The following is a 56313-nucleotide window of genomic DNA, read 5'->3' as shown; positions in this document are numbered from 1 at the left end:
GTCGCCTTCACAATTTATGATTGGTTCCTGTTCTAATTCCTCCGGATAATCCTCTTGGGGTTCTTCGCCACGAATAATTTCATCAAGATCAGAATCCACATGAGCATTAACATCCATTTCCCCAAGGACATCCTCTTGAATGTCGTGTGTCATAGTAGGTGTTACATCTTTAATCTTTTGTTTGCCTCCAAAGAGTTGTTTAATGGCTGCTTGGACCTGTGAATTTGTCGCAGGAGATCGGTATCCTACTACAGGGATATAAATTTCATCCTTCAGCACAGCCTTAGTTTTATTGTCTTCCTTAGTTACCGTGTGCATCGCGAGAGGGACTTCGACCTTGAATACTCCAGTAGCTCTCTTAATGATCCGGTTTTTAGCCACGGTAATAGCCTTCTTTATCCCCATTTCTCGAAGGTGAAGGACTTTTTGGTAGATATCCATTTCAATTTCCGGATCTAATTTGAGGGTGAATACCGGTCTTCCATCTTGATAGATAATCTCACTTTTTGCTTCTTGATAATTAACCCATTTCTTCTCCTTTTTCTCCCAAACATAATGGCCTTTTAAATCCTTAGCCTTGAGCCTCATTGCTTCATGGAGTAGGGGGAAATTAAGAGTAACAACATCAGTCTCCTCCACTCGTTCACCTGAAGCGTTGTAATAAACTCCCTCAACCATTGCGCTAACGACATCTTTGGTGTTTTCTAAGACTTGAATATTAGTGAAGGAAACATTCGCAACTTGGTTCATCTTGGCGTATCCGGGAGCCATTATGCCGTATTCGGCAGGTTTATCTTCTTTAGGAAAAGAGATTTGATACAAATCTTTAGTGACATTTATCATGGCCTCAACACGCTCAAGCTGTGCAAAAGAATCATTTACCCGTTTGATATCTGGCAGTTGAAATGCCGCTAGTTGGTTTTCCATCAGGCTACCCCCTTGACCAGCTCCACCAGAGCCAAATTAATCTGCAATTCCGTCCTAAGATTACTAAGGGTTGTCTTTGCATTTTCAAGATAATCCTCGGCTTCAGCTACTTCCTGGCGTTCGATAACTGTATATTGGCGCAGTTGGGACGCTCTAATCTCAGCGTTTTTTCCATCAATAAGGCCTTCCACGGTAACAGAATCTTCCTTGGCACGGAGAGCATCTTTGGCAACTATAAGCTCATGGGCTGCAGTATAAACATCGTTATTTGCTCTCACTATTGATTGTTTTAGAGCCATCAAATCGGCAATTAATTGTTCATGCATTTGCAACAGCCTCGCTTTCAGTAGTATAATTAGATTGAATATTTTTCACTTGGGTCTCTGTTGGCGCAGAGGCCTTTTCTCTTTCCTCATGTCTTGACCAAATATCTACCGTAGCTTTCTCAATTCTTCCTTCGGCCGTACTTCCGAATATATAGTAGCTCCCCATATCTGTTTCATAAGGCCTAATATTGAAAACCTCCATATCAGGGAATAATTCAGCTAGCAGGGAAAAAGTATTAGATCCATCATCATGAATGTTTATCTTTACTCGGAATGTCGGCTCGCCTTTTTTTGATGCGTGAAGATATTTGGTGTCTGAGATTTCAACCGTCCCTATAAAGTTAGGATTTTGAACCAAGGCCTGAAGCCTTTCACGGGTTTCTCTCTTCAGAAGATTTTCCATTACATTTACCTCCCCCAATTAATTGAATCTAGATATAGTGGTGGCTCCGGCTTTTCTGTCTCCATGTCCCGGACAGCTTGGCCCCGCATGATTAATTCCCAGTTTGAGTGGTAACGTTGGTCGTGTTGCTTAACTTGATAAGCGAATACCACTCGCTTAATATGGTTTGACTTTAGAAGGATTTTACGAATTAGTCTTAGCATTTGCCCCAACCCCTTCGTTGAGCTTTTCTAACCTTACCCATTCAGGCGGAAATACGATCTTCCCATTTACCGCATGTACAACACAGAAATCTCCATTATCGGTGATTCTTACTTCCGGAAAGAGCTTCTTTTGCAAATCAACATAGGAGAATACTTCATTTGCATCCTTGAGCTCAACTGGCGGACAATATGCTCCATCCTTTTCAATAAAGCAGTATCCCTTAAACATCCTCCTGAACCTCCCTTCCCTTTGTTTTTAGAAGTTGGCGCTGAAGAAATTTCAGGCCTCTTTTCCCGTCAAAACACTTACCCCACCTGAATTAATAAACTCCATGACCGACTGCATAGAGATGCGGATACCGCGTCCTATTTTTGTGGCCGATAATTTATTACGTTTAACAAGTTCATATACCGACCATTGGCTTATTTTCATCATTTCAGCTACTTCATAAGGGTAAAGCAAAACTGGAGTAATATTCCTTATAGGAGCGTTCTTCACTTCTTCCTCAGTTACTTGAGATAACTCTTTTTCCATCATCATTCTCCTTTCATCCTGACCTCTACTAGGCGGTTACACTTTGGACATTTTGTTCTGAAAACCAAAGATCCGCGTAGGCTAAATTCAGCAAGTTTCCGGCCGCAGTGTGGACAGCGGATCTGGTTCATTAGTAATCATCCCTCCTTGTTCACATTTTCACTGCGCTGAAATCATTTAAAACTTTAGATTTTACAGGATTATCCTCTTTTGGTGTCGAAGTGTGTAGTGGTTAAAAATCAATAGATTTATTTTATTAATCAACTCTTAGTTTCTAAGAGTTCGTCGGTAAAAAAAATTGCTGGTTCTACCTCAAAAGCCTTTTTACAAATAGCTTCTAGCATCTCCGTAGTCAACTTCTGCCTACCTAATTCGATTCCATTTAAAGTCTTAGGCGAAATCCCTAATCGCTTAGCAACCCATACTTGAGTTATGCCCTTGCTTATTCGATATTGCCTAATTTTCTCGTAAATTACCAAGTTACTCACCACCCTTCGTTCTTAGTTTCTAAGATATTATAATTTGATTATACTCTTAAAGTCTAAGATGTCAAGACATATTTCTAAGTTTCTAAGACATTATTCTTTAAACCTAAGAATAATGCTATTATATGGATGTGAGGTGATCTTATGGCGGATTCAATTTGTATAAGACTCAAGAAAGCTCGGGCCCAAAAAAATCTAACACAAATGCAAGTTATGAAAAGAACAAATATTAATCATAAAACTTTATCGGGATATGAAAATGGAGTCAGCGAACCCGATCTTGAAACATTAGCTATTCTGGCCGAATTATATGAAACTACTACTGATTATCTTCTTGGGCGCTCAGATGACCCCAAGGTCAGTTACCTAAATACTCTGCCCCCTGGTCGCCTTGAATTCCTTAAAGAAGCCCATCCCCCATATAACGCCACTCTATCCCCCAAAGAAGAACGTGACCTTGCCAAAGACCTGAACAAAATCCTTTCCGACCTAGAAAGTAACGAAGCATTAGCCTTTGACGGCGAACCCCTTGATGAAGAAACTAAAGAACTCATGAAATTATCATTAGAACACTCAATGCGCATGGCCAAACAACTCGCTAAGAAAAAATTTACCCCGAACAAACACAAATAGATGAGGCTTTAGGATTTCCTATTACCTCATCTACTAGATAAAGACTAAATCTAATTTAGTGAATTTTACGAACAAATGTCTTTTGAGAAAGTAAAATTAAAAAGTGGGTAATTTAGGGAGGGGATTGCCATAAGTAGAACTAAGATGGCAGCGGACAAGCTAATTAGACGCTATAAAACTAACGACCCCCGCAAAATTGCAGAGGCCAAAAATATAAACATTATATACGAACCGTTGGGGAGTACATTAGGCTATTATAGTACCTATAAACGCATTAACTTCATTCATATTAACAGCAGTTTAAATAGTATCTGGCAGAGGTTCGTTTGTGCCCATGAGCTAGGACACGCCATCCTACACCCCAAGGTTAATACTCCGTTTCTGAGATCTAATACCTTATTTTCCGTGCAGCGAATTGAGAGGGAAGCAAATGAGTTCGCCGTCGAGTTACTTATGCCAGATGTGACTTTCCGCGCTTATGAAAATAGATCACGGTCAATTTATGAAATTGCCGCTCGTCACGGAATCCCGGAAGAATTAATCAGCTTAAAAAAATTAATTGAGTAAGAAGCTACTCTGATATTTTCAGGAGTAGCTTCTATTACTAATTATGCATTTCGACATATTGCGAAAAAAATCGTCTTGAAACTTTAAATAAGGTATTTCTTTAGCCATTATATTCTTTGTTTGTCGCCTCTTAATGCTACTAAATGATAGCATTTTGGTATATACTATAGACAGAGGAGAGAAAAAATTTTGCAGATAGCTAGTATCGAAGAAATTAATCAATTCTTAGAAAATGCTAAGTCCCTTATTAGAAAAGGCAAATATGATTTCATTCCTAGAAAAAAGAATCTTGATGGGTTGGCCTTATTAGGTATTACGCAAAAATTAGCTAAATCAGAATTGCTTGAGCTAACTTATCGTCAATATGATCGTGGGCCAATCCCTGATATAGATAGACTATCCGATATAGTTTGGGAGTTCATTAAAGAGATTGATACTAATCTAGCTTATATAAAAATCAAAATTGATCAAAGAGGCTGTGTATGCCTTAGTTTTCATCCATCAAGTGGGCCCACAAGTTTGCCCTATAAGGATAGATAAAACTAATGGGGGGATATCAATGAAAAAATACTGCCACGTCTGTGATTGTGAACAAGAGACAAACTTGATTCAAAAAGGGGAAAGTTTTCCGGTAAGAGGAGATTCAATTGAAGTTGTTTCTGATGTTCTTATTTGCTCTGTATGCCAAGAAGAATTATTCGATCCAGAGTTAGATGATGCTAATCTGGAAAGAGCATTTAGCGAATACCGGAAAAAGCACAATTTACTGTCTCCTTCTGAAATACGCGAAATAAGGAGTCGTTATGGTTCCGGTCGCTTGGTGGCTACTCTGCTCGGTTGGAGTCAAGCAACTTTAGTCAGATATGAAAATGGTGCAATACCTAATAAAGCACATCATGATCAGCTACTTCAACTCAGAGATGATCCTGGTTATGTTAAAAGATTATTGAGCCAAAATGAAGATAAGCTTAGTGAAAGGGAGCTAATAAAGTTAACAACATTAATTGAACAGGACTTATCGCATCGAGAAACGCACTCATTCGATCCTGTTGAAGAATTAAATAAGATGTTCCGAGCCTTTTTAAAAGATGGTATCGTTGATACTGAATTTGATTTTGAAAAACTTGCAAACGCCGTTTTATTTTTTGCTTATCATGATAGGCTTCTAAAAACAAAGCTACAAAAGCTTCTGTTCTATGCTGATTTTTTATCGACCAAACGTTATGGTAAACAAATTGTTGGTATGCCCTATGTGCATCATTACTACGGCCCTGTTCCTTATAATCACGAATTTGTTCATAGTTGCTTATTAATGTCTAATATTGTTGATACCGAACCACTGGAAGGTCCATATGGGGGAGAAATAATAACACCATCCAATCTTCCAAACCTTTCTGTTTTTACTCCTGAAGAATTAGAAATATTAACGACTGTTTCAGAATTTTTTAAGGGTTTTAGTGCTACCCAAATATCCGATTTTTCCCACAAGGAAAAAGGATATTTGGAAACATCTCATAAGGAAATCATCTCTTACTCCTATTCAGAAAACCTCCTATTAAACTAAATTCCTTTACGTATTTACAAAAACATGTTAATCTAATTTAAAGAGTGCCAGAGGACCAGTGCCGGTTTCCTGATCGGTGAGAGACCCAGAGCGCCAATAGAATTTATAGAGGGCCTCCGAGCCCCACATTTCTCATAGGAGAGGTGTGGGGTTTTTACTTTTTGAGCCCCCAATATAAGGTGAAATCAAAATGTATTCAGGACATGTAGAAGAAATTAAGAAAAACCATTTTAATATCATTATTGAAATCGGCCGAAATGCAGAAGGTGGCCGGGGCCGAATAAAAAAGGTATTTCACGGCGGAAAGCGTAAAGCAGAAGGAGAGCTCGATCGAATGATTTCCGAACTTAAGAATGGAACTTATATTGAGCCATCCAATTTGAGATTTAGTGATTACCTGGATAAATGGCTAAAGGAGTATTGTTCGCCTAAATTACTTAATGGTAAATTTAGCGAAAGAACGTACGCCTTTTATGAGAAAATGTTCGAAATTCACACAAAGCCTCGACTTGGACATATCCTACTCGATAAATTATCTCCTCTTAATTTGCAAGAATACTATAACTACCTAAGAACTGAAGGAAGAAAAGATGGTAAGCCCGGCGGTCTGGATGAGTCAAGTGTATTTAAACAGCATTGCATTCTTCATAAAGCATTGAAGACAGCTGCTAAATGGAAACTTATTAAGGAGAACCCAGCTGACTTTGTGGAAAGCCCTGAACGTCCTAATTCTGATGTCGCATCGTTCTATGAGCCAGAACAAGCAATTGAAATGTTGGAGTGCGCAAAAAACGAACCAATTAAGAAATATGCCATGGTGTTAATTTCAGTTTACGGTGGTACTCGTCGTGGTGAAACCATCGGCCTCAGGAGAGAAGACATAGACTGGGAAAAAAATGTCCTTAAGATCAGACAAACTGTCCAATATACAAAGAAAAAAGGCATCTTCATTAAAGGGACGAAAAGCAAGAAAGGGATAAGAGATATTAAAGTTCCCGCCTTAGTTATGGATGCTTTGCGCATTCATTTGGAAAATCAGCAAAAGTTGAGGGATGAATTGGGCGATGATTATGTCGACAACGATTTAGTATTTTGCCAGGATGATGGTAAACCAATGTTTCCGGATACCATTTCAAGTTGGTTTCGGAAATTTCTTATAAAATATAAACTACCAAAGATACGCCTTCACGATTTACGTCATACTAATATTACAATCATGATTGCTAATAAAGTCCCCGATAATGAGATTGCGCGTAGAGCTGGCCACGCCGATCCTGCCACCTCGAAACGACTTTACGGTCATGTTTACGCAAGCATGAAGGACGAGGCAGCAAGCGCTATCGAAAATGCTTTAATTCCTACCGAAAAACCAAAGAATCCCGAACCAGATCCAAATCCAGATGCAGTTCCAGTAACACCCTCGAATGCCAAAATCATTGCTTTTCCTAAGCGAAACTTGGCCTAAATATGCGTAACAATTAATCCCCAGAAGCTTATCTGGGGATGTTTGTTTTGTGGCACAAAGTATGGTGTTGTACGTTTGGGCACCGAATTGGCACCTTTTTAGGTTTTTAACCTTATTCCCATAAAACACAAAATCCCGCAATCTCTTGCGGGAGTAGTGTTCCAGTGGAGCCGATGGTCGGAATCGAACCGACGACCTGCTCATTACGAGTGAGCTGCTCTACCTCTGAGCCACATCGGCATGTTAATTCGTCGATTATAAGTCTGTTACTGTAACAACAGCTCATTTTCTGCCTTATAGAGAGCAGTTCATTCGACTTGGATAGTATAACACAAGTTGATTAGTTTGTTAAGAAAAAAATCAACAAAATTTCTAAATAAAATTTTAAAACCATTCCAAATACGGATAGTTTTAGATTTTTCATGAACCCCCACCATTCCCTGATGAGGTTGACAGAAGAGATGGTATTCTAAAGCAACAGACTTAATTAAGCGGTACTTTTACATTCTATGAAATACAGCTTCCATGTGTACGGTTGCTTACAATTAAAAAGAAGACCTCCGCGTCCGGAGATCTTCTGCGCAATGCCCCATTAAAGGGTTTAATCCCTATAAAAAAATGGGACAAAATTCTTAAAAGCTCTCCTTCCGCCAATTGGCAGAAGGATAAGGGGGCTTACTACATGTAACAAAACTAAAATTGTTTTCGACACATTATAACATAAATTTACAAATATGTGTTAAAAAGTATCTTGGTAATTTATTGAAATAATCTTCGTAGTTTCTGCTTAACTAAATTAAAATGAACACTGTCAGCAAACTAATCTGATTTTTGCTCATAAATGATCTGCCCTGAGCCAAAGCTTTTTGCCAAGACAAAAAAATCCCTCACGGAGAGGGAGAGAGTGAGAAAAAGGGTGTCTATATGAACAACTTAAGGTTAAGTTGCTGTATCCTGTGCTGCTATTATAAACCATATTGGTTAATTTGCCCAGTGCTCTTGTGAAAAATTCTTCAAGTTTGCAACCTAAATCCAGGCCTTTCGGCTTTACATAACTAAAAAATCGAAGCGAAGGTCTTCTGAAGTTTGAATGGCTCTTCTGTTAAAAAGTAATTTTTATCCTAATCGTAAAAATTCGAGTGTAAGTTGTATTTTTGGGAAATAATACCCTCACAAGGGGGGTGTGCTATGCTGAACCGGCGAGACTTTCTTAAATTAATTTTTAAGGGAGCTATTCTCGGCAATTTTTATCAACTGATTACCCCTCCTCTAGCCCAGGCAATTGCGGCAGGCGATGTCAAGAAACTTCCCGTAGTGATGATTGAAGCCGGCACTTGTACCGGAGATAGCATCTCTCTGGATAATATCTGGACCCCAGCCTTTTCCGATGTTCTCTCAAACCTTGTTGATTGGCGTTATGATTGGGTCATGAATCAGGTACAAGGTGATGAGGTCTACCAGATTCTCCAGGAAACTTACGAAAAACTGCCTAACGAATACATTCTTCTTATACAGGGGGCTATGATTCAAAGTGGCAGGGGACATTACAACCACATCGCTTATGAGAAAGGCAAATTAATAACGGGTATTGAATTAATCCGACGCCTGGGCATCAAAGCCAAATATATTGTCGCCATTGGAAGTTGTGCGGCATTTGGCGGCCCTGCTTCCGGGTACCCCAATCCGGCTCAAGCTACAGGGGTACAGAATATCCTAACTGAGAGAAGGGTTATTAATGTTTCCGGGTGTCCCGCTCATCCGGATTGGATCATAGGAACTCTGCTCCATCTGGCCTTATATGGCGAGCCGGAACTGGACGGCTACGGAAGGCCAAAGCTTTTTTACAGGGAAACCATCCATAATCAATGTCCACGGCGGCACTATTACGATCAGGGAATTTTCGCCACGGACATCGGACAAAAAGAATGTCTTTATCGAGTCGGCTGCAAAGGACCCGTTACTTATGCCGATTGTCCGACTCGACGCTGGAACGACCGCTTTAACTGGCCTATTGGCTGCAACACCCCTTGCATTGGCTGTACAGAGCCGGGCTTTCCGGACTTGATGTCCCCATTCTCCCTTCATTCGCCGGATATTCCTTCACCTGGCGGAACAAAAGTTACCACAGATTCCGTCGGGCTTGGGGTTTTAGGCTTGACCTCCGCAGCAATTGTGGGACACACTGCAGCCTCACTTTACAAGGGGAGAATTCAGCGGAATATGCTGAATTCTACTGTCCGTCAAAAACACCGGCTCACTCTCAAAAAAGTAAAAACTTTTCACCACTATCGAGTAAAGAAACCTTAATCAAGGAGTGACCATTCTGGAGAAAAAGACTATTTTTCCTGTGAGCCGCATTCATAATCCCATGTTGCTGGAAGCTTGGCTGGAAGACGGAGAGATTAAAGATGCCTATATTTCGGATACCCTCTACCGGGGGTTTGAACAAATCTTAGTCGGCCGTTCCTCCATGGATATGCCCTATTATACTCAACGTATTTGCGGGATCTGTTCTTCCGCCCATGCTATTACATCAGCTCTGGCTGTAGAGAAAGCTTTAGGAATGCAAGTTCCTTCTAATGGACTTTTAATTCGGAATCTGATTCTAGCCAGTGATTTTATTCAGAACCATATTCGTCACTTATATTTATACGCTTTGCCGGATTATTTTCGGGGTCCTGATCTGGCTCCATTTATTCCCCATTCGGAATCTGATCTGCGATTATCCAACCAAGAGAATACTGCACTGACCGAGCATTATTTCAAAGCTATAGAAGTTGCTCGGGCTGCCCACGCGGCTTTTGCTGTTTTTGGCGGCAAAGCGCCCCACGGACATGGCATCGTTCCCGGAGGGGCAAGTACAGACGTTGATGCAGACAAAGTTAGTCGTTATCGCGGCTATATTCTGGAAGTATTAAGCTTTCTCGATAATGTTCTTCTGCCCGATGTCGATTTAATTATCAAGCGTTATCCCGACTACGTAGAACTTGGTCAAGGCAGCGGCAATTTTATGTCAAGCGGAGGATTTCTCAGCCCGGAAGGAACTGGGTTGTTCTCTCAAGGTGTGGTGCTTCGAGGAGACCGGGAAAACTTCAATGAGAAATATGTGACAGAAGATGTGACTCACGCCTGGTACAAACCTCACGGACCTTTGCATCCCACAGAAGAGGATACTGTCCCCGATCAAAGTCAAAGCAAAGGATATACTTGGGTCAAATCTCCGCGCTATCGCGGTCAGGCTATCGAAGTCGGCCCTTTAGCCCGGGCAATCCTCAACAAAGAAAAAGTCATAGGCTACGGTGCGCTCGCCCGAATATGGGCTCGATCCCTGGAAATCAAAAAAATTGCTCAAGCTACCCAGATTTGGTTGGATCGACTGGAACCTGGTTCAGCAACTCTTAATCGTAAAATAGGGCAAAACTCCGGGGTCAGTGTCGGGCTCCATGAGGCCATGCGCGGCTTGTTAGGACATTGGGTCAGTATTAAAGAAGGGCGGGTCAGACATTATCAAATCATAACCCCTTCAGCCTTTAACTTTGGTGCTCGGGACGAATCGGGAACCCGCAGTGTTGGAGAGTCAGCCTTACTTGGACTGAAAGTAAAGTCAGAGGACCTGAAAGAAGCGGGCAGAATCATTCGCTCTTTTGATCCATGCTTTTCCTGCAGTGTTCATATCATCGACGGTGAAAAAATCCGGGCTTTAAGAATTCCTATCTAATGATTGAGGACATGGTAATAAATGAGGAAGCGAAAAATTGCTCTTAGAAAACCTCTCTCTAAAGAATTCCAGAAAGGCAAGGTAAAGGGAGAAATTATCCTTTTCCAATCCATTGGAACAAGAATTTTTCATTGGGGCTTCACTTTTAGCCTTACCGGAGTCTTATTGAGTGGTTTAGAACTGCATAAACCCGCTAAATTTTTAAGTGTAACCTATAGTGATGTATTTCAAGTCCATGTAATCTCTAATTGGTTTGCCCTCGGATTTACGGCTCTGCGCCTTGCCGATGCTTTCCTTCGACAGGATAAATCCTTGATTCCGAAGGCTCATGATGTTAAACTATTTCCGAAACTCTTAGCCTATTACTTTTTCCTGCGTTCATCCCCTCCACCCGGTCGTAAATATAACAGCGGACAGACCCTTATGTATTTTTCCTGGCTCTTTCTTTTCTTAGTGGCGAGTCTTCTGGGTCTGGCATCTTATTGGCAAGGTGAGCATTTGATTTGGGTTTGGAGATTAGTAGGCGGCTTCCAGCGCCTGCGTTGGATAAAATTCATTATTACCATTTACTTTCTGGCCACGATTCCAATTCACATTTACCTGACATTAACGGAAAACCTTAGTCACCTTCAGGCAATAGTCACAGGTTATGAGAGAAAACCTCCACCCAAAAAAAGCTAGGAAAATTTTCCTTGTATAAATATGATACCTTTTTGTATAAGTTTGGGTATAATGAGAGGTAGAGTTATACATAGAAGGGACGATACGTTTTGGCATTGCATATTCATTTTGTTGGCATAAAGGGCACAGGCATGAGCGCGTTAGCTCAAATCAGCGCTCAAATCGAAGGAGCTACAATTTCCGGTTCAGACGTAGAAGAGAGTTTTTTCACGGATAGTGTTTTAAAGCGTGCCCAAATTCCTGTTCTAAGTTTTTCCCCCAGTAACGTGGAAAAAGCCGACCTGGTCGTTGCCTCGGCTGCCTATACAAATCAACATCCGGAAATAGCCCGGGCTTTAGAGCTGAATATTCCTGTTTTAACCTACCCTCAATTTCTCGGGCGCTTACTTTCTAAGAAGCGGGGAATTTCAGTGTCCGGAACCCACGGCAAGACGACAACGACTGCTATGATGGGACTTGTCATGCTTCACGCCGGATTTGACCCGACTATCCTCGTAGGCAGCGATGTCCCAAGCATTGGCGGGAATGCCCATTCCGGGGCCGGAGAATTTTTCGTAGCGGAATCCTGTGAATATCGGCGCCACTTCCTTAACTATTCACCTGAGCATCTCATCATTACGAATATCGAATTTGATCACCCCGATTATTTCAAAGATCTTGACGACGTTATCGCGGCTTTTGCCGAGCTTACTCAGAAAGTACCGGATCACGGTCATATTTATATCTGGGCCGAAGACCCAAATCGTCAGGCTATTAAAGGATCTGCGCCGATAACCACGTTTGGTCTTTCCGAATCGGCGGATGTCAGGGCTACGGAAATTCTCTTCCGAGACGAACAGAGTTCTATGAAAATCATGCTTAAGGGAGAGTATGTCGGTGATCTGGACCTGCATGTTGCCGGCAGACATAATATTCTCAATGCTTTAGCCACGATTGCAGTCTGCTCGGAAATTGGCATCCCCATAAAAGACATCCTGCATAGCTTAAGCCAATTTAGCGGAACAAAACGACGCTTTGAACATCTCGGCAGCAATACCAATGGAGCTCTTATTGTCGATGATTACGCACATCATCCAACTGAAATTCGCACAACCCTGGAAGGCGCCCGACTGTCCTTTCCCGACCGTCGTATTCGCGCCGTCTTCCAGCCCCATACCTTCAGCCGTACAGAAAAACTTCTTCAGGAGTTTTCTCAGGCCTTTCAAAGCGCCGACGAAGTCGTTATAGCTGATGTCTTTGCCTCAGCACGCGAACAAGGACACCAAACTATCTCTGCCCTTACCCTGGCTGAGCTGATCCAAGAGCAGGGAATTCAAGCCCGCTACATTGGAACATTGGACGATATCAAGGTTTATCTCGCCCAAACCCTCGCCCCTGAAGATCTCGTTCTCACTTTAGGAGCCGGAGATATCTATAAAGTTGGCTTGGACATAGTCAGCTAATTTGATCTTACAAGCTGGAGCAACAGTCGAACTAATCAAAAGCTGCCCTAAGCTTGTATGATTTTAAGCATCCTACGATTGCCTCAGCAACAACGAAACAAAAGCATCCTCCTTCACTTTACTTAGTGAAAGAGAATGCTTTTTCATTTTGTAATTACTTAGAAACCACAAACGGTTTTTACTCGCAGCTTATTTTATCTATTTTGTCAGCCACTTGCGACCCTTCCTGTATACCCTTTAGCCTCCTGATTCCTTCCACGACATCCTGCCAGCTTTGACAACGCGTGACAGCTTCAGGAAGCCCTGTACAGCCTTGATTATAGCTCGCTGTCAGCAGGAAAACCGGAACCCCAATTTTGGCGATCTGTTCGGCATTCACATGATAATCTTCGATAAAAGCTTCTATATCCCATTCTTGGACTAAGCTCACTTTACTATTAAATCCGGAAAAAAGAACGTGCTCATGGGGTATCCCCCGTTTGGCAAGCCAGCGCAATGTAACATCCTTTTCTTCAGGGGTACGGGCGGTTACATAAATAATTTCATGCCCTTCTTCGACCAGAGTTTCAATCCCTTCCTTCGCCCCCATCACAATATCAGGCATAAATAACAGTCTCTCCGCATTCCCCACAAAAAAGTCATTCATAGCGGCACGAGGAACCCCAAACAATTTGTACATATCATAGTCCGTAATTGTCTTAATGTCCTTGCCAAAATACTGGTTCAGTTCCTGAAGCCAACACGGATAGCTATCCGAAACGACACCGTCAATGTCCACCCCAATACGCACGTCAGTCTAACCTCTCAAGTTTAGGAAGTTCCAGGCTGGGCGGAAGATTTCGTTTGTGTTCGCTTTGGCGGTGTAAAGCTTCGATACGTTCGCGGACCTTAGCAGGAACCTCTTCTCCGAGCAAGTAACGGTCAATTAAATCATAAGTTAGACCCATTTCCGCCTCATCCGTTTGGCCGGGCCACAATCCGGCTGTCGGGACACGCATGGCAATCTTCTGGGGCAATCCCAACATCCAAGCCCAAGCCCGCACCTCCGTCTTGGTAAGTGAACTGATCGGCAAAATATCTACTCCACCATCACCATACTTTGTAAAGTAGCCGGTATAACTTTCCGGAGCGTTGTCTGTTCCTACCACTAAGTAATTCAAAGCATTCGCTACGGCGTATAACGTCGACATACGCAAGCGGGCTTTTAAATTCCCTTGGCTCAGCGTTTCTCCAACAACGGTGCAGTCCCGATCAGTCAGACTTTGCCTGACTTGATTAAAGATTGACGTATGAGCTTCAGCCAAATCAATTTCCAAAGGTCTAAGGTCAAAACCCTCAGCGATCCAGAGGGCATCCTCACGATCCTCAGGATTCGAATGACTGGGCATGATTACCCCGATGCAATTGTCCGGAAAGGCACGGCAGCAAAGTCCTGTTACAACTGCGGAATCCACGCCCCCCGAGATCCCCACCACAACTCCTTTGGCGTTGGCCTCGGCGACCTTGAGGCGCAGCCACTCTACTGCTTTATTAATCCGACTTGCTAATTCATCTTCTGTCCACATGATATCGACCTCCTAATTTTTATTGTCCTTTATTTCATTGTGAATTGCTAAAAGTAACTCCTGTTTTAATTCGAAAAGTTTGGACGACAAATCGACAATATAAGTATGTGGATTGGCTAAGCGCTTGACTTCGTCCCAGAAAGAGTTCAGTTCTTGACGGGAATATTCCTGAATTTCCTGAAGTGCCGGCGGCTCGTAGACCCTTTTTCCTGCTCTGAAAATGGGGAGCAAAAGCTCTCTGGTCTGAAAATTCGTCAGTGTCTTTCTCTTCCAGGTCTGTATCGGATCAAAGATGGTCAAGGATTTACGATCGCTGAAATCCTCATCATCGAGAGCAATTAAGTCAGCCATAGCCTTACCGGACCGATTATAAAAGCGCACAATTTTCTTAATTCCGGGATTTGTAATCTTAGAGATATTTTCTGAGACTTTTAAGCGCGGATGAAAAACTCCCTGTTCTCCTTCAGCCGCCAGCTTGTAGACCCCCCCTAACGAAGGACTGTCTTTGGATGTAATCAGATGTGTGCCAACTCCCCAGGCATTGATCTTAGCTCCCTGTGCTCGAATAGAAAAAATTGTCTCTTCGTCCAAATCATTTGAGCCGACAATAATGGCTTTTTTTAATCCTGCCTCATCAAGCATTCGGCGGGCTTCTTGCGACAAATACGTTAAATCCCCGCTGTCCAAGCGGATTCCTTGAAAATGATACCCCTCCGCTTCAAGCTCCAACCCAACTTTGATGGCATTGGGAACTCCTGATTCTAAAGCACTGTATGTATCTACCAGCAAAAGGCAATTATCCGGAAATGTTCGGGCATAAGCACGAAACGCTTCAAGCTCTGAGGGAAAACACTGAATCCAGCTATGGGCCTGAGTGCCCGAAACAGGAATGCCATACCTTTTTCCGGCTAAGACGTTGGATGTTGATTGGCACCCGCCAATGAAAGCAGCCCGGGCTCCCAAAACTCCTGCATCCGGCCCTTGAGCTCTGCGTAAGCCGAATTCCATGACCGGCCCCTTTCCGGCCGCGGTAACAACTCTGGAAGCTTTCGTCGCAATTAGGGTTTCAAAGTTGACCAAATTCAAAATTGCAGTTTCTAAAAGCTGAGTTTCAAAAATACGCCCCTTTACTCGGATTAAAGGTTCATACGGAAAAACCGGGGTCCCTTCCTGAACGGCATCAATGTCTCCCGTGAATCGGAAATTGCGCAGTTCTTCTATAAAGTCTTCCTGAAAAATGTTCAGACCTTTTAGATATGCCAGATCATCTTCTTTAAATCTGAGATTTTCGATAAATTCTATAACTTGTTCCAATCCGGCAGCTAAAGCGTACCCTCCGTTAAAGGGAATTGAACGAAAAAAGACATCAAAGACAGCTTCCTTGTTCCGGTATCCATTGACAAAATACCCTTGCATCATGGTTAACTGATAAAGATCTGTGAGCATTGTTAGATTTTCCATCGACAATTACCTCGTCACTTTCACCGTCGCATTTTCTTTTGGAGCTTTTGAATCCTTTGTTCTTAGCATATATTAGTATTAAAAAATCATGTGTGAGAATTTCTACCTTCGTGCCGACATTTCCTCCTTTATAAGTGTAAATAATCCCTCTTCACAAAAATTATGATTAATAGTCTGTTCGTCGCATCTAGTCGAAACGCGCAGACCGCTTATCCACAGCTTTCATCCACTTATCCCCCGCTTACCCCTCACTTATCCACGCAAAATACCAATCTATTTCGATATTATCCACAGAGTTATCCACACTATGCACAGTTTTCTGTCTATAGTAAGTCTGATTAAACGATAACCTTCAGAAAAATAGCAGGGTGCAAATCAAAGCTAAACCCTATACGGGTATTAACCTTCCTTTGGCACCCCTAACCCGAATCAATTTGCTATTTTCTTAAGAATCGCCAAATACCGACCCTGCAAAACTAATTACGACATTTTCTTTCGCTAAATAAGAGTTACTTTTCCAACAATTTTAGCAAAACTGCCTGGCTTTGCCGGATTGCCTCAGCCACTGTTTCCGGAGAAGGACCTCCTATGATTTTCCGGGCACGTACACAATGCTCAATCCCGATCGCTTCAAAAAGATCATTGGCAAACACCGGAGAAATAGTTTGATATTCACTAAGGGTTAACTCTTCTAAGCCGATGCCCTGTTTAGTGCAGTGCAAAACAATTCGTCCAACTAACTCATGGGCTTCCCGGAAAGGTACTCCTTTTTTGGCCAAGTAATCCGCTAAATCAGTCGCGTTTGTAAACCCGCCTTTGGCCCCCCCGGCCATGGCCTCCCGCTGAACCTGCATCGTCCTCAGCATCGGCTCTACGACTAATAAACACTTTTGCAGGGTATCCACAGCGTCAAAAACCTGTTCTTTATCTTCTTGCATGTCTTTATTGTAGGCAAGAGGCAACCCCTTCATCACTGTCAAAAGGGCCATCAAATCACCGTAGACACGCCCAGTCTTCCCTCTCACTAATTCCGCCACATCCGGGTTCTTCTTTTGAGGCATAATGCTCGACCCGGTAGAATACCCATCATCCATGGCAATAAATTGGAATTCCCCGCTTGACCAGAGGACAAGCTCTTCACATAAGCGGCTGAGATGCATCATAAGGATAGAAGCGCTCGCTAAAAACTCCAGGGCAAAATCCCGGTCACTTACACCATCCAAACTGTTCAAGGTTACTCCGTCAAACCCCAATTCCGAGGCCACTTTCTCCCGATTAAGGGGAAACGTAGTTCCGGCCATGGCCCCTGAACCGAGGGGCGACACATTAAGGCGTTTACGGGTATCATTTAAGCGTCCAAGGTCCCGCAAAAACATTTGAATATAGGCCATTAAATGATGGGCCAAAGTGATGGGCTGGGCCTTTTGCAAATGTGTATAACCTGGCATCCAGGTTTCCAGGTGCTTCTGAGCCAAATCCAGCAGAGTTTGGACCAATTTAACAACTAAAGCTTTTGATTGGTCGATCTCTTCCCGCAAATAGAGTCTCAAATCCAAGGCCACTTGATCATTCCTGCTCCGTCCGGTATGCAGCTTTTTTCCTACCGGGCCAATTCGTTCGGTCAAAAGCTTTTCCACATTCATGTGAATATCTTCAGCCCCGATCTCAAATTCAACCTTTCCTGCCTGAATATCCTCAAGGATTGCTTGGAGGCCCGCGATTAAATCAGAGGCTTCGTCTTCCGCAATGACTCCTACACTGCCCAGCATTCTGGCGTGGGCTATACTTCCCAAAATATCCTGCCTGTACAAACGTTGGTCAAAACGAATCGAGGAATGAAAATCCTCCACTAATGCGTCGGTTGTTTTTTCAAAACGTCCACCCCAGAGTTTCACTGTCCATCGTCCTTTCCTGATTTTTAAAAGCAGAAGGGGAGCCTAGCTCCCCTAAAATACCAACCCCAAGATAAGCGCCGAGGTCTCGGCGCTTATCTTTAATTTCATTTGCGCAGCCCCGCTTGTTTTTCCATTAACGCCCTGACTTTCAGCGGCAAGCCAAAGAGATTAATGAATCCGGCGGCATCCTTTTGATCATATACTCCGTCTTCCCCAAAAGTGGCATAAGCTTCGTTATACAGGGAATAAGGCGATTTCACCCCTGCCAAAGAGCAATTTCCTTTGTATAATTTTACCCTTACCGTTCCTGTAACGTTCTTCTGAGTAACATTGACAAAAGCATCGAGAGCTTCACGAAGAGGAGAATACCAAACCCCATCATAAACTATTTCAGCATATTTGAGAGCGGCTTGCTCTTTGTAATGAAGGGTAAGGCGATCCAGGGTCAGGTGTTCCAGAGCCTTATGAGCCGTATAAAGAATCGTACCGCCCGGCGTCTCATAGACACCGCGGGATTTCATTCCTACTAGTCGGTTTTCCACCATATCGACAATCCCTATGCCGTTTTTCCCTCCCAATTCGTTGAGGGTTTCCAATAACTTGACAGGAGGAATGTTCTGACCGTTAAGCGATGTAGGAACTCCTTGCTCAAACCCAAGTTCAAGGTAGGTTGCTTCATCCGGGGCATCCTCCGGAGCAACGCCAAGTAAATAAAGGTCCCGCTTCGGCTCATTCCAAGGATTCTCCAGGTCTCCGCCTTCATGACTAAGGTGCCAAAGATTGCGATCCATACTATAAGGGCGGTCTTTAGTGACCGGAACCGGAATACCACGTGCTTGGGCATAGTCGATGCAGTCTTCCCGAGATTTAAGGTTCCATAACCGCCAGGGGGCTATGATTTCCAGATCAGGATTTAAGGCTTTAACACTTAATTCAAAACGAACTTGGTCATTTCCTTTACCTGTAGCGCCATGGGCAATAGCAACTGCGCCTTCTTTCTCCGCAATCTCTACTAAGCGGCGGGCAATCAAGGGGCGGGCAAACGAAGTACCTAAGAGATAATCCCCTTCGTAAACTGCTCCGGCTTTCAAGGTTTGAAAGATAAATTCTGTCACGAATTTCTCTCTTAAATCTTCGATATACAACTTGCTGGCTCCGCTTTTAATGGCCTTTTCCTGAAGAGGAGCCAACTCCTCTCCTTGACCGAGATCCGCAACCATGGCAATAACTTCATACCCATAGGTTTCCTTTAGCCAAGGGATAATAATCGATGTGTCCAAACCGCCGGAATATGCTAAAACAACCTTTTTCATAGTTTATTCTCCTTTTCATACAAACATCCAATAGGCAGACAAACGAAGTATAGTAAGTGCGAGAAAGATGTACTTCAAGGCACTTTATTTGCTGCCTGCTCACAAAAATTTATGGAAATTGCCTTCCGAAAAATCATATCCAACTCCAGTATCTAAGTCAAGAAGGATTCCTTTACATGACCAAAGCCATAATTGCTTTTTGAGCGTGAAGACGGTTTTCCGCTTCATCAAAAACTACGGATTGAGCACCTTCAATGACCTCGTCGGTAATTTCCTCTCCGCGGTGAGCCGGTAAACAGTGCAGAACGATCGCGGAGGGTTGCGCAAGCTTCAGGGATTCGGAACTGATCTGATATCCTTGGAAAGCTTTCATACGCTCACTGGCTTCCGCCTCTTGCCCCATACTGGCCCAAACATCCGTATAAAGCACATCGGCGCCTTTTACCGCCTCTGAAGGATCATCAATCACCTCTACGAAGCCGCCGTTAGCTTTGGCGTCCTCCTGCGCTAAAGTTACTATTGCCGGATCAGGCTTATATCCTGAAGGAGAAGCGATAACAACGTGTAAACCCATTTTCGCTCCACCAAACATCAAGGAATGGGCCATATTATTTCCATCTCCGACGTAAGCTAACTTTAAGCCTGCCAAACGCCCCTTGTGCTCTTGAATTGTCATAAGGTCAGCCAGAACTTGGCAAGGATGCAGCAAATCCGTAAGTCCATTGATAATCGGAATAGTGGCATACTTGGCCAGATCCAAAACCTCTTGATGACTGAATGTCCTGATCATAATTCCGTCAACCATCCGGGAAAGAACACGAGCCGTATCGGCAATCGTTTCTCCTCTGCCAAGCTGAATGTCCCGACCGCTTAAAAAGAGCCCTTGTCCGCCAAGTTGATATATTCCTACCTCAAAAGAAACCCTAGTCCTGGTTGAAGACTTGGTAAAAATCATCCCTAAAGTCTTACCCTGAAGAATCGGATGCGGATGCCCGGCCTTTTGCTCTGCCTTAAGCTCATGGGCAACCTCTAAAAAGCAATTTAATTCTTCCTGGGAAAAATCATGCAGTGAAATAAAATCTCGGCCTTTAAAACTCGAACGATCTATTGTTTTCATATCTCTTCCACTCCTTCGATGTGTATTATTATACTCAAAAATGTATAATAATGCAACAACTAAACTGTATAGTTTTTCGCAGATTAAAGAAGACTTGATTCAGGCGGAGTTTTAACTCCATCTGAATCTTAGTCTCACTTATCCAGAGATTTAGCTGCTCTTAACTCACCGCTTGCCGAAGCGGGAGTCTTAGAGCGGATTAGTCAGCGGATAAATAAATTAGTAAGCGAAGGTTAAACATACATCACTCAATATATCATGCCCCGATTTAAAAATTCAATGGACCCCTTAATACGGAAAAGAGGTGTTACCTGATACCAGGTAACACCTAAAAGTTCTATTTATTTAATTACCGGATATAATCATTTTAACTTAACCCGAGCATCATTACATAAGAAATGCCGGTGTATAATGCATCTCCAGTCGCTTGCCAAAGACATCGACTCCTCCGGCTGAAAGTGATTAATAATCTAATGATTTGTATATTTCTCTTACATCGGGAGAGATCGGTTTACCCTCCTTATCTTTATTCTTAAAACCCATAGTGGCAAGAATTCTTTTGCTCAAAGCACTTTTTGAGTCACCCGCCAGTTTATCTGCAATTTGCCCCTTGATCAAATCCATCTTCATCTCGCTTTGACTGCTAAACCAGCGTTTGTACCAGGGCAGTTTAGCGGTATCTTTCTCAGTGGGTATTTTGATGCCGGCTGTTTCCAGCTCATTCTTATATTCTTTGTCATTCAGCATTTCTTTGGCTGCTTTATGGCGCTTGTATTTGTTATATGCCCATAATCCTGCGCCAACCAAACCTGCGCCGGCCATCAGACCCCAACCGATGGGTGTAGCGGCTAGAGCCCCAATGCCAAGCGCACCTGCACCAAGAGCCAGACCTCCCCCCAGTGTTAAGCCACCCCTTACACTCTTGCCAATATCCACCCGCCCCTTACCCGCTTGAGCATCTGCCGCAAAACGCGCAATACCGCTATCAGGGTTAAAGTTATTGTCATCGTGAAGCTTTTTGAGCTTTGTACTCCGGTCACCGGCAAGGTATGCGCCATAGCCTCCGGATATTATATCCGCCGTGCCTGTAACCAGCGCTCCGATTGAGGCAATAGGAGTAGTTGCTGCTTCTATCATCGTACCTGCAAGCTTAGAACTATTTACGGCACTGCTTGCCCCGGACGTAACTGCTATACCCAAATCAGAGGCTACATTCAGACGGCTAAGATTTTCATCCTCCGTCTTCCGATGTCCATTGATACTTGTGTAGTCTGTGTAAGCCTGCGTCAAGGAGCCAAGCGTTCCAAACGCCCCGGACGGAGCTCCAAATCCACTAATCACATCCGGATTGTTAAAAGCATTTGCATAACTGAAAGTACTTGCAACTCCGCCACCGGTAGAGACAATATTTTTACTCAAGTCCAGAACAGTACCGGCCGTGCCTACTGTGCCGGTGCTTGCAGCATTGCGAGACCTGCCAAACTCCTCATTGCTCAGCACTGAATTTTCTCTCAAAATATCGGCTGATCCGCTATCCACCGCTACATCCTTTTGGGCTGCTTCCGGGTCCTCTTTGCCGCCAAATAATTTTTTAATCCAACCAAATACGCCTTGTACCGGCAAACTTCCGGCATCCATGACCGGCAGCGGTGCCAGATTTATCCCGGTGAGCGCGCTTATGTTTCCTTCCGCCATAGATGCGGCCTTAATCCCCTCCAAGTCCGCTCTACTTTCCAGGCTTTCGTCATAATTAACAGAGCTTCCTTCAACATTGGACTTTATCCCGCCCTCGGCCTGTTGTACCACATGGGCCAGCTCGTGTCCAATCATCCGCCTGCCCGCTGCGGTGTCGGGATTGAACTGGCCTGGGGAGAATTTAATCACATTGCCCCGGGCATAAGCTTTAGCACCTATATCTGAAACCTCGGAGGATTCTTTGCAGGTAACACCGGAAAGGTCAAAACCGAAATGGGCTTCCATCCTCGCTCTCATTTGCTCCGGAAGCTCCTTATTGGTTCCCCTGCCGGGACTGAGCTTTTTGCTGGCCTCTAAAGCTCTCAGTAACTCTTGATTGCCTAAAGCCGGCTTTCCTTGCACAAGTGTAATTTCGGGTCCTTGCCTATCAGGAGATATTGTTTTATCTTTTTTCAACATTGTCGCTTCTCTCATAAACAACCCCCCACCTCAATATTTTATTCGCGCATATCACTCCACAGATCCTGAATATGAAGAGTATTAGCTGTGGAGACCCATCACAATGGCACAAAGGGCGTTCCCTAAAATAATCAAAGGCCCGGCGACAATTAAAAACTTTGAAGACAAAAGCCTTCCTCCTTTAATATTTTCTTTAGAGTGCCTGTGTTATCTTTCCAAATTATTATACACTACTTTTGAATAAACTGAACATTTGGTACTTTTTTATTTTTAATTTTGGGGAACTTTAAAAATTTACTAGAGCCTGGCTTGATTATTCTTAAATAATGCAAAGAAGCTTCGATGACAAACCGTCACTGAAGCTTCTTCTTAGCGTATCTACTGAGTTGGACTTTCTGATATTCACCCACTATAAACACGAACGTGTAATTCCTCTTCTCCTAAGCCAAATACTCCTGTAACGAAAGCACCTGCGGAGCCGTATGACCGCGGATCTCCTGCAAGGCCCGCACAACCGCCTTCGCCGTATCCATGGAAGAGAAGCAAGGCACCCCATGCTCCACCGCCAAACGTCTTAACAAATACCCTGTATGTTCGGGAGCCTTCCCTTTCGTTGGGGTGCTGAGGATAAAAGAAAACTCCCGCTGCCGAATAGACTCTTGAAGGACCTGACTGGATTCACTTACCGCCTCAGCCTTCACTCCGCAGAGTTCTAAAGCCTTAGCCGTATCACCCGTCGCTTTCACTCCAAAGCCCAGCTTGGCAAGCTGAAAGGCAAGGGTAATCGCCTCCGGCCGGTCCTTTTCCGCCACGGAAACCAGGATGTTCCCATCATTGGGAAGCGGAATACGCGAGGCCGCAAAGGCTTTGGCTAAAGCATGCCCAAATTGAATGTCCATTCCCAGAACTTCACCCGTTGATTTCATTTCCGGGCCCAAAGATGTTTCAACTTTGGTCAGCTTTTCAAAGGAAAAGACCGGGGCCTTAACCACTACGAAAGGTACCTCAGCGGCGAGCCCATGTCTATAGCCCATCTCCTGCAAGGTCTGGCCTAAAGCAACCTGAACCGCCAAATTAACGAGAGGAATCCCTGTCACTTTGGAGAGGATCGGCACAGTTCGGCTTGCCCTTGGATTCACTTCTAAAACATACACTTTGCCGCGTAGGACGACAAATTGAATATTAATCAACCCGCGAATGCCAAGCCCGGAGGCCAAGCGGCAAGTGTAATCCTGAATCTGGTCAATTTCGGCGGGAGTCAGACTTTGAGGAGGATAAACCGCTAAGCTGTCTCCGGAGTGAACGCCGGCACGTTCGATATGTTCCATTATTCCGGCAATTACCGTAGTCCCGCCGTCGGAAACGGCATCAATTTCTACTTCCTTGCCACCCAAATAACGATCGACCAAAATGGGATGTTCTTCTGAAAGATGAATCGCCCGACGCAAATAATCTTCCAGTTCAGTGAGAGTTTCCACGACTTGCATGGCCCGTCCCCCGATCACATAGGAAGGGCGAACAATCACCGGGAATCCCAATTCCTCCGCCACATCAGACGCTTGACTGACGGAAGTAACGCTTCGTCCCTCGGATTGGGGGATTCCTAGGCGGCTTAAGAGCTCTGCAAAGCGTTCCCGGTCCTCGGCCATATCAATGGCGTCCACAGGAGTTCCCAAAACCTTCACCCCAGCCCGGTCAAGCCGCCCTGCCAGATTAATCGCCGTCTGCCCGCCGAATTGCACAAGTACACCCTCCGCTTGCTCCTTATGCAGGACATGAAGCACATCTTCCAACGTTAAAGGCTCAAAATACAATTTATCTGCCGTATCAAAATCTGTGGAAACTGTCTCGGGATTGTTATTGATCATAATTGCCTCTGCACCCGCGTCTTGAAGAGCCATGAGGGCATGAACCGAGCAATAATCGAACTCTATCCCCTGCCCGATCCGGATCGGGCCTGAACCTAAGACAACAACTTTAGGCCCGCTGTGCACTTCTCCTTCATCCTCTTCCTCATAGGACGAATAATAGTAGGGCGTTGCCGAGGCAAATTCGGCCGCACAGGTATCCACCGTTTTAAAGACAGGAATAATTCCGTTTTCCATCCGCAAAGCCCGTATTTTTTCTTCCGTACGTCCAGTCAGCTTGGCAACCGCCAAGTCGGAGAATCCTTGAATTTTGGCCAAATGTAACAACTCCAGGGTTAAAGGCTCTCCTTGAAGGCGTCGTTCCAATAAAACCAGATCCTTAATTTTATGTAGATAAAAGGGATCAATCTGAGTGAGCATTTGCACTTCGAGATTTGTCCAATCCCGCCGAAACGCTTCGGCAACGGCAAAAAAGCGTTCATGATCTGTCGAAGCAAGTTTGTCTTCAATCTCCATCTCCGTCCAGCCGCCGGAAACCGGAATACGAAGCCCTACACTGCCAATTTCCAAAGAGCGGGCCGCTTTTAACAGCGCACCTTCCAACGTTCGCTCCATAGCCATTACCTCACCCGTCGCTTTCATCTGCGTACCTAAGCGATGATCTGCGGCCGGAAATTTATCAAAAGGCCAGCGGGGAAACTTGACGACGACATAATCCAGAGCCGGCTCAAAACAGGCGCTCGTATGCCCTGTCACCGGATTGGTCAGTTCCGGCAGGGTAAAACCAACCGCTAAAAGAGCCGCCATTTTAGCAATCGGGTAGCCTGTCGCTTTCGAAGCAAGGGCACTGGAACGGCTGACCCGAGGATTGACTTCTATCACAACATATTCCCGGCTGGCGGGGTTTAAGGCAAACTGCACATTACAGCCGCCGTTGACTCCTAAAGACCGAATAATTTTCAGGGAAGAAGCCCGCAGCATTTGATATTCAACGTCACTTAACGTTTGGGAAGGAGCTACTACAATACTGTCTCCTGTATGAATTCCCACGGGATCTATATTCTCCATATTACAAATTGTAATACAGTTATCGGCACCATCACGCATTACTTCATATTCAATTTCTTTCCAACCCGCTACGCTTCGCTCTAAAAGGCACTGCCCAATCGGACTGGCTTGCAGCCCCCGCTGTAAAATCTCTGCCAATTGTTTGGAATTCTTGGCGATTCCCCCTCCGGTCCCGCCTAAAGTATAAGCGGGGCGAATAATCAAGGGAAAACCTTGACTTTCGGCAAACTTCTCTCCTTCTTGGAGACTTGTCACAATGACACTTTCAGCGACCGGCTCGCCTAAGGAAAGCATTGTCTCTTTGAACGCATCACGATCTTCCGCTTTATAAATAGTTTCCGCATTACAGCCAAGCAGATCCACACCGTATTTTTTTAAGACACCGCCGCGTTCCAACTCCATGGCCAGATTGAGACCCGTTTGACCGCCTAAGGTCGGCAGCAAAGCGTCGGGACGCTCCTTCTGCAGGATTCTTTCCAGATACTCGGGCAATAATGGTTCAATGTAGGTGAGGTCAGCCATTTTAGCATCTGTCATAATCGTCGCTGGATTACTGTTGACCAGGACCACTTCTAAACCTACTTCACGCAGAGCTTTGCAGGCTTGGGTTCCGGCATAATCAAACTCTGCCGCTTGCCCAATCACAATTGGCCCTGAGCCAATGACCAGGACCTTTTTCCAGGCCGGATTAAGAGGCATGCTGAGCCCTCCATTCCTGCATTAATTGTGCAAACTCTTCAAAGAGATAAAGGGATTCGCTCGGCCCGGGGCCGGCTTCCGGATGATACTGAACGGAAAATACCGGCAACTCCTGATGTTTAACCCCTTCAACGCTTTGGTCGTTGAGATTGCGGTGGGTTACGTACAAAGGAGTCTGGACCAGGCTTTCCTCGGAGATCGCATACCCATGATTCTGTGAAGTAATCGTCACACGTTTGGACTCCAGCTCCTGGACAGGCTGATTGCCGCCCCTATGTCCAAATTTCATCTTGTAAGTATCTCCGCCCAGAGCCAAAGACAATAGTTGGTGTCCCAAACAGATTCCAAAGATGGGACGTTGGCCCATCAAGCTTCGAATCGTTGCTATCCCCGCCTGGACACATTTCGGATCTCCCGGACCATTGGAGAGAAAAATACCGTCAGGATTTTGTTCTAAAATTTGTTGCGCTGATGTGCTGAAAGGAACGACAGTTAAGCGGAAACCTTGAGCCTGCATGGCTTGTAAAATATTCCTTTTAATGCCAAAATCCAGCACAACGACATGAAATTGCTCCTTTGGCTCGCCAAGAGCAGGCAAAGTATAAATTTTTTTGGTACTGACTTCGGCAACAACATCTTCGGGAACCTGCCAAGCTTTTAATTGGGCAGGCAGCCTCTCAATACGTTCCATCTCGGTAGTAATCACCCCGCGCAAGACCCCAAATTCACGAATAATCCGAGTCAAAGCACGGGTGTCAATACCTTTGATGCCAACCACACCGGATTGGGCCAGCGTTCTCGAAACGTTCTTTTCCAGTTGCCAATGGTTGGGATTGCGCGCCGCCTCTTTCACAATAAATCCCTGAACCTGAACCTTTTCAGACTGATCATCCTGTTTATTAACTCCATAATTTCCGATGAGCGGGTAGGTCATGCAAACCATTTGCCCCGCATATGAGGGATCTGTCAATACCTCCTGATAACCGGTCATTCCCGTGTTAAAAACGACCTCACCCCAGGCCTCGCCGGTTGCCCCAAAGGATTCTCCCCTAAAAACCTTCCCGGTCTCAAGAACGAGTGCTGCCTTCATCTCATCCCTCCTTGAATCAAGAACTAAAAAGTTCTCTCTGTTTTCCCGATTTCTATTGCCTAAATTATTTAATCGCTTTTCCGGTCAACATTATTTTCTTTCCGGCTTCAAGTCCCCTGACTCTTGGCATTACTTCCAAATCTCGCTGAAAACATCATCCAAGATGTTCAAAGCTTCATCTATCTCTGCCTTTTCTGCCAGCAGAGGAGGCAGAAAGCGCAGGGTTTTACCTCCGACACAGTTTATCAGCAATCCTTTTTGGCGGCAGCTCTCGACGAGTTCCGGCCCAAATTTGGCAACAGGCCAGCCGAGAATAAACCCTTGCCCCCGCACAGGGTCTCCGGTTTGATACTTGCGGGCCAATTGTTCAAGGCCCTGGCGCAAATAGTTTGCCCTTTCCTGCACACCCGCAAAAAACCCTTCTGCGAGCATTACATCTAAAACAGCGCAGCCTACGGCAGTAGCCAGAGGATTCCCGCCAAACGTTGAGGCATGATCTCCCGGCTGGAAAGCAGCGGCAACTTTGTCCGTGGCAAGCATCGCCCCAATCGGCACCCCGCCCCCTAAGGCTTTGGCTAAGGTCATAATATCCGGAGTCACACCGCTCCATTCATAAGCAAAAAGCTTTCCGGTTCTTCCGACCCCACACTGCACCTCATCAAAAACCAACAAAGCGCCGTATTGGTCGCACAAGGCACGGGCCTTTTGCAGAAACTCACTCGTAGCGGGAATAACTCCCCCTTCACCTTGAATGGGTTCAATAAAGACCGCGGCTGTTTTTTCACTAATTTTAGCTTTTAGTCCCTCAACATCATTTAAGGCGGTATAACTTAAGCCAACGGGCAGAGGGTCATACCCTTCTTGATATTTGGTCTGCCCTGTCAGGGTTAGTGTGGCTAAAGTGCGTCCATGAAAAGAGTTCTCCATGGACAGCACTTCATATTTAGGTGATCCATACATTTTTTTGGCATATTTCCGGGCCAATTTAAAAGCCGCTTCATTAGCTTCCGCGCCGCTGTTGCAAAAGAACACTTTATCGGCGAAAGAATGTTTCACTAAACGCTCTGCCAAAGCAACTTGATTCGGAATCCAATATAAATTCGACGTATGCAAAATCTCTTGGGCCTGCTCTTGGATAGCCTTTACAATGGCCGGATGACTATGCCCCAAGGAATTAACGGCTAGTCCGGTTAAAAAATCCAAATAACGTTTTCCTTCCGTATCCCAAACCCAAGCCCCTTCCCCTTTAACCATCGTCATGGGTAAGCGGCCATAGGTGTTCATCACCACATTTTTTCCTTGCTCTATGATTTCTTCCATAGATAAGCCCTCTAACTGTGTCATTGTTTCCTCACCCTATCTTATTCAAAATTTGACCTTTGACATTCAGTAATTTAAATCAAGCCTTCATTGCCTAGTCTTTGAACATAGTCCCAATTCCACCGTCTGTAAACAGTTCGAGTAAGACGGCATGGCGTATTCGCCCATCAAGAATATGCACACTGCCAACGCCTTGCTCTAAGGCTGAAACCGCGCATTCAACTTTCGGCAGCATTCCGCCTTGCAAGACCCCCTGTTCCACTAAAACATCAATTTCGTTTCTGCTAATCGTTGAAATAAGTGAGTCTGGGGCCGCTACATCGCGAAGTATACCGCGAACATCGGTTAAAAGTAGCAGCTTATCGGCACTCAAGGCTTCCGCTATTTTTCCCGCAGCGGTGTCCGCGTTGACATTGAAGGTTTCCCCATTTTCCCCACTGGCTACCGGAGAAATAACAGGTATATACCCTTGTTCTAACAGGGTATGTAAAATATCCGGTGTGACCGTATGAATTTCCCCGACCAGCCCTAAATCAATTTCCTCCATTTCCCCGGCGCTGTTGGGAATCTGGAGAGGCTTCTTAGTTGCCAGCAGCAACTGAGCATCCTTGCCGGACAGGCCGACGCTCTTGCCGCCAAAGCGGTTCAGCATAGAGACCATTTCCGTGTTCAGTTTTCCCAGAAGCACCATTTGGGCTATCTCCATCGTTTGCGCGTCAGTGACCCGCAAGCCTTTGACAAATTGGCTCTCAATCCCCACTTTTTTTAACATGGCATTTATCTCCGGCCCGCCGCCGTGAACTAAAACAGGCCGGATTCCCACCGAGTGCAAAAGCAAAATATCTAGCATCACGGATTCTTTAAGAACGGGGTCCACCATGGCGTGACCGCCGTATTTGATCACGACTGTTTTTCCCGCGAATTTCTGAATATAGGGCAGAGCCTCTACTAAAACTCCGGCTTTGCCAATTCCCTCCTCGATAGGGGTCATCTCCGGCACCTCCACTTTTTAGGTTCGATAACTTCCGTTGATCGTGACGTACTCATGAGTAAGATCACATCCCCAGGCTGTCGCCTTTTCTTCCCCGCCGTTCAGGGCTAAGCGAATCTGTACTTCTTTACGCCCCAAAATCTCTTTGGCAGTTTCCTCAGAAAAAGCAACCCCTCGACCCCCTTGGGCCACAACCATATCTCCCAGGAAAATATCCACAATGCCCGGATCAAAGTCCGCCCCCGCATATCCCGCCGCGGTTAAAATCCTTCCCCAGTTGGCATCTTCGCCAAACAATGCGGCTTTCACCAGACTGGACCCGCAAATACTGCGGGCAATTTTGCGGGCATCTTCCTTCGTTTTAGCCCCTGAAACCGCGACTTCCATGAACTTGCTGGCGCCTTCCCCATCACGAGCAATATCTTTGGCCAGCTGAACGCACATTCCTTTGACCATGTTTTCAAAATTAATCATGTCTTCGTCACTGGGAGTGATGCCCGAAGTACCATTCGCTAAAATAAGTACCATATCATTCGTACTCGTATCTCCGTCCACTGTGACCATATTGAAACTCTCCTCCACAGCCTCACGCAAGAGGCGCTGCAAAACCGCGGAAGGAACAGACGCATCTGTTGTCAAAAAGCCTAACATAGTTCCCATATTGGGATGAATCATCCCTGATCCTTTGGCCATAGCCCCCAGTTTAATCACACCTCCCTGAGAACAGGGAAGTTCGTAAGCATACTCTTTGACCACGGTATCCGTCGTCATAATTGCCAAAGCTGCCCGATGAGCCCCATCATTTGGCGCGTCGTCCTGCCGGCCTTTTAAATCCTGCACAACATTACTCAAAAGCTCGGCACTTGCCGCCCGGATTCCGACCAAAACACGTTCAATCGGCATTTCGACTCCGATCACTCCGGTCGAAGCAACAAGCACGTCATCTTGCGAAACTGCCGTAAACATAGCCACCACTTCGGCCATCGCTAAAGCAGACTGATCTCCGAAATCTCCCACACAGGCATTGGCGTTTCCACTGTTAACCACTATCGCCTGGGCCAAGCCGTTGCGCAAATGGTTCTGGGTTAAATAAAGGGGGTGTGCTTTCACTAAGTTTTTCGTGTACACCCCGGCCGCCTGCGCTTGAACCTGAGAATAAATCAAAGCCACATCATATTTGTCAGGATACTTAATTCCTGCCTGAACGCCCACAGCATAAAATCCCTGGGGCGCGGCAATACCGCCTGCGATTTGTCTCCAACCCTCAACTGCCTTACCCATACCCTCATACTCCTTTTAACATCGACATTCATCGTTATTCCCAATAGCAAGGCCCTTCGTTTAAGGCCAAAGCGCCGTTCCGCTAATTCCTTGTTCTTCCGGCCATCCCATGATCAGGTTCATATTTTGCACCGCTTGACCGGCAGCGCCTTTCATTAAGTTATCGATGACAGACACAATTATGGCGTTACCAGTTCTTTGGTCCAGCGTTAATTGCAAAAAGACCTGGTTGCTGCCGCTGGCGAATTTCGTCTGCGGCCACGTACCCCGCGGCAAAATATGAACAAAGGGTTCTTTTTCGTAGTGCTTGATCCAGGACTTGCGCAAGTCCTCTTCTTGGATTCCTGCTCTGACTTTGGCGTATATGGTGGCTAACATTCCCCTGGTCATGGGCACAAGGTGAGGCGTGAAATTCACCGTTAAGGGCCGCCCGGCCGCCCGGGAAAGCTCTTGCTCTATTTCCGGGGTATGGCGGTGACTGGCAACTCCATAAGCTTTAAAATTTTCATTGACCTCCGAGTAATGATATCCCAGGGCAACTCCTCGTCCCGCCCCGGAAACACCCGATTTAGCATCGATAATCAAATTCTCGGTATAGAGCAATTGATCTCTGAGTAAAGGGACCAGAGCCAGCAAGGTTGCTGTCGGGTAACAACCCGGATTGGCAATTAAAGCTTTTCCTTTAATTTGCTCACGGTTAAGCTCCGGCAGCCCATACACAGCTTCAGAAAGCAACTCAACGGCAGGATGTTTCACTTTGTACCATTCCTCATAAATCTGAGCTGAATTCAAACGAAAATCCGCTCCCAAGTCAATAACTTTCATCTTGCGTTCTAAAAATCCCCCGGCCCTTGAGGCTGTAAGGCCATGGGGAAGTGCGCAAAACACCACGTCAAGATCAGGTACATTTTCATCCTGCAAGATACCTATATTTTGACCGCTCCAGTGAGGATAAACCTCCGCGTACTCCTGACCCGCCACACTGGACGATGATAGATACAGCTCTTTTACTTTTTCATGGCGACGCAAGAGTCGTACCAATTCCTGCCCCGCATATCCTGTCGCTCCAAGCACTCCAACTCTCATGTCATTTCCTCCGCTTCTAGTTCTTTTTCATAATTATACATATGCACGCATAATAATTCAATGCTTTGCCTAAAAGTATTTACTTCAGTTATACTTTCTGCAAAATAAAAAGAGCTTACTCAGCAGCTCTCTTCTTTGACTCCAGCGTACATTCCTCTATTAATCTGATTCTCATTCTTCAAAATTTACGGCTTTATCTTCATTATTCCTCTGCTTAAAATATTAATACTTCCAAGGGTTAGCCTGCGCCTAAAATAATCCTCTCTTCCGCCTAACCTCTCTGACGCACGGCTCGAAAAGACACGTCAAATAAATTTGGATTTTATCGTTCTTTTATTTAGCTAAGCGGAACTCTTTCTTAATTTGCTGCAAAAGCTTCTTATCTCTCAAGACATCTGAACCAGTAAAGGCGAGAATTTGCACCGCCCGCAGTAAAAGCTTCTCCCCTTCAGAGGAAACGGCAGCCTGGGCAAAGTCCTTCGTATGCGGTATTTCAGTACCGGTCCCCAGGGTCAGATAAGGGTGTATCGAGGGCACAGCCCGACTGACATTGCCCATATCCACTGAGCCCATAGCCGTTTGGGGAGGGGCAATATGCTGAATGCCCAGCTCGCGCAGATTTCTAGTAAAACAATCGGCCAACGTTAAGTTAGTCCGCATTTCATCGTAGGAAAATTCAAACTTTTGCCAAGTCATTTTAGCGGAGACCATGGCAGCCGCCCCTTCGGCGCAGCGGATTACCTGCTCCCTTAATTCATCCAGTTCTTTCCGTTTCCGGGCCCTAAGGTAAAAGCGCGCCACAGCCCGCTCCGGGATGATATTCGGTACCGTGCCTCCTTCGGTAATAACTCCGTTGATCTTCATGTCGTGGGGTATTTGCTTTTTGAGAGAGTTTATCCCCACAAAAAAGTTAATCACGGCATCCAGGGCGTTAATGCCAAAATGGGAGGCAGCTACCGCATGGGCAGCTCTGCCGTGAAACGTGAATTCCAAAGCATCCAAAGCCAGGCTGGAAATCACAGGGACATTTTGGCTTCCGGGATGAAACATAATGGCAGCATCGACCCCTTCAAAAATTCCCTTTTCCACTAAAGTCACTTTAGCGCCGCTGGTTTCTTCAGCCGGGCTGCCCACGACAATGATCTCTCCTGGAAGTTCCAGGCTTTTACTTAAAATAACAGCGGCCCCGGCGCTGGCAGCGCCAATTAAGTTATGCCCGCAGCCGTGTCCGACCTCCGGCAGAGCGTCATATTCCGCCAAAAAGGCGATCTTAGGTCCGGGAACAGTGCCCCTAAAGCGAGCTAGAAAAGCAGTATCGACTCCTGCAATGCCTGTTTTAACTTCAAAATTATGGTTCCTAAGAAAATTACTTAACACCTCAGACGCAAAATATTCCTTGTATCCAAGTTCAGGGTGCTCTCCGATCTGGCGGGCAACTTCCCACACTTCCTGGCGCAGGTACTGTGCCTGATCTCTATAAAAAGCTTTAATTGCATCCATGCACATCCCATCCCTCTTCTTAATCTCTTTATTTTTTATTAAGTGTCTTTGTCAGCCTTCAATGTCTCTTGTCCGTAATCCAGAATTCATCGCAAGCAGTCTCATTCTCTTCCTTGGTTTCCGGGCAGATCACTGCCCTTCTCAGGGCACAACATCATTATCCATATTATGGAGTATTAAGAGAACTTATTCCTTAACCATCAAAGATTGGGAATATTTTATTTCAGACGAAACATCGGCTTTGTGCCGTTTACGCCACAAAGGACAATATACACGGAGGTTAAGCCAAATAAAGGCCCGGCGATGACTCCCCACCAAAGGTCCAATCTTATCTTTAGTTTCTGAAGGGAGGAAAGATTCTGTAAAATCCCCTGCCACAAATGTTGAGCTTCAGCAGCATGTATCCCTGCGAGCATGGCCGCCAAAGTACCCAGTTCCTGCGTCTGGCCAAGGAAATTTGGACTTCAAAATCCACCGGAGCCGTCGTGATCTCCTGCATAATTTGGGATTGGAATTTAAGCAAGACATCTTTAGCAATAGGTTTATCCTGAAATAGTTGACCCCAAATATCTTCGTCCATCTCTCTCATGAATATCCCTCCTCTCCAATTCCTGCCGCAATTTTTCCTTTCCCCGATGGAGATATGTCTTTACTCTGCTTACTGGAACCTGAAGCACCGTTGCTATTTCAGTATAAGACATGTCCTGGTGATACCGCAAGAAAAGAGCCTGGGCGTAATGTGCGGGCAATTCGTTTAAAATCTTAGCGAGATAGGACGCCTGTTCCTTTTCAAACCAGATCTCTTCCGGTCTCGGCCGAAGATCTTCCAGCGTCTCGTCCAAAACCACAGTAATTTCTCTTTGCCGCTTGCGCACGATATCAATAGCTTTATTTCGGGCGATGGCATATAACCAGGCGCGAAAAGGCTGATCCTGGGAATAGCGGTTTAAATTGCGGTAGACCGCAACAAAAGCCTCCTGGGCACAATCTAAAATATCTTCATCGGAGTTGAGAATACGTCTTAAAAAGTGAATCAGTGGTTCCTGATAACGTTGAACGAGGTCCGCATAGCGGTGGTGTTGACCTGCCAGCACCTGCCGAATAATCTCGGCATCATCCATATACTCCCTGGCTCCTATCTATAAGTTTAAAAGGATTTACGATCCTCATTCTTAATACGTTCGAACCAAACAGAAAGTTTCATTATGTTACTCTTTCGCTCAATTTTAGCCAAATCCTTTTCCCGTGTAAAGAAAACTTGGCTGGCGCAGACGGCGGCTTAGTTGCCCTTATGCTGGGAAAGTAGATACCGAAGATTATACTTTCCGGTAGTACAAGAAAGTTCTGACTATAAATATGAAGGGTACAAACATCCTGCTTGTGAGGCCAAATGTTTATACCCTAATTCTTTAATAAGCGGTGAATTAATTCCTCAGGAGTCAGCCCTAAGGTCAAAGTGAATTTTCCCGTCCGAAACTTGCTTTCCGCTCCCAGCTGACGAGCGCTTGCTAAAAAAGCCTCTTTATCTTTTATATACCCTTGGGCAGCTAAGAGATCCGCGATCTTATCCGCACTGGCTCCTTGGGGAACGACAAAGTCTCGTTCTATTGGGGAAACCTCCGGGGAAGGAGAGGGCGTTACCTGAGAAAGCTGCGCCGCAACGGGCTTGCCGGTTTCAGCCGACTGAAGCGGTTTTTCTGTCTTCTCAGCAGGCTGTTGGGAAACTTGTTGTTTTGCGGATTGAGAAGAAGTTGTTTCATTGGCAGCCGAAAAATGTCCCTGAGCTGGAGAAATGACCAGAGTCAACATTGCACTCAAGATTAAACCAGAGCCTAAGCCAAGCCAATACGAACGTGATACTTTCACTGGGCTCCCCCTTGAGTTTGAGTCTTTAAAACCATTCTTACCGCATCCTGACTCAACAGTAAACGTTGAGCAATTTCCGGTATACCTTGTCCATTAGCCGCCAGAGACAACACTTCCTGATATTTGGGCGACAAATTTGAATGCCGCTGTAGCTCGGCTTTATGTTTTCTTCCCGGTTCCTTAACCGTCAACGAGTAGAGTTTACCTTTCTCTTTCTGCTCATCTTCATTCCGCTCGGACGCTTGGGGACCAATGTTTTTAGATTCTGACTCTCTGGTTTCCATCATTTTAGTTCTTTGGAATTTCTCCTCCAAGACATGAACATCGATTTGATCCTGAACTCTCTGAAGTTCCTTTTTTAAATAAGAAATTCCTTTTAAAGCTGTCAGAACTTCTTCACTCGGCGGATTTTGCCAACGCCAGCCTAAGAATAGACAAACGACTCCTAAAAGGAATAAGCTAATCGTTAATATCACCTATTTGCTCCTTTCCTTCCCAAATACCTACGACTAGTCCCTGCTCAAACCTGATTTGATTGTCATGCTATTGCATTTACATATTTATCAAGTTACATTGGACTATTCGTGGCCAGATTAGCTTTTTCCTGCAAAAACTAACAGTTTTCAGCATTAATTTTCTTTTATTTTGGGTTTTTGATTACCGTTGTTGTTGAGTTTCTTTGCTGAAATAATTGTTTAAACCCTGATAAATGGCCAGGGCAAGCTTTTCCTGATAGTCCGGTGTAGTTAACAATTGTTCTTCCGCCGGATTAGACAAGAACCCTACTTCCACGGTCACTGCCGCTTGCTGAGCTTTTTTTAAAACATAGATATCCTGATTTGCCTTAATAACTCTTTTGCCATTGGTCATATGATTTAATTCTTCCTGAATCGACTGAGCCAGTAATTTTCCTTCCGGCGAATCCGCATTGTAAAACGTTTGGGCTCCGGTCAGTTTCTCATTGGGAAAGCTATTGGCATGAATACTGAGATATACCTCCGCCTGAGCTTCCATGGCCAATTGAATCCGTTGAGCTAAATCCTCACGCTTCCGTTTTAAAAGACCTTGAGACGTCCCTAAATCCCGGTCGTCATCTCGAACCATGATCGTTTTCGCTCCGCTTTGCTGAATATGTGCTTGCAAACGCTTGGCAATTGCCAAGGTTATATCTTTTTCCAAAACCTTGCTCTTTCCTACAGCCCCAGGGTCGACTCCTCCGTGTCCGGCGTCAAGCACAATCACTCTATTCCCCAAGGTCCAACTCCAAATTTTTTGGTTCGCGCCCTCCAGTTTCCAGCCTGCGGCCAAAACCAAGCCAACCAGAAGAAGACTTCCAAAGAAATACACCTTTCGCCGTCTTAAACTAACGATCCAGATTGATTTCATGCCCTTCCTCCTCCACAGTCTATTCCGTTCTACAATATGAGAAGGCTTGCAGAATATGCGTTAGGCTGGCCGAAATTTCTGGCAATCGCTACCTCGGGGGCGGTGGCGCGGGCATCAATCGGGGATAAACAAGTTTGCTGTATGCTCAAATGTTCCTTCATCTATTTCTTCTTCTGCAAACAACGGTTCAAGTTGAGTTATTATACGCCTTTCCGCGAGCCGCAATTCTTCCGCGATAACATTTTGAATTTCCAATAACATTTTAACCCCTCCTCAATAATAGTTAATAAATAGAATTTACAGTTAATCAATGCAAACGTTGTGCCAGTTCAAGCCCTTCACAAAATATAGAATATTATGAAATATAAACCCCCAATGAACCGATTTAGGTTCGTTCTGTAGGCTCTAACTGATTCAATGGCGGTTCGCTGCTCCATTTACAATTCAATTTCAGGTACGTTATGCGTTTTTAGACGCCTCATTAATGAAGATTGACTAATTTTTAACTGACGGGCCGCTTTACGTGTTGAACTGAACTTATGTAATGCCTCATAGATCAGTTCTTTTTCGACCGATTTAAGTGTCTCTGGCAGACTAATGATTTCATTGCCAACAAATTTTACCTTCACCAGCATCTTATCTTCTTTACCAATCGCCGCCAGCGAAGGGCCTGGGGCTAAGTTGGGTAACATGGCCATAATATCTTGCTCACGAATCTGAACGTCCTCCGCTAAGACCACTAACCTTTCAATTAAGTTTTGCAATTCACGTATATTGCCAGGCCACTCGTAATTACTAAGCATCCTAATTGCCTCACTTGTAAACTGCCGATTCAAATTATGTTTCGTGTTAAACTTAGTCAAAAAATGGTGGATTAAAAGCGAAATATCTTCTGAACGCTCCTTTAAAGGAGGGAGTTCTATGGGCAATACATTAAGCCTATAAAACAAATCTTCTCTAAATGTTCCTTGTTCCACCATCTTTTTTAAATCCCTATTTGTTGCTGCTATAAGCCGAAAGTCAAGTTCAATCGTTTTAGTACCGCCAATCCGTTTAATCGATTTGTCTTGGATCGCTTCTAATAATTTTGGTTGAATTAATAAAGGTACCTCTCCAATTTCGTCAAGAAAGAGTGTGCCATTATTAGCTAATTCAAAATATCCTGGTTTACCGTTTTTTTGCGCCCCCGTAAATGCACCGGGGTCGTAGCCAAATAATTCAGATTCCAGTAGAGTTTCTGGAATTGCACTGCTATTCACTTTGATAAACGAACCCTTTGAGCGTGAACTCAGAGCGTGGATAGCTCTTGCCACAACTTCTTTGCCTGTTCCGGATTCTCCTGTAATCAACACATTCGAGTCTACAGTTGAAATTCTTTGTACCCTGGAGAACACGTTCTGCATTTTTGCACTACTGAAAATGAATCCTGCCAGGTTTGTCGCTCTTTGTCGCAATAACAGTAATTCATTTTCATAAACCCTTACTTTCTCTTCTTTCTCCTTTAACAGTTCCCTCAGTTGATAAATTTCTGTAATATCTGTTGAATTACAGACAACCCGGATAATTTCACCGTCTTCATTAAATATTGGATTTCCCGTCGCCATTAATCTTTTTCCTATTTTCGTATTTTGGTAAGCAGTCACTCTTTTTTTCTTTTGCAAAACTTTAAGAACAACTGAAGGATTAAAAACGCCTTCACATTCCAACTCCTTAACATTCTTGCCAATCATTTCTGACGAACTTAAACCAAAATTCCGCTCAATAGCAGGATTCAAGCTTACGGTGAGCCCATTCCCATCGGTTACATAAATTCCATCAAAAGAATTTGTAAAGATGAATTTCAGGTCCCTGTTAGTTTCAGTTAATAGCCTGACTTTTTTTAAGTCTTCAAAAATGGCCAAATACTTTCCCTTTTCCAAGAACTCAACGGTGATTTGCCTATCGATATTTAGTTTTATGCATAATGGCAGTTGGCACTCGTCCCAATCCGCGATCCAGTCTATTCCCATATCATCTATCACAGCTTCGATCTTTTTAGAGCATTTTACAATTCTTTTATTCTCTATCACCGCGAATCCATCGAAGGTCCCTTGAATTTGACTCATAACTTCACCTTCTTCGTTGGTGGTATTACAATTTCTTTACGGCACACACCGGAGGCAAGATCATCAAGTAAGCTGCCGTTCCAATCCCCTCTAATATTTATACGCTTTGATAATCCTCGCTTCTTTGATACTTCCACAAGCACCCCTTTTTTCCTTTCAAGGCCTCGGAAATAATCTAAAATAAAACCAAAAGCCAACCGTCCCTATAAATACGGAACGATTTGGCAGTTCTTAGGCCTACACCTGTTTATGGGCCATGCCAACAACGGCATTAAAGCTAGGGTGTATACCATAAGAAATTGACGAATCGAAAAAAGCCCTGGGCCTAATTTGAGAGCTGTGTCATACCGCATGCTATACAGTATTATAAAAAGTGGCCTTGACTGCTCTCAGGATAAGCAAAAACCCCCAAACCATGCAGGTTTGAGGGTTCCAAGAGTTTAAAGTATTAACGTTTGGAGAATTGCGGCGCTTTGCGGGCTTTCTTCAAGCCGTATTTGCGGCGCTCCTTCATACGTGGGTCACGTGTGAGGAAACCGGCTCGTTTAAGGCTTGGACGAAGACTGGCATCGGCCTTTAATAAAGCGCGGGCAATCCCAAGACGAATTGCTCCGGCTTGACCTGTAGTTCCGCCCCCGTGTGCCAAAGCGATAACGTCGTACTTAGCGAGAGTATCCGTTATATTAAAAGGTTGCTGAACAATCATTTCCAGTGTTTTCTTGCCAAAGTATTCCGCTAACTCGCGTTGATTAATAGTGAACTTTCCTTCACCGGGAATAAGGCGAACGCGGGCAATTGCATTTTTGCGGCGTCCTGTTGCAGCGTATTGTAATTGAGTTGCCATAGTTTATACTTCCTCCTTCCTTAGTCTACTGTATTGTCCAGATTTCAGGCTGTTGAGCTTGATGGGGGTGAGATTCTCCCTTATACACTTTTAACTTTGTGTACATCTGGGCGCCCAACTTGTTATGAGGAAGCATTCCCTTCACAGCGTGTTCCATAGCTCGTTCAGGCATAATTTGCATCAACTTTTTGTAGGGGATTTCTTTCAATCCACCGGGATACCCAGAATGACGGCGATAAAGTTTAGCGTTTAACTTATTACCCGTAAGTAATAACTTAGCGGCATTAATAATAATGACGTGGTCTCCAGTGTCAACATTCGGAGTGAATGTTGGTTTATGTTTACCTCTCAGGATACGTGCTGCTTCTGTAGCAATACGACCCAAGGGAATTCCCGCAGCGTCAATGATATACCATTTGCGCTCTTGCTCTTGCGCCTTCGCGAAAAACGTGGTCATGACTTTCCCTCCAAAATTAAACAGATTTCCGTTTCAGTTCACGCACATGGGGCTCAATCATGCTTGTGATATGCCAAAGTTATGGGGCTCAGTCATAGCCATGGCACAAAAACTCATAATGATATTTTATTTAGAATTCGTTCCGTTGTCAAGTCTTATTAAGCGTAGAGAGCTAAAATGAAACAACATTTAAGCAACGGAACCTTGGACGGAACTGATACTGCTGTGACAAGCCGCAAAAAAGAAAATAGTTTTTTAAGCATCAACCTAATTAGGTATAAACATTTCAAAGGTCAGAAAAAACTTCAAACGGACTTTCGTCTGTATAGCTCACATAAGTCAGGGTCAAACCGTGGGCTGGAGCTATGACACGAGCCCGTTTACGCTCTTGGCTGGCAAGAATGTCGGGAATCTCTTCAGGGAAAATTCGTCCTTTGCCCACCTCAACTAATGTACCCACAATGATGCGCACCATATGGTACAAAAATCCGTCTCCGACACAGGAAACGCGGATCAAATCCCGGTCTGTTTGAATCCGGCAGCGATAAAGGGTCCGTTCAAAGGTTTTACTGTCCCCGCCTGCTGCGGCAAAGGTTTTAAAGTTATGCCGCCCTTCGAGGAAATTTGCCGCTATTTGCATCTGAGATAGGTCCAGAGGAATAGGAACATGCCAAGCATACAGCCGTTTAAAAACGTCCGGTATCCGCTTATTCTCAATCCGGTAATCATAACGCTTCCAGGTTGCCGACCAGCGGGCGCTAAATTCGAAAGGAACAGCTTCCGCCTGAAGTATGCGTATATCTTTAGGAAGCAAGCTGTTGAAAGCTTTAGGAATTTTATCCTCAGGAATTCTCGCCTCGGTTGTAAAACTCACAACTTGTCCTGAAGCATGGACGCCGGCATCCGTCCGTCCGGCCATAGCAAGGGTGACTTTTTCATCTACAAGCCGCGTCCAGATAGTTTCTAAGGTTCCTTGGACCGTCGGGCCAGCCGTTTCAATTTGGCGCTGAAATCCATGATAATTTGTACCGTCATAGGCCACATTAAGCCGTATATTGCGCATTGAATCCAATCCTCCACGGAATCCATAATTAGTGCCAAATTAAGAGAAGCATCCCCCAAACTCCTACAACAAAACCACCCCAGCGGTCCACACCTGTCCGCTCATGAAAGAAAATCGTCCGATAGCTGCCTGACCCATACCCTCGGGCTAACATGGTTTCGCCAAGTTCTTCGGCTCGCCTCAAACTTAAGAGAATCAGAGGAACTGCCAGCTGCATTATTTCCCAAGACCTATGCAGCCGGGAGGAGGGCCAATTCCCTTTTATCAAGCGCGCCTTCCAGAGCAAAGCTGCTTCTTCCAACAGGAGAGGAATAAATCTCAGCGTCAGAATAATCAGCAAAGCAAACTCCGTCCCCTTCTGGGAAAGCCGAGCTAACGGAGTGAAGAAAAAAACAATTCCTAAGCCTTGTTCCAAAGGAAGAGTGACGGCGGCAAAAAGCCTTGTCAAGCCAAAGATCAAAGTAATGCGCCAAAGCATGACGAAAGCTTGCTGCAAACCGGGTTTCGACCAATATCCTTGCCAAAAATACCCGTTTTCAGGCCACACCCACCCTGTGGCAAAGCTATAAAACAGCCCTAACCATATCAGCACAAAAACCATACCGCGAAACGACTTAAGAGGCACACGGCTTATAAACACCAGCCCCGGCAGAGCAAAGGATGTCAGAACCAGTCCCGGCCAACGTGTTAAGGTTAAAAGCAGCGATACAAGAGCCAGAGCACCTACTTTCAGCCTGGGATCGAGCTGGTGCAGCACACTGTCTCCAGACCAATAGAGTTCTTGACCGTTCATGAGCTCCCTCCTCTCAACAGCGCATCCCAGAGCGGCGGAATTCTTCCCGATAGTCTTCCCACTGCTCTTTCCGGCAGTCCAAAGCTATTTCTCCATTTTCAATCAGCCAGATCCGATCTGCGGCCCCAAGCACTTCCCTAAGATCATGAGTTACGTAAAGAATGGTAACGCCCTTCAGGGCATAAATTGTCGCCAGAATGCTCCTTCGCGTTTCTGAATCAAGTCCCAGTAAGGGTTCATCCAGGAGAAGAATTTGAGGCACATTGCGCATGGCTGCCGCCAGAGCTACTTTTTGCCGCTCTCCGCCGCTTAAATGCTCAGGTGTTTTATTTGCTAAGTGAGCCGGCAGCCCATATCGTTCCATAAAAGATATTTGTTCTTCGGTCAGCCTTTTCTGAGCCTGCTTGAGATCAGCAAAAAATACTTCATGGGCAACCGTACGCCCAATCAGATATTCTCCCGCTTCTTGGAGGACAAATCCCAATTTACGGCGCCAACTATTAATCCGGCTTTTGCCCATCGCCTCGCCATCCACAACCAGCCGTCCTTCCGAAGGCAGGACAAAACCCGCAATACTCTCTAAGAGGGTAGTTTTACCGGAACCCGACGGACCGACGATCGCCACAAACTCTCCCTTGCTTATAGTGTTATCCAGCTTTAAGCGTTCGCCGAAGGCTGTACGATCCCATTTTAAAATCGGTTCGCTGATTTTCTGAGCCTGCAAAGTTGAGGAAGCTGAGATGGAAATAATTCTATCATAAAACCTAAGTTCAGGACACTGACTTTTAAAAGCTTCACTTGGATTACCCCAATCTATGATCTTCCCCTTCTCCAGCACCAGAAGCCGATCGGCCTGCCTGGCCAGCTCCGAATCATGAGTAATCCAAAGCTGCCCTGTCTCCGAGCGCGCTTGATCTAAGAGTTCTCTAATCCTTGCTTGGGCGTAAAGGTCAAGCATGCTTAGTCCTTCATCCAAAATGAAAAAAGGGGGATGAAGGGCTAAGATCGCCGCCGTCACAAGTCTTTGGCGTTCTCCTCCGGACAGTGCCGCAGGAGAGCGATTTTCTTTTCCCTGCAACCCTATCTGAAGAGCCAATTGCTTTACCCTGTCTCGAACCGTCTGCTGATCCAAACCAAGATTAACAAGCCCGAAGGCAAGCTCTTCAGCCACTGTGGTCCCAAGAGTTTGACGCCTGGGATGCTGGCTGACAAAGCCTATCTCCTGCCAGCGCTTAACTTCGCTCCAAGGGATTGTCATTTCCCCGCGCCGCAAACGGATTTCACCCGAAGTTGCCGGGATTAATCCGGTTACCAGGCGAGCTAAGGTAGACTTACCGGAACCGTTGGGGCCCATCAGGGCCAGAACTTCCCCTTGCTGCCAGGTGAAACTTATCCCGCTGAGGATATCCTTATACGAGATGCCTTGAAGTTCGAGAACCTTCTTTGAACTCACGAGATCAACTCCCCAATGTCAGCAAAGGCCGGGATGCTTAACTTGTAAGCAAACCCGGCCTTTAGCAACTCGCTGTTAGACGAGCTCAACGATTACCATTGTCGCGGCATCTCCCCGGCGCAAGCCGAGTTTCATGATACGGGTATAGCCTCCCTGACGTTCGGCATATTTCGGCGCAATGGTATCAAACAATTTTTTAACAACATCCTCATCCATCAGATAAGACATCGTTAAACGACGCGCAGCCAAATCGCCTTGCTTGCCAAGCGTGATCATCTTTTCAGCAATAGAACTAAGTTCCTTGGCGCGTGCTTCGGTCGTCTCGATACGTTCATGTCGTAATAGGGAAGTGACAATGTTGCGCAACATTGCTCCGCGGTGACCTGATTCTCTTCCCAATTTGCGGTAAGCCAATTACATTCCCTCCTTTTGCACCGAATTAGTCCTCAGCCGGGCGGAACGATAAACCTAAATCTCTAAGCTTAAATTCCACTTCTTCCAAGGACTTGCGACCAAGGTTACGTACTTTAATCATGTCTTCTTCCGTTTTCTGAGTCAACTCTTCAACGGAGTTAATCCCGGCCCGTTTCAGACAATTGTATGAACGGACGGACAGATCCAATTCCTCAATCGTCATCTCAAGGATTTTATCTTTTGCTTCCTCTTCTTTTTCCACCATAACCTCAACATTATTGAGCTTATCGGTAAGTCCCATGAAAAGGCGCAGATGATCACTTAAGATTTTGGCTGCGGAACTCGTAGCCTCTTCCGGAGAAATACTGCCGTTCGACCAAACTTCCAGATTCAACTTGTCATAGTCTGTAGTTTGGCCAACCCGTGTATCTTCGACTGTGTAGTTAACCTTGTAAATAGGAGCAAAGATCGAGTCGATGGGAATAACACCAATGACGTGATCAGGCTTTTTATTCCGATCTGCGGAAACATAGCCGCGACCACGTTCTACCGTCATTTCCATAAACAATCGACCGTCGTGATCCAACGTGGCAATCTTCAAGTCAGTGTTCAGAATTTCGATATCTGGGTCTGTTATAATATCTCCCGCCGTGACAATCCCTTCACGCTGGCATTCCAGACGAATGACTCTGGGTTCGTCAGTATAGCCTTTCAAAGCTAAGGACTTTAGATTGAGAATGATGTCAGTGACATCTTCTAAAACACCCGGAATCGTAGAAAATTCGTGGAGTACGCCTTCAATTTTGACAGATGTCACCGCTGATCCTTCCAGAGAGGATAACAGGATGCGCCTTAAAGAATTTCCCAAGGTGATCCCATAGCCTCTTTCTAAGGGTTCAACGACAAATTTGGCATAGGAGTCGTCTTCAGACCGCTCGACACACTCGATTCTGGGCTTCTCGATTTCTAACATCGGAATGCACCTTCTTTCTCGAGAACTTGATATACATTCCATCCGACCCAAATGGGCAGAACGTCAACATTAACGGGAGTATTTCTCCACGATGAGGTGTTCTTGGATTGGCAGTTGAATATCTTCACGAGTAGGAAGCGCAACAACGGTTCCAGCAGCAGCATTAGCATCCAAGCTTAACCATCCGGGAACCGCACGTGTTCCCAAGTTTTCCAGCAATTGTTTCATGCGCGGCGAGCTCTTGCTGCCTTCTTTGACAGCAACAATTTCTCCGGCGCGAACCGAATAGGAAGGAATATCGACTCGTTTCCCATTGATCGTAAAGTGGCCATGGTTTACAAGTTGACGCGCTTCCGGACGGGATGAGGCAAATCCTAAATGGAACACCACATTATCCAACCGTCGCTCTAAGAGAATAAGCAGGTTTTCACCCGTTACTCCTTTGCGGCGGGCGGCTTCGTCAAAATAGTGCTGGAATTGTTTTTCCATAACACCGTATAAGCGACGGGCCTTTTGTTTTTCGCGCAACTGAAGACCATATTCAGTAGGTTTCTTCGCACGGGCCTGGCCGTGTTGTCCGGGGGCGTAAGCACGACGGTCAATCGCACACTTTCCAGTATAACAACGTTCCCCTTTAAGGAATAACTTTATACCCTCACGCCGACATAAGCGGCAGACCGGTCCAGTATATCTAGCCATGATTACACACCTCCTTATACCCTTCTGCGTTTCGGTGGCCGACAGCCATTGTGTGGAATCGGTGTCACGTCTTTGATTAAGTTAACTTCTAAACCTGCTGCTTGCAGGGCACGAATGGCAGCCTCTCGTCCTGCTCCAGGTCCTTTGACATAGCACTCAACATCTTTCAGGCCATGTTCCATCGCAGCCTTGGCACAGGTTTCTGCAGCCATTTGCGCTGCAAAGGGCGTGCTCTTGCGCGAGCCTTTAAAACCCAAGGAACCTGCACTCGACCAGGAGAGTGCGTTCCCGCTGGTATCCGTAATGGTCACCATGGTATTGTTGAATGTGGATTTGATATGAGCGATTCCACTGTCAATATTTTTACGTTCCCGGCGTTTTGTCCGGACAACTTTACGGGCCATCTCGGTTATCCCTCCTTATTACTTTTTACGTTTTGCTCCGACCGTTTTAGCCGGACCTTTGCGAGTACGGGCATTGGTTTTCGTGCGTTGCCCACGTACGGGAAGGCCGCGACGATGGCGCAAGCCACGATAAGAACCAATTTCCATCAAACGTTTAATATTGAGGGAAACTTCGCGACGCAAATCGCCTTCAATCTTGTACTCTTTATCAATAACTTCCCGAAGCTTGCTGACTTCGTCTTCTGACAAGTCACGCACTCGGACATCCGGACTTACGCCCGTTTTGGCGAGAATTTTATGCGAAGTCGGAATCCCTATGCCGTAAATATAGGTTAGGGCCACTTCTACACGTTTCTCACGCGGTAAGTCAACTCCAGCGATACGTGCCATCTAAAATTTACACCTCCAACTTTTTAAGTTCTGTTAAACTATAAAATCGGTGCCTCGGAGAAACCTCCGATCAGCCGCGCAACCGAAACTAGTTAGCCTTGACGTTGCTTGTGTTTCGGGTTTTCGCAAATGACCATGACTTTGCCATGGCGACGAATAATTTTACATTTTTCACAGATCGTTTTCACAGAAGGCTTTACTTTCACTGTAATCCCTCCCTTTGGTTTACTTGAACCTATATGTGATTCTGCCTCGCGACAGGTCATAAGGGGAAAGTTCCACTGTGACCCGGTCACCGGGAAGAATCCTAATGAAATTCATGCGAATCTTGCCGGAAACATGTGCCAAAACCTTGTGCCCATTGGCTAATTCCACTTGGAACATGGCGTTTGGCAGCGGCTCTAAGACTTTACCTTCCACTTCTATAACGTCTTCTTTTGACATACTTAAATTCCCCTCCCCTGACAATCCTACGGTACTCACTTAACATCGAGTCAGAATTTCCAAGCCATTTTCCGTAATCGCAACTGTGTGTTCGAAGTGAGCCGAGGGCTTCATATCTTTCGTAACCACAGTCCAGTGATCCTTCAGTGTCAACACTTCATACGTCCCCATGTTCACCATGGGCTCAATAGCCAAGGCCATACCTATCTCGAGTCGTGGTCCCCGGCCAGGCTTGCCAAAATTAGGGATCTGTGGATCCTCATGCATGGCTCGACCAATCCCGTGTCCAACATAATCGCGCACAACGGAAAAGCCATTGGCCTCCACGTGCTTTTGAACCGCGTGAGAGACATCGTAAAGTCGATTTCCTGTTTTTGCCTCTGCAATACCAAACATCAAAGATTCTTCAGTAACTTTCAGCAGTTTCAGGAGATCTTCATCTACTTCGCCGACCGGCAAGGTTACTGCGGCATCTCCAAAATAGCCATCAATAACCGCCCCACAGTCAATACTGATAATATCTCCAGATTCCAAACTCCTTAAACCCGGGATACCGTGAACAACCTGCTCATTAAGTGAAGTGCAGAGTGTTGCCGGAAAACCGTTGTAGCCTTTGAAAGCAGGAACCGCACCTTGAGCGCGAATATAATCTTCAGCTTTGCGATCCAGTTCCAGAGTTGTAACCCCGGGCTTGGCAACCTCCCGCATCAGGGCAAGAGTATCGGCCACAATTTTCCCGGCCTTACGCATCTTTTCAAACTGGCTCGCATTCTTAAGCTCAATCATGGCTGATTAGCCCAAGACCTTAAGAATATCCGCAAAGACCTGATTGATCGGTTGGTCGCCATTGATACGCTTCAGCAACCCTTTTTCTTGATAGAAGTTAATTAAGGGTTCCGTTTGCTGATTATAGACGTTTAAACGATTTTGGGCAGTTTCTACCGTGTCATCCGACCGTTGATACAGTTCTCCGCCACATTGTCCGCAAACGCCTTCTTGTTGTGGAGGATTAAAGACCATGTGATAGGAAGCGCCGCATTTGCGGCAGACACGGCGGCCGGTTAAACGCGGGATCAAAACGTCCTCAGCAACTTCGATATTAATAACGCCATCAAGCTTCATTCCGAGACGATCCAGAATTTCACTCAAAGCGTTGCCCTGAGCTAAAGTACGTGGAAATCCATCAAGCAAAAAGCCTTCGGCACAGTCAGGCTGTGCCAGACGTTCAGCAACAATCCCGATCGTAACTTCATCGGGTACTAAACCGCCGGCATCCATGTACGACTTGGCTTTTAAACCCAAAGCCGTTCCCTCTTTGATAGCTGCACGGAACATGTCACCTGTGGAAATATGCGGAAAGTGAAATTTCTCGACGAGTGGACCAGCCTGTGTTCCTTTACCAGCTCCCGGACCGCCCATTAATATTATTTTCATCTCTACTCCTCCTCTACTTCATAAACCCTTGATAATGCCTCGACATCAGTTGGGATTCGATCTGTTTCATCGTTTCAAGCGCAACCCCAACTACGATCAGAAGGGATGTTCCACCAAAATAGATGTTCTTAAGACCAGTAAGTCCAATGACGATAGTCGGTAGGATTGCTATCAAAGCAAGGAATATGCCGCCTGCCAGCGTAATCCGGCTTAAAATCTTGGAAAGATATTCAGCCGTAGGACGCCCAGGGCGAAGGCCAGGGATAAATCCTCCGTACTTCTTCAAATTGTCCGCCACATCAACAGGATTGAAGGTAACGGCGGTGTAGAAGTACGTAAAGAATATTATGAGCACACCATAAAGCAGCATATAAGGAATGGATTGAAGGGTTCCATTCATGCTGAACCAGGTGTTGACGAATCTTGCAAATCCGGAAGTTGGCATCCAAGTAGCAATCGTTTGCGGAAACGCGAGCAGCGAAATCGCAAAGATGACCGGAATAACTCCGGCTTGGTTAACTTTCAAAGGAATATGGCTGCTTTGTCCTCCATAGACACGACGTCCCACAACTCTCTTGGCATATTGCACGGACACACGGCGTTGTCCCTCCTGAACATAGACAACTCCTGCGATAATAAAGATTACGATCACAGCCAGTCCGAGAATGGAAAAGACATTAATCTCATGAACGGACAACATGCTGTACAAGTATTTAATAGCATCCGGAACACGGGAGACAATACCTGCGAAAATAATGAGCGAGATACCATTTCCGATTCCTTTTTCAGTAATTGACTCCCCTAGCCACATGAGAAATGCTGTACCTGCCGTCAAAACAAGTGCTACCAGGATATAAATCGGCCACTTCCAGGGTGTACTGGGAATGATCAAGGCACTGCGAATCCCGAAGGTCAAACCGAAGGCTTGAATAAAACCCAAAATCACTGTCCCATAACGGGTATACTGAGTGATCTTTTTACGTCCGAAGTCACCTTCTTTAGCAAGTCTCTCCAAGGAGGGGATCACAATCGTCAAAAGTTGAAGAATAATGGAAGCCGTGACATAAGGAGTTATACTTAAAGCAAATACGGTAAGCCGCTTAAAGGAGCCTCCGGAGAGCGTGTCCATAAAATCAAACATGCCCCCCGACCCAAGCATATTCTTCAATACGTCATGATTAACATAGGGAATGGGAATATGTGCTCCAATACGGAAGATCAGGAACATGAGAAGGGTGTAACCGATTTTCTTCCTGAGATCCGCTACATTCCACGCATTCTTCAGGGAATCGAAAATCATTCTATTCCACCTCTACTTTTCCACCGGCTGCAACAATTTTTTCTGCTGCGGCCGGGCTGACTCTGTCAATTTTGACAATCAGCGCTTTGGTCAGTTCCCCCGTAGCTAAAATCTTTACACCATCTTTTACAGCCTTAATAAGTCCGCTGTCTAAGAGGCTTTCAAGCGTGATTACCGTCCCATTTTCAAAACGTTCTAAATCACGAACATTCAGGGCAACAATCTCTTTTCTGGAAATATTCTTGAAGCCCCGTTTCGGCATTCTACGATACAGTGGATTTTGTCCGCCTTCAAATCCAGGACGGACGCCTCCGCCTGCACGGGAGTTTTGCCCTTTGTGCCCTTTACCGGCCGTTTTGCCAGTACCGGATCCTGTTCCGCGACCTATGCGCTTCGGGGCATGTGTTGAACCTTCAGCAGGCTTGAGATCATGCAGTTTCATGCTCGCCCACACCTCCTTCTATTGAACTTGTTCGACTGTAACTAAGTGCGTGCATTTGTGAATCATCCCTAAAATACTTGGGGAGTCTTCATGAACAGCACTTGATCCGACTTTTCCTAAACCAAGTGCTTGTAACACTTTATGCTGTGCTTTGGAATACCCGATCGGACTTTTCGTCAGCGTCACCTTAATTTTCATGACCAACCCTCCTTAACCTAGAATTTCTTCTACGCTTTTACCCCGGAGTTTGGCAATCTCATCGGGACGCTTAAGAGATTTTAACGCAGCCATTGTCGCATTGACCATATTGTGCGCGTTTGCCGAGCCCAAGGATTTCGTCAAGATATCATGCACTCCTGCGGCTTCCAGAACTGCACGAACAGCGCCTCCGGCGATAACCCCGGTCCCTTTGGCAGCCGGTTTCAATAACACTTCTCCCGCACCAAACACTCCTAAAATCGGATGAGTGATGGTCGTTCCGTGCATTGGAATAGAAAAGAGGTTTTTCTTCGCATCTTCGACTCCTTTGCGAATAGCCTCTGGAACTTCGCTTGCTTTGCCTAAGCCGGCTCCAACACGTCCATGGCCGTCTCCGACGACAACGAGAGCACTGAAACTGAAACGGCGGCCGCCCTTCACAACCTTAGCAACACGGGCAATATGCACAACCCGTTCATTCAATTCCGATTTATTAGCTTCGAATTTAGCCAATTTGATTTTTCCCTCCTTTACCTTAGCTTAGAAGCTGAGTCCGGCTTCACGTGCAGACTCTGCCAATGCTGAAATTCGGCCATGATAGATATTTCCTCCACGATCGAAAACAACTTGCGTAACTCCTTTTTCAAGGGCCTTCTTAGCAACTAATTCGCCGACTTTTTGCGCGCCGGCTGTATTTCCACCAGACAGATTTGCTGCTTTAAACTCCGGATCGAGGGAAGAAGCCGCCGCCAGTGTCACACCAAGCTCATCATTGATCACTTGAGCATAGATATGATTCAAGCTCCGGAAAACTGCCAAACGTGGACGATCTGCCACACCCGTGACGGTCTTGCGGACACTCTTATGCTTTTTCATGCGAAGAGCCTTTCGATCAATGCGCTTAATCAAAGGGTACACACTCCTTTCAGAACTGCAAGAGATTTGGCCCTTGCTCTTATTGTTTATTTCTTAGCGCCCTTTTTACCACCGGTCTTACCAACCTTACGGCGTACAACTTCAGTTTCATACTTAATCCCTTTGCCTTTATAAGGCTCAGGCAAACGTTCTGAACGAACGACTGCCGCAAAGGCTCCGACAAGTTCTTTGTCCATTCCTTTAATCAAGATCTTATTAGGAGCGGGAACTTCGAAGTCAATTCCTTCAAAGGGAACGAGTTCTACGGGGTGAGATTTTCCGACGGTTAAAACGAGTTTGTTACCTTGCTTGGCAGCACGATAACCAACACCGACCATGTCAAGTCCTTTGGTGAATCCGTTCGTAACCCCTTCTACCATATTGGCAATTAAAGTACGGGTCAAGCCATGTAAAGAGCGGCTTAACGGTTCATCATCAGCTCGAGTGACAGTGATCTGGGAATTTTCCACTGTGACTGTCATTAACGAGTGTATTTTTCTGGTTAAGGTCCCCTTAGGTCCCTTAACAGTGACCAAGTTATCCTCTATTTTGAAGTCCACACCACTGGGGATTCCAATGGGGCGCTTGCCAATTCTGGACATTCACTGCACCTCCGTTGCGAAAATTACCAAATGTAGGAGATTACTTCTCCACCAAGACCCTCTTTACGGGCTTTCCTATCCGTCATAATCCCCTTAGAAGTCGAAATAACGGCAACTCCGAGGCCACCAAGAACTTTTGGTATTTCATCCTTCTTCGCATAGACGCGCAATCCCGGACGGCTTATTCGCTTGAGACCGGTGATAACACGCTCGCGATTCGGACCGTATTTCAAATACATGCGGATCACACCTTGTTTGTCGTCCGCAATATATTCAACGTCTTTGATATACCCTTCTGCTTTGAGCAGTTCCGCAAGCTCTTTCTTAATCCGAGATGATGGTACTTCAACTTTATCATGGTAAACCATTCCTGCGTTGCGGATACGTGTTAAAAAATCTGCAATCGGATCTGACATTGACACTTCAGTCGTCCCCCTTCCTTAACAAATGTATTACCAACTGGCCTTCGTGACTCCAGGAAGTTCACCTTTGTGAGCCAACTCCCGGAAGCAAACCCGGCAGATACCAAACTTCCGAATATAAGCATGGGGACGTCCACAAAGCTTACAACGGTTATGCGAACGCACGGCGAACTTTTGTCCGCGATTTTGGCGGACAACCATTGATGTTTTAGCCACGCTCTTGAACCTCCTTTTTTCTAATCGCGATACGGCATTCCGAATCCGCGAAGCAACTCACGTGCTTCTTCATCCGTCTTTGCCGTCGTTACGAAAACTACATCCATACCGCGAAGCTTATCGATCTTATCATACTCAATTTCAGGGAAGATCAGTTGCTCCTTAATTCCTAAGGTGTAGTTCCCTCGACCGTCAAACGCTTTCGCTGAAATCCCGCGAAAGTCGCGAACACGCGGCAAAGCCACACTTAAGAGGCGATCCATAAATTCATACATCCGTTGACCGCGCAGAGTTACTTTGCAGCCAATGGGCATTCCTTCACGGAGTTTAAAGGCGGAAATTGACTTCTTCGCCCGGGTAACAATCGGTTTTTGTCCTGTGATCTTCATAAGATCTCCAACAGCCGAATCAATCGCTTTGGAGTTTTGAACCGCTTCACCCACGCCCATGTTGATCACAATTTTATCAAGTTTGGGGATCTGCATCACATTTTTATAAGCAAACTTCTGCTGTAACGCAGGAGCGATTTCATTAAGATATCTGTCTTTCAGACGAGCCACTGGGGTCCCTCCTTTCGCGATTAGTGTTTATCCGGAAGATTCACACCGCAATGCTTGCAGACGCGAACTTTTCCGTTATCCGTCAACTTGACACTGACACGAGTGACGGAATTACACTCTTGGCAGTATAGCATGACGTTCGAACTGGCCATAGGGGCTTCCTTGGAAACAATGCCGCCTTGAGGCATCGCTTGAGAAGGTTTGGTGTGACGTTTTACGATGTTAGCCTTCTCAACGACAACGCGACCTTTTTTGGGAAGCACTTCGATAACTTTGCCTTTCTTACCGGCATCCTTACCGCTGATGACCATGACGTAGTCGCCTTTTTTAACGTGTAATTTGTTAGGTTGTACCTTATGCTTGGTAGCAGTCACTTTCTTCACCTCCATCTGTCATGGGGTCTCTAGATAACTTCCGGTGCCAGGGAAATAATTTTCATATAATTGTCACGCAGCTCACGAGCTACAGGTCCAAAGATACGAGTTCCGCGAGGGCTCTTGTCATCTTTAATAATGACTGCCGCATTCTCACTGAAGCGGATATATGAACCGTCGGGACGTTTGATCTCCTTCTTGGTGCGTACAACGACAGCCTTGACAACGTCACCCTTTTTGACAACGCCCCCTGGCGTTGCTTGTTTAACAGAAGCCACAATAATATCGCCAATTGATGCATAGCGACGCATCGAGCCGCCCAGCACACGAATACACATCAACTCTTTGGCACCGGAATTGTCGCCAACCCGAAGCCTGGTTTGTACCTGGATCATTCCCTTTGACCCCCTTCCGAACTAAATATGACTCATTAAAGCGCAATGGCCCTCTCCAGAATTTCAACCATACGCCAGCATTTATCCTTGCTTAAACGACGAGTTTCCATGATCGTCACAATATCTCCGATGTGAGCTTCATTGTTCTCATCATGAACCTTATATTTTTTCGTGCGAGTAAATGTCTTTTTATAAATCGGGTGGCGCTCAGTAATTTCAACAGACACAACAATGGTTTTATCCATTTTGTCACTGACTACTTTGCCGATCCGAACCTTACGTTGGGCTCTTTCCACGCTAAAAAGCCTCCTTTCTCAAGTTAAGAACGTTCAATCTTTAACTCGCGCTCGCGCAAAATCGTCTTACCGCGGGCAATCCCTTTGCGAATTTCACGAATTCGCATCGGGTTATCGAGTTGTCCCGTTGCCAATTGGAAACGCAAATTAAACAGTTCGGTTTTATAATCGTCGATCTCTTTCGCAACTTCATCATCAGTCAGGTCACGGAAATCCTTAGTTTTCATTTGCGTCACCTCCTACTAAATCTGCACGGGAAGCGATCTTACATTTGATCGGGAGTTTATGCATTGCCAAGCGCAAAGCCTCACGCGCTACTTCTTCTGCCACACCGTTAAGTTCAAACATGACACGGCCCGGCTTTACTACGGCAACCCAGTATTCCGGTGAACCTTTACCGCTACCCATACGAGTCTCGGCGGGTTTGGCCGTTACAGGCTTGTCAGGGAATATCTTGATCCATACTTGGCCGCCCCGTTTAATATAACGGGTCATGGCAATACGAGCAGCTTCAATCTGCCGGTTCGTGATCCAACCACTTTCCAGGGCTACAAGACCATATTCACCAAAGGTAATCGTGGTGCCGCGAGTAGCCTTACCAGCCATACGACCGCGATGCTGTTTTCTATGTTTCACTCTGGTTGGGACTAACATTTAGTTTCCTCCTTCCACCTGAGCGACGACCTTCTTCGCTGGAAGAACCTCACCTTTATAAATCCAAACTTTGATACCAATCTTACCGTACGTTGTATTGGCCTCAGCGAATCCGTAGTCAATATCGGCACGTAAGGTATGAAGGGGTACTTTTCCTTCGTGGTACCATTCAGTTCGGGCAATTTCGGCTCCAGCCAAACGACCGCTGCACTGAATTTTGATTCCCAATGAACCTTGGCGCATAGTCCTGCCGACAGTTTGTTTCATGGCACGACGGAAGGAAACGCGTTTTTCAAGTTGTTGGGCAATGTTTTCTGCAACCAATTGCGCATCCAACTCAGGCTTCTTAATTTCTACGATGTTTACTGCAACTTGTTTGCCTGTCATGGCTTCAAGTTGTTTCCGCAAGTTTTCAACCTCAGCACCGCCGCGGCCAATAACAATTCCCGGTTTGGCAGCGTGAACTGAAACCTTGATGCGGCTTGCAGCCCGTTCAATCTCAACTTTCGGGCAGCCGGCCTGTTTCAGCTTATTTTTTACAAATTCACGAATTTTCAAATCCTCGTGAAGAAGTTCCACATAATTCTTACCTGCATACCATCGGCTTTCCCAATCACGGATTATCCCGATGCGGAGGCCTTTGGGATTAACCTTTTGACCCACTGCTTAGTCCTCCTCCTTATCGCCGACAACCACGGTAATGTGACTCGTCCGTTTCCGGATTTGATCCGCACGACCCATGGCTCTTGGCTTAATGCGTTTTAAAGTTGGTCCTTCATCGACACAAATTTGAGTGACGACAAGCTCGTCAACATTCATGTCGTAATTGTGTTCTGCATTGGCTACCGCAGACTTCAGCACTTTCGTGACATCAGCAGTAGATCCCTTAGGGGTAAATTGAAGAATGGCGAACGCATCACTGACCTTCTTGCCGCGGATTAAATTGACAACCTGGCGCACCTTACGAGGAGAGATACGTACATATTTTGCCACCGCTTTTGCTTGCATGTGTCTTTAGCCTCCTCTCGAATTATCGTAAGCCGCTGGATTTTTCGCTGCCAGCATGGCCTTTATAGGTGCGTGTCGGCGAAAACTCGCCAAGTTTATGCCCTACCATGTCTTCTGTAATATAGACAGGGACATGTTTTCGTCCATCATGAACCGCAATGGTAAATCCAATCATTTGCGGGAAAATTGTTGAGCGTCTGGACCACGTTTTAATAACGCGTTTATCACCGGACTCGTTCATCGCCTCAACACGGGCGAGGAGACGAACTTCGGCGAAAGGTCCTTTCTTCAGAGATCTGCTCATTCATAGGGCCTCCTTTCGACTACTTACTGCGCCGTTTCACAATAAAGCGATTCGACTGATTCTTTTTCTTCCGGGTCTTGGCACCAAGTGCCGGTTTGCCCCACGGAGTGACCGGGTTACGGCCGATAGAGTTGCGGCCTTCACCGCCACCATGCGGGTGGTCGCAAGGATTCATAACCGATCCGCGGACTGTCGGGCGAATGCCCAGCCAGCGGGATCGTCCGGCTTTACCAATGTTGATGTTTTCATGGTCAAGATTTCCGACCTGGCCAATCGTAGCGCGGCATTCCAGGCGAATCATGCGCATTTCTCCGGAAGGGAGTCTTAAGGTTGCATAGGAACCTTCTTTAGCCATTAATTGAGCTGATCCTCCGGCTGTGCGCACCATTTGAGCGCCTTTGCCCGGTTTCATCTCAATGTTGTGCAACAAGGTACCGACCGGAATATTTTGCAGCGGCAGAGCGTTGCCAACTTTGATGTCGGCGTCAGCACCCGAAACAACGGTTTGATCAACCGCCAAGCCGTTCGGAGCCAAAATATAGGCT

At 45.6% G+C, this 56313-nt stretch carries 68 protein-coding genes and 1 tRNA gene (2 of these 69 running past the window's edge); 9 read left to right on the top strand and 60 right to left on the bottom strand.

Annotated elements, in window-relative coordinates; genetic code table 11:
• The 6 genes from REC12_RS11145 to REC12_RS26475 all read right to left on the bottom strand — a co-directional run.
• Positions 1 to 927 carry the 5' portion of a hypothetical protein gene (locus REC12_RS11145; protein WP_308894413.1) on the bottom strand. Its footprint begins 135 nt before the window's first position, so the window shows 927 of its 1062 coding nt (coding positions 1–927); it begins with the start codon at positions 925 to 927; its stop codon lies off the left edge, out of view.
• Positions 927 to 1253, bottom strand: coding sequence for a hypothetical protein (locus REC12_RS11140; protein WP_308894412.1), 327 nt, complete (start codon positions 1251 to 1253; stop codon positions 927 to 929). Before REC12_RS11140 ends, REC12_RS11145 begins: the two co-directional genes overlap by 1 nt.
• Positions 1246 to 1656: a hypothetical protein gene (locus REC12_RS11135; RefSeq protein ID WP_308894410.1), complete on the bottom strand. Its 411-nt coding sequence runs from the start codon at positions 1654 to 1656 to the stop codon at positions 1246 to 1248. Before REC12_RS11135 ends, REC12_RS11140 begins: the two co-directional genes overlap by 8 nt.
• A 183-nt stretch (positions 1657 to 1839) precedes the next feature.
• A complete protein-coding gene (locus REC12_RS11130; protein ID WP_308894408.1) occupies positions 1840 to 2088 on the bottom strand; it encodes a hypothetical protein in 249 nt (82 codons plus the stop codon).
• Between the two features lie 51 nt (positions 2089 to 2139).
• Positions 2140 to 2400, bottom strand: coding sequence for a helix-turn-helix domain-containing protein (locus REC12_RS11125; protein WP_308894407.1), 261 nt, complete (start codon positions 2398 to 2400; stop codon positions 2140 to 2142).
• Positions 2401 to 2654: 254 nt separating this feature from the next.
• Positions 2655 to 2882 carry a helix-turn-helix domain-containing protein gene (locus REC12_RS26475; RefSeq protein WP_374214199.1) on the bottom strand — a complete coding sequence of 76 codons (228 nt, stop codon included), beginning with the start codon at positions 2880 to 2882 and terminating at the stop codon, positions 2655 to 2657.
• A gap of 141 nt (positions 2883 to 3023) precedes the next feature.
• On the opposite strand from REC12_RS26475, the gene REC12_RS11120 reads away from it, so the two are divergent.
• The 5 genes from REC12_RS11120 (at position 3024) to REC12_RS11100 (ending at position 7108) form a co-directional block, all read left to right on the top strand.
• Positions 3024 to 3512: a helix-turn-helix domain-containing protein gene (locus REC12_RS11120; protein WP_308894406.1), complete on the top strand. Its 489-nt coding sequence runs from the start codon at positions 3024 to 3026 to the stop codon at positions 3510 to 3512.
• Between the two features lie 144 nt (positions 3513 to 3656).
• The gene (locus tag REC12_RS11115; RefSeq protein WP_308894404.1) at positions 3657 to 4079 is read left to right on the top strand and encodes an ImmA/IrrE family metallo-endopeptidase; all 423 of its coding nucleotides are present in this window, start codon (positions 3657 to 3659) and stop codon (positions 4077 to 4079) included.
• 189 nt (positions 4080 to 4268) lie between these two features.
• Complete coding sequence (locus REC12_RS11110; protein ID WP_308894402.1) at positions 4269 to 4619, top strand: hypothetical protein; 351 nt, start codon at positions 4269 to 4271, stop codon at positions 4617 to 4619.
• Positions 4620 to 4638: 19 nt separating this feature from the next.
• Positions 4639 to 5643 (top strand): type II TA system antitoxin MqsA family protein, encoded by a 1005-nt coding sequence (locus REC12_RS11105; protein ID WP_308894400.1) that lies wholly within the window; start codon positions 4639 to 4641, stop codon positions 5641 to 5643.
• 190 nt (positions 5644 to 5833) lie between these two features.
• Positions 5834 to 7108 carry a tyrosine-type recombinase/integrase gene (locus REC12_RS11100; RefSeq protein ID WP_308894399.1) on the top strand — a complete coding sequence of 425 codons (1275 nt, stop codon included), beginning with the start codon at positions 5834 to 5836 and terminating at the stop codon, positions 7106 to 7108.
• Between the two features lie 165 nt (positions 7109 to 7273).
• Here the strand turns inward: REC12_RS11100 and REC12_RS11095 are convergent.
• Positions 7274 to 7348, bottom strand: a tRNA-Thr gene (locus REC12_RS11095).
• Between the two features lie 948 nt (positions 7349 to 8296).
• Here REC12_RS11095 and REC12_RS11090 point away from each other — a divergent pair.
• The 4 genes from REC12_RS11090 to murC all read left to right on the top strand — a co-directional run bounded on the left by REC12_RS11090 (position 8297) and on the right by murC (position 12949).
• Positions 8297 to 9415 carry a hydrogenase small subunit gene (locus REC12_RS11090; protein WP_308894397.1) on the top strand — a complete coding sequence of 373 codons (1119 nt, stop codon included), beginning with the start codon at positions 8297 to 8299 and terminating at the stop codon, positions 9413 to 9415.
• A 7-nt stretch (positions 9416 to 9422) separates the two neighbouring features.
• Positions 9423 to 10826 carry a nickel-dependent hydrogenase large subunit gene (locus REC12_RS11085; protein WP_308894395.1) on the top strand — a complete coding sequence of 468 codons (1404 nt, stop codon included), beginning with the start codon at positions 9423 to 9425 and terminating at the stop codon, positions 10824 to 10826.
• Between the two features lie 21 nt (positions 10827 to 10847).
• Complete coding sequence (locus REC12_RS11080) at positions 10848 to 11507, top strand: cytochrome b/b6 domain-containing protein (RefSeq protein ID WP_308894393.1); 660 nt, start codon at positions 10848 to 10850, stop codon at positions 11505 to 11507.
• Positions 11508 to 11596: 89 nt separating this feature from the next.
• The gene (murC, locus tag REC12_RS11075) at positions 11597 to 12949 is read left to right on the top strand and encodes a UDP-N-acetylmuramate--L-alanine ligase (RefSeq protein ID WP_308894392.1); all 1353 of its coding nucleotides are present in this window, start codon (positions 11597 to 11599) and stop codon (positions 12947 to 12949) included.
• A gap of 178 nt (positions 12950 to 13127) precedes the next feature.
• On the opposite strand, the gene REC12_RS11070 is transcribed toward murC, so the two are convergent.
• From REC12_RS11070 to rplB, 53 genes are all read right to left on the bottom strand, one after another.
• Complete coding sequence (locus REC12_RS11070) at positions 13128 to 13739, bottom strand: 5' nucleotidase, NT5C type (protein ID WP_308894391.1); 612 nt, start codon at positions 13737 to 13739, stop codon at positions 13128 to 13130.
• 1 nt (position 13740) lies between these two features.
• Positions 13741 to 14514, bottom strand: coding sequence for an NAD(+) synthase (gene nadE / locus REC12_RS11065; protein ID WP_308894390.1), 774 nt, complete (start codon positions 14512 to 14514; stop codon positions 13741 to 13743).
• A 12-nt stretch (positions 14515 to 14526) separates the two neighbouring features.
• The gene (locus REC12_RS11060; RefSeq protein WP_308894388.1) at positions 14527 to 15975 is read right to left on the bottom strand and encodes a nicotinate phosphoribosyltransferase; all 1449 of its coding nucleotides are present in this window, start codon (positions 15973 to 15975) and stop codon (positions 14527 to 14529) included.
• 509 nt (positions 15976 to 16484) lie between these two features.
• Positions 16485 to 17870 (bottom strand): argininosuccinate lyase, encoded by a 1386-nt coding sequence (gene argH / locus REC12_RS11055; protein ID WP_308894386.1) that lies wholly within the window; start codon positions 17868 to 17870, stop codon positions 16485 to 16487.
• A 104-nt stretch (positions 17871 to 17974) separates the two neighbouring features.
• Positions 17975 to 19183 carry an argininosuccinate synthase gene (locus REC12_RS11050; RefSeq protein ID WP_308894384.1) on the bottom strand — a complete coding sequence of 403 codons (1209 nt, stop codon included), beginning with the start codon at positions 19181 to 19183 and terminating at the stop codon, positions 17975 to 17977.
• 172 nt (positions 19184 to 19355) lie between these two features.
• Positions 19356 to 20300, bottom strand: a complete 945-nt coding sequence (argF, locus tag REC12_RS11045; RefSeq protein WP_308894382.1) for an ornithine carbamoyltransferase — start codon at positions 20298 to 20300, stop codon at positions 19356 to 19358.
• Between the two features lie 462 nt (positions 20301 to 20762).
• Positions 20763 to 22469 carry an eCIS core domain-containing protein gene (locus REC12_RS11040; protein ID WP_308894380.1) on the bottom strand — a complete coding sequence of 569 codons (1707 nt, stop codon included), beginning with the start codon at positions 22467 to 22469 and terminating at the stop codon, positions 20763 to 20765.
• Positions 22470 to 22894: 425 nt separating this feature from the next.
• Positions 22895 to 26089, bottom strand: coding sequence for a carbamoyl-phosphate synthase large subunit (gene carB / locus REC12_RS11035; protein WP_308894378.1), 3195 nt, complete (start codon positions 26087 to 26089; stop codon positions 22895 to 22897).
• The gene (gene carA / locus REC12_RS11030; RefSeq protein ID WP_308894376.1) at positions 26079 to 27179 is read right to left on the bottom strand and encodes a glutamine-hydrolyzing carbamoyl-phosphate synthase small subunit; all 1101 of its coding nucleotides are present in this window, start codon (positions 27177 to 27179) and stop codon (positions 26079 to 26081) included. Before carA ends, carB begins: the two co-directional genes overlap by 11 nt.
• A gap of 129 nt (positions 27180 to 27308) precedes the next feature.
• Positions 27309 to 28523: an acetylornithine transaminase gene (locus REC12_RS11025; RefSeq protein ID WP_308894374.1), complete on the bottom strand. Its 1215-nt coding sequence runs from the start codon at positions 28521 to 28523 to the stop codon at positions 27309 to 27311.
• Between the two features lie 70 nt (positions 28524 to 28593).
• On the bottom strand, positions 28594 to 29490 hold the full coding sequence (gene argB, locus REC12_RS11020) for an acetylglutamate kinase (RefSeq protein ID WP_308894372.1): 897 nt from the start codon (positions 29488 to 29490) through the stop codon (positions 28594 to 28596).
• Positions 29491 to 29508: 18 nt separating this feature from the next.
• On the bottom strand, positions 29509 to 30771 hold the full coding sequence (gene argJ, locus REC12_RS11015; protein ID WP_308894370.1) for a bifunctional glutamate N-acetyltransferase/amino-acid acetyltransferase ArgJ: 1263 nt from the start codon (positions 30769 to 30771) through the stop codon (positions 29509 to 29511).
• Positions 30772 to 30831: 60 nt separating this feature from the next.
• Positions 30832 to 31857, bottom strand: coding sequence for an N-acetyl-gamma-glutamyl-phosphate reductase (gene argC / locus REC12_RS11010; protein WP_308894368.1), 1026 nt, complete (start codon positions 31855 to 31857; stop codon positions 30832 to 30834).
• 333 nt (positions 31858 to 32190) lie between these two features.
• The gene (locus REC12_RS11005) at positions 32191 to 33357 is read right to left on the bottom strand and encodes a M20 family metallopeptidase (protein WP_308894367.1); all 1167 of its coding nucleotides are present in this window, start codon (positions 33355 to 33357) and stop codon (positions 32191 to 32193) included.
• A gap of 334 nt (positions 33358 to 33691) precedes the next feature.
• Positions 33692 to 33946 carry a hypothetical protein gene (locus REC12_RS11000; protein ID WP_308894365.1) on the bottom strand — a complete coding sequence of 85 codons (255 nt, stop codon included), beginning with the start codon at positions 33944 to 33946 and terminating at the stop codon, positions 33692 to 33694.
• Complete coding sequence (locus tag REC12_RS10995; RefSeq protein ID WP_308894363.1) at positions 33900 to 34478, bottom strand: RNA polymerase sigma factor; 579 nt, start codon at positions 34476 to 34478, stop codon at positions 33900 to 33902. Before REC12_RS10995 ends, REC12_RS11000 begins: the two co-directional genes overlap by 47 nt.
• Positions 34479 to 34758: 280 nt before the next feature.
• Positions 34759 to 35223: an endolytic transglycosylase MltG gene (locus REC12_RS10990; RefSeq protein WP_308894362.1), complete on the bottom strand. Its 465-nt coding sequence runs from the start codon at positions 35221 to 35223 to the stop codon at positions 34759 to 34761.
• Positions 35220 to 35699 carry a DNA-binding response regulator gene (locus tag REC12_RS10985; RefSeq protein ID WP_308894360.1) on the bottom strand — a complete coding sequence of 160 codons (480 nt, stop codon included), beginning with the start codon at positions 35697 to 35699 and terminating at the stop codon, positions 35220 to 35222. Before REC12_RS10985 ends, REC12_RS10990 begins: the two co-directional genes overlap by 4 nt.
• Before the next feature lie 181 nt (positions 35700 to 35880).
• The gene (gene cwlD / locus REC12_RS10980; RefSeq protein WP_308894359.1) at positions 35881 to 36609 is read right to left on the bottom strand and encodes an N-acetylmuramoyl-L-alanine amidase CwlD; all 729 of its coding nucleotides are present in this window, start codon (positions 36607 to 36609) and stop codon (positions 35881 to 35883) included.
• Positions 36610 to 36723: 114 nt separating this feature from the next.
• A complete protein-coding gene (locus REC12_RS10975; protein WP_308894357.1) occupies positions 36724 to 36870 on the bottom strand; it encodes a hypothetical protein in 147 nt (48 codons plus the stop codon).
• A 176-nt stretch (positions 36871 to 37046) separates the two neighbouring features.
• On the bottom strand, positions 37047 to 38714 hold the full coding sequence (locus REC12_RS10970) for a sigma-54 interaction domain-containing protein (protein ID WP_308894355.1): 1668 nt from the start codon (positions 38712 to 38714) through the stop codon (positions 37047 to 37049).
• 448 nt (positions 38715 to 39162) lie between these two features.
• On the bottom strand, positions 39163 to 39558 hold the full coding sequence (gene rpsI / locus REC12_RS10965) for a 30S ribosomal protein S9 (protein ID WP_308894353.1): 396 nt from the start codon (positions 39556 to 39558) through the stop codon (positions 39163 to 39165).
• A gap of 25 nt (positions 39559 to 39583) precedes the next feature.
• Positions 39584 to 40015: a 50S ribosomal protein L13 gene (gene rplM / locus REC12_RS10960; RefSeq protein WP_308894351.1), complete on the bottom strand. Its 432-nt coding sequence runs from the start codon at positions 40013 to 40015 to the stop codon at positions 39584 to 39586.
• Between the two features lie 286 nt (positions 40016 to 40301).
• The gene (truA, locus tag REC12_RS10955; protein WP_308894350.1) at positions 40302 to 41078 is read right to left on the bottom strand and encodes a tRNA pseudouridine(38-40) synthase TruA; all 777 of its coding nucleotides are present in this window, start codon (positions 41076 to 41078) and stop codon (positions 40302 to 40304) included.
• Positions 41079 to 41106: 28 nt separating this feature from the next.
• Complete coding sequence (locus REC12_RS10950; protein ID WP_308894349.1) at positions 41107 to 41871, bottom strand: energy-coupling factor transporter transmembrane component T family protein; 765 nt, start codon at positions 41869 to 41871, stop codon at positions 41107 to 41109.
• Between the two features lie 13 nt (positions 41872 to 41884).
• Complete coding sequence (locus REC12_RS10945) at positions 41885 to 43324, bottom strand: ABC transporter ATP-binding protein (RefSeq protein ID WP_308894347.1); 1440 nt, start codon at positions 43322 to 43324, stop codon at positions 41885 to 41887.
• Between the two features lie 75 nt (positions 43325 to 43399).
• Positions 43400 to 43738 carry a 50S ribosomal protein L17 gene (gene rplQ, locus REC12_RS10940; RefSeq protein WP_308894345.1) on the bottom strand — a complete coding sequence of 113 codons (339 nt, stop codon included), beginning with the start codon at positions 43736 to 43738 and terminating at the stop codon, positions 43400 to 43402.
• A gap of 25 nt (positions 43739 to 43763) precedes the next feature.
• On the bottom strand, positions 43764 to 44711 hold the full coding sequence (locus REC12_RS10935; RefSeq protein WP_308894343.1) for a DNA-directed RNA polymerase subunit alpha: 948 nt from the start codon (positions 44709 to 44711) through the stop codon (positions 43764 to 43766).
• 69 nt (positions 44712 to 44780) lie between these two features.
• Entirely contained in the window at positions 44781 to 45410 is a 630-nt protein-coding gene (gene rpsD / locus REC12_RS10930) for a 30S ribosomal protein S4 (RefSeq protein ID WP_308894341.1), read from the bottom strand.
• 14 nt (positions 45411 to 45424) lie between these two features.
• Positions 45425 to 45814, bottom strand: coding sequence for a 30S ribosomal protein S11 (gene rpsK / locus REC12_RS10925; protein ID WP_308894339.1), 390 nt, complete (start codon positions 45812 to 45814; stop codon positions 45425 to 45427).
• A gap of 18 nt (positions 45815 to 45832) precedes the next feature.
• Positions 45833 to 46204 (bottom strand): 30S ribosomal protein S13, encoded by a 372-nt coding sequence (gene rpsM / locus REC12_RS10920; protein WP_308894337.1) that lies wholly within the window; start codon positions 46202 to 46204, stop codon positions 45833 to 45835.
• 92 nt (positions 46205 to 46296) lie between these two features.
• Positions 46297 to 46410, bottom strand: coding sequence for a 50S ribosomal protein L36 (gene rpmJ, locus REC12_RS10915; protein ID WP_308894335.1), 114 nt, complete (start codon positions 46408 to 46410; stop codon positions 46297 to 46299).
• A 19-nt stretch (positions 46411 to 46429) separates the two neighbouring features.
• Positions 46430 to 46648, bottom strand: coding sequence for a translation initiation factor IF-1 (gene infA, locus REC12_RS10910; protein WP_007778476.1), 219 nt, complete (start codon positions 46646 to 46648; stop codon positions 46430 to 46432).
• Positions 46649 to 46687: 39 nt separating this feature from the next.
• Complete coding sequence (map, locus tag REC12_RS10905) at positions 46688 to 47434, bottom strand: type I methionyl aminopeptidase (RefSeq protein WP_308894323.1); 747 nt, start codon at positions 47432 to 47434, stop codon at positions 46688 to 46690.
• A 6-nt stretch (positions 47435 to 47440) separates the two neighbouring features.
• A complete protein-coding gene (locus tag REC12_RS10900; RefSeq protein ID WP_308894322.1) occupies positions 47441 to 48082 on the bottom strand; it encodes an adenylate kinase in 642 nt (213 codons plus the stop codon).
• Positions 48083 to 48095: 13 nt separating this feature from the next.
• On the bottom strand, positions 48096 to 49382 hold the full coding sequence (secY, locus tag REC12_RS10895; protein WP_308894320.1) for a preprotein translocase subunit SecY: 1287 nt from the start codon (positions 49380 to 49382) through the stop codon (positions 48096 to 48098).
• Position 49383: 1 nt separating this feature from the next.
• Positions 49384 to 49824, bottom strand: coding sequence for a 50S ribosomal protein L15 (gene rplO / locus REC12_RS10890; protein WP_308894319.1), 441 nt, complete (start codon positions 49822 to 49824; stop codon positions 49384 to 49386).
• Between the two features lie 18 nt (positions 49825 to 49842).
• On the bottom strand, positions 49843 to 50022 hold the full coding sequence (gene rpmD, locus REC12_RS10885) for a 50S ribosomal protein L30 (RefSeq protein ID WP_308894317.1): 180 nt from the start codon (positions 50020 to 50022) through the stop codon (positions 49843 to 49845).
• Between the two features lie 12 nt (positions 50023 to 50034).
• The gene (gene rpsE / locus REC12_RS10880) at positions 50035 to 50535 is read right to left on the bottom strand and encodes a 30S ribosomal protein S5 (protein WP_308894315.1); all 501 of its coding nucleotides are present in this window, start codon (positions 50533 to 50535) and stop codon (positions 50035 to 50037) included.
• 27 nt (positions 50536 to 50562) lie between these two features.
• The gene (gene rplR, locus REC12_RS10875; protein WP_308894313.1) at positions 50563 to 50931 is read right to left on the bottom strand and encodes a 50S ribosomal protein L18; all 369 of its coding nucleotides are present in this window, start codon (positions 50929 to 50931) and stop codon (positions 50563 to 50565) included.
• Between the two features lie 53 nt (positions 50932 to 50984).
• On the bottom strand, positions 50985 to 51539 hold the full coding sequence (gene rplF, locus REC12_RS10870) for a 50S ribosomal protein L6 (RefSeq protein ID WP_308894311.1): 555 nt from the start codon (positions 51537 to 51539) through the stop codon (positions 50985 to 50987).
• Positions 51540 to 51562: 23 nt separating this feature from the next.
• Positions 51563 to 51961: a 30S ribosomal protein S8 gene (gene rpsH / locus REC12_RS10865; protein ID WP_308894310.1), complete on the bottom strand. Its 399-nt coding sequence runs from the start codon at positions 51959 to 51961 to the stop codon at positions 51563 to 51565.
• A gap of 30 nt (positions 51962 to 51991) precedes the next feature.
• On the bottom strand, positions 51992 to 52177 hold the full coding sequence (locus REC12_RS10860) for a type Z 30S ribosomal protein S14 (protein WP_083995860.1): 186 nt from the start codon (positions 52175 to 52177) through the stop codon (positions 51992 to 51994).
• A gap of 20 nt (positions 52178 to 52197) precedes the next feature.
• A complete protein-coding gene (gene rplE, locus REC12_RS10855; RefSeq protein WP_308894307.1) occupies positions 52198 to 52737 on the bottom strand; it encodes a 50S ribosomal protein L5 in 540 nt (179 codons plus the stop codon).
• Positions 52738 to 52757: 20 nt separating this feature from the next.
• Entirely contained in the window at positions 52758 to 53126 is a 369-nt protein-coding gene (gene rplX / locus REC12_RS10850) for a 50S ribosomal protein L24 (RefSeq protein ID WP_308894306.1), read from the bottom strand.
• A gap of 14 nt (positions 53127 to 53140) precedes the next feature.
• Positions 53141 to 53506: a 50S ribosomal protein L14 gene (rplN, locus tag REC12_RS10845; RefSeq protein WP_308894305.1), complete on the bottom strand. Its 366-nt coding sequence runs from the start codon at positions 53504 to 53506 to the stop codon at positions 53141 to 53143.
• Between the two features lie 35 nt (positions 53507 to 53541).
• Positions 53542 to 53802, bottom strand: a complete 261-nt coding sequence (rpsQ, locus tag REC12_RS10840; protein WP_308894304.1) for a 30S ribosomal protein S17 — start codon at positions 53800 to 53802, stop codon at positions 53542 to 53544.
• Positions 53803 to 53825: 23 nt separating this feature from the next.
• Complete coding sequence (rpmC, locus tag REC12_RS10835) at positions 53826 to 54029, bottom strand: 50S ribosomal protein L29 (protein ID WP_308894303.1); 204 nt, start codon at positions 54027 to 54029, stop codon at positions 53826 to 53828.
• The gene (rplP, locus tag REC12_RS10830; RefSeq protein WP_308894302.1) at positions 54019 to 54456 is read right to left on the bottom strand and encodes a 50S ribosomal protein L16; all 438 of its coding nucleotides are present in this window, start codon (positions 54454 to 54456) and stop codon (positions 54019 to 54021) included. Before rplP ends, rpmC begins: the two co-directional genes overlap by 11 nt.
• Entirely contained in the window at positions 54457 to 55119 is a 663-nt protein-coding gene (rpsC, locus tag REC12_RS10825) for a 30S ribosomal protein S3 (protein ID WP_308894301.1), read from the bottom strand.
• Between the two features lie 3 nt (positions 55120 to 55122).
• A complete protein-coding gene (rplV, locus tag REC12_RS10820; protein ID WP_308894300.1) occupies positions 55123 to 55464 on the bottom strand; it encodes a 50S ribosomal protein L22 in 342 nt (113 codons plus the stop codon).
• 22 nt (positions 55465 to 55486) lie between these two features.
• A complete protein-coding gene (rpsS, locus tag REC12_RS10815) occupies positions 55487 to 55768 on the bottom strand; it encodes a 30S ribosomal protein S19 (RefSeq protein ID WP_308894298.1) in 282 nt (93 codons plus the stop codon).
• Between the two features lie 19 nt (positions 55769 to 55787).
• Positions 55788 to 56313, bottom strand: partial view of a 50S ribosomal protein L2 gene (gene rplB, locus REC12_RS10810; RefSeq protein ID WP_308894296.1) — the 3' portion only. The gene runs 302 nt beyond the window's last position; the window shows 526 of its 828 coding nt (coding positions 303–828); the start codon falls outside the window, past its right edge — the gene reads right to left on this strand; it ends in the stop codon at positions 55788 to 55790.

Source organism: Candidatus Desulfosporosinus nitrosoreducens, from assembly GCF_030954495.1.
GTDB lineage: Bacteria > Bacillota > Desulfitobacteriia > Desulfitobacteriales > Desulfitobacteriaceae > Desulfosporosinus > Desulfosporosinus nitrosoreducens.
The sequence above is the reverse complement of the archived record's forward strand: the minus strand, read 5'-3'. Positions and strand labels throughout refer to the sequence as shown.

What these genes read in the sequence shown, in the direction of transcription:
- REC12_RS11140 (WP_308894412.1), bottom strand. Translation starts at nt 1,253, where the DNA reads ATGCATGAACAATTAATTGCCGATTTGATGGCTCTAAAACAATCAATA.
- REC12_RS11135 (WP_308894410.1), bottom strand. Translation starts at nt 1,656, where the DNA reads ATGGAAAATCTTCTGAAGAGAGAAACCCGTGAAAGGCTTCAGGCCTTG.
- REC12_RS11130 (WP_308894408.1), bottom strand. Translation starts at nt 2,088, where the DNA reads ATGTTTAAGGGATACTGCTTTATTGAAAAGGATGGAGCATATTGTCCG.
- REC12_RS11125 (WP_308894407.1), bottom strand. Translation starts at nt 2,400, where the DNA reads ATGATGATGGAAAAAGAGTTATCTCAAGTAACTGAGGAAGAAGTGAAG.
- REC12_RS11120 (WP_308894406.1), top strand. Translation starts at nt 3,024, where the DNA reads ATGGCGGATTCAATTTGTATAAGACTCAAGAAAGCTCGGGCCCAAAAA.
- REC12_RS11115 (WP_308894404.1), top strand. Translation starts at nt 3,657, where the DNA reads ATGGCAGCGGACAAGCTAATTAGACGCTATAAAACTAACGACCCCCGC.
- REC12_RS11105 (WP_308894400.1), top strand. Translation starts at nt 4,639, where the DNA reads ATGAAAAAATACTGCCACGTCTGTGATTGTGAACAAGAGACAAACTTG.
- REC12_RS11100 (WP_308894399.1), top strand. Translation starts at nt 5,834, where the DNA reads ATGTATTCAGGACATGTAGAAGAAATTAAGAAAAACCATTTTAATATC.
- REC12_RS11090 (WP_308894397.1), top strand. Translation starts at nt 8,297, where the DNA reads ATGCTGAACCGGCGAGACTTTCTTAAATTAATTTTTAAGGGAGCTATT.
- REC12_RS11080 (WP_308894393.1), top strand. Translation starts at nt 10,848, where the DNA reads ATGAGGAAGCGAAAAATTGCTCTTAGAAAACCTCTCTCTAAAGAATTC.
- nadE (WP_308894390.1), bottom strand. Translation starts at nt 14,514, where the DNA reads ATGTGGACAGAAGATGAATTAGCAAGTCGGATTAATAAAGCAGTAGAG.
- REC12_RS11060 (WP_308894388.1), bottom strand. Translation starts at nt 15,975, where the DNA reads ATGGAAAATCTAACAATGCTCACAGATCTTTATCAGTTAACCATGATG.
- REC12_RS11050 (WP_308894384.1), bottom strand. Translation starts at nt 19,183, where the DNA reads ATGAAAAAGGTTGTTTTAGCATATTCCGGCGGTTTGGACACATCGATT.
- argF (WP_308894382.1), bottom strand. Translation starts at nt 20,300, where the DNA reads ATGAAAACAATAGATCGTTCGAGTTTTAAAGGCCGAGATTTTATTTCA.
- REC12_RS11040 (WP_308894380.1), bottom strand. Translation starts at nt 22,469, where the DNA reads ATGAGAGAAGCGACAATGTTGAAAAAAGATAAAACAATATCTCCTGAT.
- carB (WP_308894378.1), bottom strand. Translation starts at nt 26,089, where the DNA reads ATGCCTCTTAATCCGGCCTGGAAAAAGGTCCTGGTCATTGGCTCAGGG.
- carA (WP_308894376.1), bottom strand. Translation starts at nt 27,179, where the DNA reads ATGAAGGCAGCACTCGTTCTTGAGACCGGGAAGGTTTTTAGGGGAGAA.
- REC12_RS11025 (WP_308894374.1), bottom strand. Translation starts at nt 28,523, where the DNA reads ATGACACAGTTAGAGGGCTTATCTATGGAAGAAATCATAGAGCAAGGA.
- argB (WP_308894372.1), bottom strand. Translation starts at nt 29,490, where the DNA reads ATGACCCCTATCGAGGAGGGAATTGGCAAAGCCGGAGTTTTAGTAGAG.
- argJ (WP_308894370.1), bottom strand. Translation starts at nt 30,771, where the DNA reads ATGGGTAAGGCAGTTGAGGGTTGGAGACAAATCGCAGGCGGTATTGCC.
- argC (WP_308894368.1), bottom strand. Translation starts at nt 31,857, where the DNA reads ATGAGAGTTGGAGTGCTTGGAGCGACAGGATATGCGGGGCAGGAATTG.
- REC12_RS11005 (WP_308894367.1), bottom strand. Translation starts at nt 33,357, where the DNA reads ATGGATGCAATTAAAGCTTTTTATAGAGATCAGGCACAGTACCTGCGC.
- REC12_RS11000 (WP_308894365.1), bottom strand. Translation starts at nt 33,946, where the DNA reads ATGAGAGAGATGGACGAAGATATTTGGGGTCAACTATTTCAGGATAAA.
- REC12_RS10995 (WP_308894363.1), bottom strand. Translation starts at nt 34,478, where the DNA reads ATGGATGATGCCGAGATTATTCGGCAGGTGCTGGCAGGTCAACACCAC.
- cwlD (WP_308894359.1), bottom strand. Translation starts at nt 36,609, where the DNA reads ATGAAATCAATCTGGATCGTTAGTTTAAGACGGCGAAAGGTGTATTTC.
- REC12_RS10975 (WP_308894357.1), bottom strand. Translation starts at nt 36,870, where the DNA reads ATGTTATTGGAAATTCAAAATGTTATCGCGGAAGAATTGCGGCTCGCG.
- REC12_RS10970 (WP_308894355.1), bottom strand. Translation starts at nt 38,714, where the DNA reads ATGAGTCAAATTCAAGGGACCTTCGATGGATTCGCGGTGATAGAGAAT.
- rpsI (WP_308894353.1), bottom strand. Translation starts at nt 39,558, where the DNA reads ATGGCAACTCAATTACAATACGCTGCAACAGGACGCCGCAAAAATGCA.
- rplM (WP_308894351.1), bottom strand. Translation starts at nt 40,015, where the DNA reads ATGACCACGTTTTTCGCGAAGGCGCAAGAGCAAGAGCGCAAATGGTAT.
- truA (WP_308894350.1), bottom strand. Translation starts at nt 41,078, where the DNA reads ATGCGCAATATACGGCTTAATGTGGCCTATGACGGTACAAATTATCAT.
- REC12_RS10950 (WP_308894349.1), bottom strand. Translation starts at nt 41,871, where the DNA reads ATGAACGGTCAAGAACTCTATTGGTCTGGAGACAGTGTGCTGCACCAG.
- REC12_RS10935 (WP_308894343.1), bottom strand. Translation starts at nt 44,711, where the DNA reads ATGTTAGAAATCGAGAAGCCCAGAATCGAGTGTGTCGAGCGGTCTGAA.
- rpsD (WP_308894341.1), bottom strand. Translation starts at nt 45,410, where the DNA reads ATGGCTAGATATACTGGACCGGTCTGCCGCTTATGTCGGCGTGAGGGT.
- rpsK (WP_308894339.1), bottom strand. Translation starts at nt 45,814, where the DNA reads ATGGCCCGTAAAGTTGTCCGGACAAAACGCCGGGAACGTAAAAATATT.
- rpsM (WP_308894337.1), bottom strand. Translation starts at nt 46,204, where the DNA reads ATGGCACGTATCGCTGGAGTTGACTTACCGCGTGAGAAACGTGTAGAA.
- infA (WP_007778476.1), bottom strand. Translation starts at nt 46,648, where the DNA reads ATGTCAAAAGAAGACGTTATAGAAGTGGAAGGTAAAGTCTTAGAGCCG.
- map (WP_308894323.1), bottom strand. Translation starts at nt 47,434, where the DNA reads ATGATTGAGCTTAAGAATGCGAGCCAGTTTGAAAAGATGCGTAAGGCC.
- REC12_RS10900 (WP_308894322.1), bottom strand. Translation starts at nt 48,082, where the DNA reads ATGAAAATAATATTAATGGGCGGTCCGGGAGCTGGTAAAGGAACACAG.
- secY (WP_308894320.1), bottom strand. Translation starts at nt 49,382, where the DNA reads ATGATTTTCGATTCCCTGAAGAATGCGTGGAATGTAGCGGATCTCAGG.
- rplO (WP_308894319.1), bottom strand. Translation starts at nt 49,824, where the DNA reads ATGAAACTGCATGATCTCAAGCCTGCTGAAGGTTCAACACATGCCCCG.
- rpmD (WP_308894317.1), bottom strand. Translation starts at nt 50,022, where the DNA reads ATGAAAATTAAGGTGACGCTGACGAAAAGTCCGATCGGGTATTCCAAA.
- rplF (WP_308894311.1), bottom strand. Translation starts at nt 51,539, where the DNA reads ATGTCCAGAATTGGCAAGCGCCCCATTGGAATCCCCAGTGGTGTGGAC.
- rplX (WP_308894306.1), bottom strand. Translation starts at nt 53,126, where the DNA reads ATGGAGGTGAAGAAAGTGACTGCTACCAAGCATAAGGTACAACCTAAC.
- rplN (WP_308894305.1), bottom strand. Translation starts at nt 53,506, where the DNA reads ATGATCCAGGTACAAACCAGGCTTCGGGTTGGCGACAATTCCGGTGCC.
- rpmC (WP_308894303.1), bottom strand. Translation starts at nt 54,029, where the DNA reads ATGAAAACTAAGGATTTCCGTGACCTGACTGATGATGAAGTTGCGAAA.
- rplP (WP_308894302.1), bottom strand. Translation starts at nt 54,456, where the DNA reads ATGTTAGTCCCAACCAGAGTGAAACATAGAAAACAGCATCGCGGTCGT.
- rplV (WP_308894300.1), bottom strand. Translation starts at nt 55,464, where the DNA reads ATGCAAGCAAAAGCGGTGGCAAAATATGTACGTATCTCTCCTCGTAAG.
- rpsS (WP_308894298.1), bottom strand. Translation starts at nt 55,768, where the DNA reads ATGAGCAGATCTCTGAAGAAAGGACCTTTCGCCGAAGTTCGTCTCCTC.